56 protein-coding genes and 2 pseudogenes (2 of these 58 running past the window's edge) are annotated in these 55,310 nt (G+C 67.3%); 28 read left to right on the forward strand and 30 right to left on the reverse strand.

Annotated elements, in window-relative coordinates; genetic code table 11:
• On the forward strand, positions 1–146 hold the end of the coding sequence (locus BT264_RS05085; RefSeq protein WP_072436763.1) for a response regulator. Its footprint begins 259 nt before the window's first position; only the last 146 of its 405 coding nucleotides appear in the window; its start codon lies off the left edge, out of view; it ends in the stop codon at positions 144–146.
• 16 nt (positions 147–162) lie between these two features.
• Positions 163–942 carry a helix-turn-helix domain-containing protein gene (locus tag BT264_RS05090; protein WP_072436925.1) on the forward strand — a complete coding sequence of 260 codons (780 nt, stop codon included), beginning with the start codon at positions 163–165 and terminating at the stop codon, positions 940–942.
• A 53-nt stretch (positions 943–995) separates the two neighbouring features.
• On the opposite strand, the gene BT264_RS05095 is transcribed toward BT264_RS05090, so the two are convergent.
• The 6 genes from BT264_RS05095 to BT264_RS05120 all read right to left on the reverse strand — a co-directional run bounded on the left by BT264_RS05095 (position 996) and on the right by BT264_RS05120 (position 5,379).
• Positions 996–1,349 carry a metal ABC transporter ATPase gene (locus BT264_RS05095; RefSeq protein WP_072436762.1) on the reverse strand — a complete coding sequence of 118 codons (354 nt, stop codon included), beginning with the start codon at positions 1,347–1,349 and terminating at the stop codon, positions 996–998.
• A 156-nt stretch (positions 1,350–1,505) separates the two neighbouring features.
• Entirely contained in the window at positions 1,506–1,745 is a 240-nt protein-coding gene (locus tag BT264_RS05100) for a UDP-glucose 4-epimerase (RefSeq protein WP_072436761.1), read from the reverse strand.
• Positions 1,746–1,761: 16 nt separating this feature from the next.
• Positions 1,762–2,052 carry a DUF1488 family protein gene (locus BT264_RS05105; RefSeq protein WP_072436760.1) on the reverse strand — a complete coding sequence of 97 codons (291 nt, stop codon included), beginning with the start codon at positions 2,050–2,052 and terminating at the stop codon, positions 1,762–1,764.
• A 131-nt stretch (positions 2,053–2,183) separates the two neighbouring features.
• Entirely contained in the window at positions 2,184–2,582 is a 399-nt protein-coding gene (locus BT264_RS05110; protein ID WP_072436759.1) for a DUF488 domain-containing protein, read from the reverse strand.
• A gap of 162 nt (positions 2,583–2,744) precedes the next feature.
• Positions 2,745–3,947, reverse strand: a complete 1,203-nt coding sequence (locus BT264_RS05115; protein ID WP_072436758.1) for an amino acid aminotransferase — start codon at positions 3,945–3,947, stop codon at positions 2,745–2,747.
• A gap of 46 nt (positions 3,948–3,993) precedes the next feature.
• Positions 3,994–5,379 carry an amino acid permease gene (locus tag BT264_RS05120; protein ID WP_072436757.1) on the reverse strand — a complete coding sequence of 462 codons (1,386 nt, stop codon included), beginning with the start codon at positions 5,377–5,379 and terminating at the stop codon, positions 3,994–3,996.
• 319 nt (positions 5,380–5,698) lie between these two features.
• On the opposite strand from BT264_RS05120, the gene BT264_RS05125 reads away from it, so the two are divergent.
• The 4 genes from BT264_RS05125 to BT264_RS05140 all read left to right on the forward strand — a co-directional run bounded on the left by BT264_RS05125 (position 5,699) and on the right by BT264_RS05140 (position 7,870).
• Complete coding sequence (locus BT264_RS05125) at positions 5,699–6,172, forward strand: Lrp/AsnC family transcriptional regulator (RefSeq protein WP_034179576.1); 474 nt, start codon at positions 5,699–5,701, stop codon at positions 6,170–6,172.
• Between the two features lie 151 nt (positions 6,173–6,323).
• Positions 6,324–6,902: a PAAR domain-containing protein gene (locus BT264_RS39795; protein WP_256260568.1), complete on the forward strand. Its 579-nt coding sequence runs from the start codon at positions 6,324–6,326 to the stop codon at positions 6,900–6,902.
• Between the two features lie 3 nt (positions 6,903–6,905).
• Entirely contained in the window at positions 6,906–7,538 is a 633-nt protein-coding gene (locus tag BT264_RS05135; protein WP_072436756.1) for a type VI secretion system amidase effector protein Tae4, read from the forward strand.
• Positions 7,535–7,870 (forward strand): hypothetical protein, encoded by a 336-nt coding sequence (locus BT264_RS05140; protein WP_072436755.1) that lies wholly within the window; start codon positions 7,535–7,537, stop codon positions 7,868–7,870. Before BT264_RS05135 ends, BT264_RS05140 begins: the two co-directional genes overlap by 4 nt.
• A 179-nt stretch (positions 7,871–8,049) precedes the next feature.
• Here the strand turns inward: BT264_RS05140 and BT264_RS05145 are convergent, their stop codons facing one another.
• Positions 8,050–8,907: an EamA family transporter gene (locus BT264_RS05145; RefSeq protein WP_072436754.1), complete on the reverse strand. Its 858-nt coding sequence runs from the start codon at positions 8,905–8,907 to the stop codon at positions 8,050–8,052.
• Between the two features lie 402 nt (positions 8,908–9,309).
• On the opposite strand from BT264_RS05145, the gene BT264_RS05150 reads away from it, so the two are divergent.
• The gene (locus tag BT264_RS05150) at positions 9,310–10,983 is read left to right on the forward strand and encodes a phospholipase C (protein ID WP_072436753.1); all 1,674 of its coding nucleotides are present in this window, start codon (positions 9,310–9,312) and stop codon (positions 10,981–10,983) included.
• Positions 10,984–11,076: 93 nt separating this feature from the next.
• Positions 11,077–12,498, forward strand: a complete 1,422-nt coding sequence (locus tag BT264_RS05155) for a cytochrome-c peroxidase (protein ID WP_072436752.1) — start codon at positions 11,077–11,079, stop codon at positions 12,496–12,498.
• 24 nt (positions 12,499–12,522) lie between these two features.
• On the opposite strand, the gene BT264_RS05160 is transcribed toward BT264_RS05155, so the two are convergent.
• From BT264_RS05160 to BT264_RS05180, 5 genes are all read right to left on the reverse strand, one after another.
• Positions 12,523–13,254, reverse strand: coding sequence for a class I SAM-dependent methyltransferase (locus tag BT264_RS05160; RefSeq protein WP_072436751.1), 732 nt, complete (start codon positions 13,252–13,254; stop codon positions 12,523–12,525).
• A 78-nt stretch (positions 13,255–13,332) separates the two neighbouring features.
• Positions 13,333–14,643, reverse strand: a complete 1,311-nt coding sequence (locus tag BT264_RS05165; RefSeq protein WP_072436750.1) for an NAD(P)/FAD-dependent oxidoreductase — start codon at positions 14,641–14,643, stop codon at positions 13,333–13,335.
• A complete protein-coding gene (locus BT264_RS05170; RefSeq protein ID WP_072436749.1) occupies positions 14,640–15,395 on the reverse strand; it encodes an amino acid ABC transporter ATP-binding protein in 756 nt (251 codons plus the stop codon). The genes BT264_RS05165 and BT264_RS05170 overlap by 4 nt, the downstream gene beginning before the upstream one ends.
• Complete coding sequence (locus BT264_RS05175; RefSeq protein WP_072436748.1) at positions 15,392–16,048, reverse strand: amino acid ABC transporter permease; 657 nt, start codon at positions 16,046–16,048, stop codon at positions 15,392–15,394. The genes BT264_RS05170 and BT264_RS05175 overlap by 4 nt, the downstream gene beginning before the upstream one ends.
• An 88-nt stretch (positions 16,049–16,136) precedes the next feature.
• Entirely contained in the window at positions 16,137–16,913 is a 777-nt protein-coding gene (locus BT264_RS05180; protein ID WP_072436747.1) for an ABC transporter substrate-binding protein, read from the reverse strand.
• A 159-nt stretch (positions 16,914–17,072) separates the two neighbouring features.
• Here BT264_RS05180 and BT264_RS05185 point away from each other — a divergent pair, with 159 nt between their 5' ends.
• Positions 17,073–17,864: an IclR family transcriptional regulator gene (locus BT264_RS05185; protein ID WP_034179587.1), complete on the forward strand. Its 792-nt coding sequence runs from the start codon at positions 17,073–17,075 to the stop codon at positions 17,862–17,864.
• A gap of 66 nt (positions 17,865–17,930) precedes the next feature.
• Here BT264_RS05185 and BT264_RS05190 read toward each other — a convergent pair whose 3' ends face one another.
• From BT264_RS05190 to BT264_RS05200, 3 genes are all read right to left on the reverse strand, one after another.
• On the reverse strand, positions 17,931–18,149 hold the full coding sequence (locus tag BT264_RS05190) for a T6SS amidase immunity protein Tai4 family protein (protein ID WP_072436746.1): 219 nt from the start codon (positions 18,147–18,149) through the stop codon (positions 17,931–17,933).
• Positions 18,150–18,173: 24 nt separating this feature from the next.
• The gene (locus BT264_RS05195; RefSeq protein WP_072436745.1) at positions 18,174–19,508 is read right to left on the reverse strand and encodes a chloride channel protein; all 1,335 of its coding nucleotides are present in this window, start codon (positions 19,506–19,508) and stop codon (positions 18,174–18,176) included.
• 247 nt (positions 19,509–19,755) lie between these two features.
• Positions 19,756–20,217, reverse strand: coding sequence for a VOC family protein (locus BT264_RS05200; protein WP_072436744.1), 462 nt, complete (start codon positions 20,215–20,217; stop codon positions 19,756–19,758).
• A 309-nt stretch (positions 20,218–20,526) separates the two neighbouring features.
• Between BT264_RS05200 and BT264_RS05205 the strand changes: the two genes are divergently transcribed.
• Both BT264_RS05205 and BT264_RS05210 read left to right on the forward strand, forming a co-directional pair.
• Complete coding sequence (locus tag BT264_RS05205; protein ID WP_072436743.1) at positions 20,527–21,669, forward strand: porin; 1,143 nt, start codon at positions 20,527–20,529, stop codon at positions 21,667–21,669.
• A gap of 216 nt (positions 21,670–21,885) precedes the next feature.
• On the forward strand, positions 21,886–22,188 hold the full coding sequence (locus tag BT264_RS05210; protein WP_072436742.1) for a DUF4148 domain-containing protein: 303 nt from the start codon (positions 21,886–21,888) through the stop codon (positions 22,186–22,188).
• Positions 22,189–22,313: 125 nt separating this feature from the next.
• Here BT264_RS05210 and BT264_RS05215 read toward each other — a convergent pair whose 3' ends face one another.
• Positions 22,314–23,261, reverse strand: coding sequence for a LysR family transcriptional regulator (locus BT264_RS05215; RefSeq protein ID WP_072436741.1), 948 nt, complete (start codon positions 23,259–23,261; stop codon positions 22,314–22,316).
• A gap of 201 nt (positions 23,262–23,462) precedes the next feature.
• Between BT264_RS05215 and BT264_RS05220 the strand changes: the two genes are divergently transcribed.
• Together BT264_RS05220 and BT264_RS05225 are read left to right on the forward strand one after the other, a co-directional pair.
• Positions 23,463–25,646, forward strand: a complete 2,184-nt coding sequence (locus BT264_RS05220; RefSeq protein WP_072436740.1) for an FUSC family protein — start codon at positions 23,463–23,465, stop codon at positions 25,644–25,646.
• Positions 25,647–25,782: 136 nt separating this feature from the next.
• Positions 25,783–25,995: a hypothetical protein gene (locus tag BT264_RS05225; protein WP_034179600.1), complete on the forward strand. Its 213-nt coding sequence runs from the start codon at positions 25,783–25,785 to the stop codon at positions 25,993–25,995.
• 126 nt (positions 25,996–26,121) lie between these two features.
• Here BT264_RS05225 and BT264_RS05230 read toward each other — a convergent pair whose 3' ends face one another.
• Positions 26,122–27,231: a DmpA family aminopeptidase gene (locus BT264_RS05230; protein WP_072436739.1), complete on the reverse strand. Its 1,110-nt coding sequence runs from the start codon at positions 27,229–27,231 to the stop codon at positions 26,122–26,124.
• A 64-nt stretch (positions 27,232–27,295) separates the two neighbouring features.
• Entirely contained in the window at positions 27,296–28,702 is a 1,407-nt protein-coding gene (locus BT264_RS05235) for an APC family permease (RefSeq protein WP_072436738.1), read from the reverse strand.
• Positions 28,703–28,826: 124 nt separating this feature from the next.
• Between BT264_RS05235 and BT264_RS05240 the strand changes: the two genes are divergently transcribed.
• Both BT264_RS05240 and BT264_RS05245 read left to right on the forward strand, forming a co-directional pair.
• On the forward strand, positions 28,827–29,627 hold the full coding sequence (locus BT264_RS05240; RefSeq protein ID WP_034179603.1) for a helix-turn-helix transcriptional regulator: 801 nt from the start codon (positions 28,827–28,829) through the stop codon (positions 29,625–29,627).
• Positions 29,628–29,765: 138 nt separating this feature from the next.
• On the forward strand, positions 29,766–30,152 hold the full coding sequence (locus tag BT264_RS05245) for a hypothetical protein (protein WP_072436737.1): 387 nt from the start codon (positions 29,766–29,768) through the stop codon (positions 30,150–30,152).
• 72 nt (positions 30,153–30,224) lie between these two features.
• Here the strand turns inward: BT264_RS05245 and BT264_RS05250 are convergent, their stop codons facing one another.
• The gene (locus tag BT264_RS05250) at positions 30,225–30,530 is read right to left on the reverse strand and encodes a panthothenate synthetase (protein WP_072436923.1); all 306 of its coding nucleotides are present in this window, start codon (positions 30,528–30,530) and stop codon (positions 30,225–30,227) included.
• Positions 30,531–30,718: 188 nt separating this feature from the next.
• On the reverse strand, positions 30,719–32,158 hold the full coding sequence (locus tag BT264_RS05255) for a cytochrome P450 (protein ID WP_072436922.1): 1,440 nt from the start codon (positions 32,156–32,158) through the stop codon (positions 30,719–30,721).
• 87 nt (positions 32,159–32,245) lie between these two features.
• Here BT264_RS05255 and BT264_RS05260 point away from each other — a divergent pair, with 87 nt between their 5' ends.
• Entirely contained in the window at positions 32,246–33,181 is a 936-nt protein-coding gene (locus BT264_RS05260) for a helix-turn-helix domain-containing protein (protein ID WP_072436736.1), read from the forward strand.
• 66 nt (positions 33,182–33,247) lie between these two features.
• On the opposite strand, the gene BT264_RS05265 is transcribed toward BT264_RS05260, so the two are convergent.
• Complete coding sequence (locus BT264_RS05265; protein WP_072436735.1) at positions 33,248–33,625, reverse strand: nuclear transport factor 2 family protein; 378 nt, start codon at positions 33,623–33,625, stop codon at positions 33,248–33,250.
• Between the two features lie 305 nt (positions 33,626–33,930).
• Here BT264_RS05265 and BT264_RS05270 point away from each other — a divergent pair, with 305 nt between their 5' ends.
• The 3 genes and pseudogenes from BT264_RS05270 (at position 33,931) to BT264_RS05280 (ending at position 36,699) form a co-directional block, all read left to right on the forward strand.
• A complete protein-coding gene (locus tag BT264_RS05270) occupies positions 33,931–34,815 on the forward strand; it encodes a LysR family transcriptional regulator (protein ID WP_072436734.1) in 885 nt (294 codons plus the stop codon).
• A 164-nt stretch (positions 34,816–34,979) separates the two neighbouring features.
• Positions 34,980–35,912, forward strand: a complete 933-nt coding sequence (locus BT264_RS05275; RefSeq protein WP_072436921.1) for an AEC family transporter — start codon at positions 34,980–34,982, stop codon at positions 35,910–35,912.
• 416 nt (positions 35,913–36,328) lie between these two features.
• Positions 36,329–36,699, forward strand: a pseudogene (locus tag BT264_RS05280) (hypothetical protein).
• Between the two features lie 148 nt (positions 36,700–36,847).
• On the opposite strand, the gene BT264_RS05285 reads toward BT264_RS05280, so the two are convergent.
• Positions 36,848–38,365: a CoA-acylating methylmalonate-semialdehyde dehydrogenase gene (locus BT264_RS05285; protein WP_072436733.1), complete on the reverse strand. Its 1,518-nt coding sequence runs from the start codon at positions 38,363–38,365 to the stop codon at positions 36,848–36,850.
• A gap of 50 nt (positions 38,366–38,415) precedes the next feature.
• Positions 38,416–39,774, reverse strand: a complete 1,359-nt coding sequence (locus tag BT264_RS05290) for an omega-aminotransferase AptA (protein ID WP_072436920.1) — start codon at positions 39,772–39,774, stop codon at positions 38,416–38,418.
• A 105-nt stretch (positions 39,775–39,879) separates the two neighbouring features.
• On the opposite strand from BT264_RS05290, the gene BT264_RS05295 reads away from it, so the two are divergent.
• Both BT264_RS05295 and BT264_RS05300 read left to right on the forward strand, forming a co-directional pair.
• Entirely contained in the window at positions 39,880–40,821 is a 942-nt protein-coding gene (locus BT264_RS05295; protein WP_072436732.1) for a LysR family transcriptional regulator, read from the forward strand.
• 150 nt (positions 40,822–40,971) lie between these two features.
• Positions 40,972–41,463, forward strand: coding sequence for a 2,4'-dihydroxyacetophenone dioxygenase family protein (locus tag BT264_RS05300; RefSeq protein WP_072436731.1), 492 nt, complete (start codon positions 40,972–40,974; stop codon positions 41,461–41,463).
• A gap of 102 nt (positions 41,464–41,565) precedes the next feature.
• Here BT264_RS05300 and BT264_RS05305 read toward each other — a convergent pair whose 3' ends face one another.
• On the reverse strand, positions 41,566–42,714 hold the full coding sequence (locus tag BT264_RS05305) for an epoxide hydrolase family protein (protein WP_072436730.1): 1,149 nt from the start codon (positions 42,712–42,714) through the stop codon (positions 41,566–41,568).
• 77 nt (positions 42,715–42,791) lie between these two features.
• Positions 42,792–43,751, reverse strand: a complete 960-nt coding sequence (locus BT264_RS05310; protein WP_072436729.1) for a GlxA family transcriptional regulator — start codon at positions 43,749–43,751, stop codon at positions 42,792–42,794.
• Between the two features lie 135 nt (positions 43,752–43,886).
• On the opposite strand from BT264_RS05310, the gene BT264_RS05315 reads away from it, so the two are divergent.
• Positions 43,887–44,687: an SDR family NAD(P)-dependent oxidoreductase gene (locus BT264_RS05315; protein ID WP_072436728.1), complete on the forward strand. Its 801-nt coding sequence runs from the start codon at positions 43,887–43,889 to the stop codon at positions 44,685–44,687.
• Here the strand turns inward: BT264_RS05315 and BT264_RS39540 are convergent.
• Positions 44,669–44,968, reverse strand: coding sequence for a hypothetical protein (locus tag BT264_RS39540; RefSeq protein ID WP_143156736.1), 300 nt, complete (start codon positions 44,966–44,968; stop codon positions 44,669–44,671). The genes BT264_RS05315 and BT264_RS39540 overlap by 19 nt on opposite strands.
• Before the next feature lie 106 nt (positions 44,969–45,074).
• Here BT264_RS39540 and BT264_RS05320 point away from each other — a divergent pair, with 106 nt between their 5' ends.
• Complete coding sequence (locus tag BT264_RS05320; protein ID WP_256260569.1) at positions 45,075–45,335, forward strand: hypothetical protein; 261 nt, start codon at positions 45,075–45,077, stop codon at positions 45,333–45,335.
• 73 nt (positions 45,336–45,408) lie between these two features.
• On the opposite strand, the gene BT264_RS05325 is transcribed toward BT264_RS05320, so the two are convergent.
• Positions 45,409–46,776, reverse strand: a complete 1,368-nt coding sequence (locus tag BT264_RS05325; protein ID WP_072436727.1) for an MFS transporter — start codon at positions 46,774–46,776, stop codon at positions 45,409–45,411.
• Between the two features lie 157 nt (positions 46,777–46,933).
• Positions 46,934–47,893 (reverse strand): MBL fold metallo-hydrolase, encoded by a 960-nt coding sequence (locus tag BT264_RS05330; protein WP_072436919.1) that lies wholly within the window; start codon positions 47,891–47,893, stop codon positions 46,934–46,936.
• A gap of 177 nt (positions 47,894–48,070) precedes the next feature.
• Between BT264_RS05330 and BT264_RS05335 the strand changes: the two genes are divergently transcribed.
• Positions 48,071–49,720 carry an IclR family transcriptional regulator gene (locus tag BT264_RS05335; protein WP_072436726.1) on the forward strand — a complete coding sequence of 550 codons (1,650 nt, stop codon included), beginning with the start codon at positions 48,071–48,073 and terminating at the stop codon, positions 49,718–49,720.
• 796 nt (positions 49,721–50,516) lie between these two features.
• Here the strand turns inward: BT264_RS05335 and BT264_RS05345 are convergent.
• Positions 50,517–50,999, reverse strand: coding sequence for an Lrp/AsnC family transcriptional regulator (locus BT264_RS05345; protein WP_072436724.1), 483 nt, complete (start codon positions 50,997–50,999; stop codon positions 50,517–50,519).
• A 287-nt stretch (positions 51,000–51,286) separates the two neighbouring features.
• Here BT264_RS05345 and BT264_RS05350 point away from each other — a divergent pair, with 287 nt between their 5' ends.
• The 4 genes and pseudogenes from BT264_RS05350 to BT264_RS05365 all read left to right on the forward strand — a co-directional run bounded on the left by BT264_RS05350 (position 51,287) and on the right by BT264_RS05365 (position 54,760).
• Positions 51,287–51,955, forward strand: a complete 669-nt coding sequence (locus BT264_RS05350; protein ID WP_072436723.1) for a LysE family translocator — start codon at positions 51,287–51,289, stop codon at positions 51,953–51,955.
• Positions 51,952–52,140, forward strand: a pseudogene (locus tag BT264_RS40425) (hypothetical protein); the annotation flags it as partial. The gene BT264_RS05350 and the pseudogene BT264_RS40425, both read left to right, overlap by 4 nt.
• Before the next feature lie 53 nt (positions 52,141–52,193).
• A complete protein-coding gene (locus BT264_RS05360; protein WP_072436722.1) occupies positions 52,194–52,625 on the forward strand; it encodes a YqaA family protein in 432 nt (143 codons plus the stop codon).
• A 152-nt stretch (positions 52,626–52,777) separates the two neighbouring features.
• Positions 52,778–54,760 (forward strand): methyl-accepting chemotaxis protein, encoded by a 1,983-nt coding sequence (locus tag BT264_RS05365; protein WP_072436721.1) that lies wholly within the window; start codon positions 52,778–52,780, stop codon positions 54,758–54,760.
• Between the two features lie 35 nt (positions 54,761–54,795).
• Here BT264_RS05365 and BT264_RS05370 read toward each other — a convergent pair whose 3' ends face one another.
• Positions 54,796–55,310 carry the end of an acyl-CoA synthetase gene (locus BT264_RS05370; protein ID WP_072436720.1) on the reverse strand. The gene runs 1,138 nt beyond the window's last position, so 515 of the gene's 1,653 nt are visible here — the last part of the coding sequence; its start codon lies off the right edge, out of view; it ends in the stop codon at positions 54,796–54,798.

A 55,310-nucleotide genomic window follows, 5' to 3' on the forward strand; every position in this document is an offset into this window, starting at 1 on the left:
TCGTGCTGACGAATCATTCGGCGCCGGCATTCAGAGAGGCATGCGCGACGGCCGGAGCCGACTACTTCTTCGACAAGACCGTCGAATTCGACGCCGCGTGCCGTGTCATCGAATCCCTGGTGCATGCTCGCGTGCACCGCCCCTGACGTGCCGGAGCGACTCATGTCCACAGCCACCGCCTGCCCCGCCGACGTCCCCTTCGCGCCCCGGCCGACGACTCCGCTTCGTGCGGTCACGCGCGCCGACGCCGCCAAACATCCCGCCGCACGCTGCTCGGCCTGCGCGATGCGCTCGATGTGCCTGCCGCCGCAACTGACGGCCGCCGAATACGGCCGGCTCGACGCGATCATCTGCACGACCCGGCAGGTTCGCCAGGGCGACGCGCTGTTCCGCACCGACGATCCGTTCCAGAGCATCTATGCAGTGCGCGCGGGTTCGGTCAAGACGGTGATGATGCATCGCGACGGCCGCGAACACGTGACCGGCTTCCAGATCGCCGGCGACACGCTCGGGATGGACGGCATCGGCAGCGGCCAGCACTGCTGCGACGCGATCGCGCTCGAAGACAGCGTCGTGTGCGTCATCCCGTTCGGTGCGCTCGAAGCGGCGTGCCGCGAGATCAAGCCGATGCAGCACTTCCTCTATCAGATGCTGAGCAGCGAGATCGTGCGGAAATCGAGCCAGATGCTGCTGCTCGGCACGATGTCGGCCGAACAGCGCGTCGCGCATTTCCTGCTGAACCTGTCGTCGCGCTTCGAGGCGCGCGGCTATTCGGCGACCGAATTCAACCTGCGGATGACGCGCGAGGAAATCGGTTGTTATCTCGGGATGAAGCTGGAAACGGTCAGCCGGATGTTCTCGCGCTTCCATCGCGAAGCACTGGTCGAAACACGCGGCAAGCGCGTGCGCATCATCGACGCGCAAGCGCTCGCGCGGGTCTGACTCGGGTCGGACTTACGCGCCGGCATCGTCCGCGCGGCATCGCGCGCCGTGCGTCACCGAGCCGTGCCATCGGTGGTCGCCGCGTCGCGCAGCATCACCCTGCCACCGCCCGCCTGCCGCGCGATCAGCGCCTGTTCGGCCTGGGCGAACGCGCGGTGCAGCGCATCGTCCACGTCATCGCCACTGCACGGCGGCAGCGGCCTGAGCGCCTCGTCATGAAACACCAGGTCGAGCCGCACGTCGTATGTGCGCGCGCCGTCGGCCGCCACGCGCGATTCGATTGCGAGGTGACAGCCGTCGATCAGCGCGCGAAACCGTTCGAGCCGCACCAGTTGCGCGCCGGCTTCGGCTTCGATCGCGGCCGAACCCGTGAATCCGAGGCAGGCGATCTGCATGCCCACGCCCATGTCGTTTCTCCTGACGGGGCCGCCCGCTCGTCGACCGCCTTGCATGCACCGGCTGCGCCGAAAGGCGGCGGTGCGTATTTCCCGTGGCGTGGCGCGGATTCTTCGATCGCTGGCCTGCCGATAAGTCTGTCCGCACCTCTGCCGGCGCGGCACCGTTCATACGTTGAATACCTGCGACGTCTTCATCTCGATCCACGTCATTCCGGCCCGCAGCCCTTCGATCATCGCCTCGCGCTCGGTCGGATACGCATGGCTGTGCTCGAACGTATGATGAAAGCGCGCGGCGCCGCTGCCGTGCTCGACCGACACGCGGCAGCGGAATTCCCCCGATTCGCACGGGCGCGTCTCGACTTCGACCGACCAGTCGCGTTCGTGAATGTTGCCCTGCAGACTCATATGCCCTCCCGCGGTGTCAATCGCCGAGCCTGAAGTGGCCGCTGTGCAGCAGCACCGGCCGGCCGCCGATTTCCTCGAGCATCCGTCGTGCCATCGCTTCGATCGCCGGCCGGTGCGCGTCGAACGCGGCCAGCAGGTCGCGTTCGAGCAGCGACGGCGCGCCGAAATGGTCTTCCAGTGCCTCGGCCGTGACCGCGCACTGCACGCAACGTCCGTCGACCAGCGCCGAAAACGCGACGACCAGGTCGCGCGCGCAATATTCGGCCGGCTCGGGCGGGAAGGTAATGTGCATCTGTCCGCCTGTCATTGTCGTGATGACTCCATGACGAGAGCATAGTGGCGCGCGCGGCCGCCCGCTTGACCCACGTCAACCGGTTCGCTGCACCGCACGATCGCAGTGCGGTATCGTGCCGCCGCGTCAGTCCGATTCAGCTCGCTTCAGCCCGCATCGGGCTCGATCGCCGCGCCGCGCTCCGCGAGCAGCTCGCGCAGCACGCTGCGGTGGCAATGGCGCTCGTCGTCGCAGTAACAGCCGATCGAGAACGCGGTGGTCGCCGATAGCGCCGCCAGCAGGTCCAGCACCTTTGCCGGATCGCCATGCGCCATCTCCGCGCGGAAGTGGCGCTTGAACGCGTTCCATTCGGCGTCCGTTTCGGCCGCCTGCGCCTGCGCGACGAGCTCGGGGCTCGGCGACAGCGTCGGCAACCATACATCATAGTAGTTGCGCGACGCGAATTCCGCCTTCGGAACGCCGCGCGGCGGCCGCCGCACCGTCCCGATCCGCAGGCCCTCGCCGGCCGCGCGCGGCGTGCCGAGCTGGATGATCCGGATGCCCATGTCGCTCCTCTGCCCTGTGTCCGATTCCGTGATCGTACCGCCGCGCCTGGCCACGCGTCAGCCGGGCAGCACGCATCGCGGCCGCGCAACAAAAAACCGGCTGCCTCCGCGACGGGAGACAGCCGGTTCGGCCGGCAGCATTGCGCGCCGGGCGCGCGACGATCAGACGCCGCTCTTCAGCACCTTGCCGATTGCGTCGGCAACGATGCCGACGTTCGAGTCGTTCAGGCCCGCCACGCACATCCGGCCGGAACGCAGGATGTACACGCCGTGCACTTCGCGCAGCGCGTCGACCTGCGATTCGGTCAGGCCCGTGTACGTGAACATCCCGCGCTGCTTCACGTAGCGCGTGAGCGCTTCGCCGCTGACGTGGTCGCGCAGGCCGTCGTGGATCGACTGGCGCATCCGCGCGATGCGGCGGCACATCGCGGACAACTCTTCTTCCCACTGCTTGCGCAGCGCCGGCGTGCCGAGCACGGCCGCGACGACCTTCGCGCCGTAGGTTTGCGGGTTGCTGTAGTTCGAGCGCACGGCGCCGGCCAACTGGCCGAGCACGCGCTCGGCCGCGGCCGCATCCTCGCAGACGACGCTCAGGCCGCCCACGCGCTCGCCGTACAGCGAGAAGTTCTTCGAGAACGAGTTCGCGACCAGCGCCGGCACGCCGCGGCGGGCCAGTTCGCGCACCGCGAACGCGTCCGCGTCGAGGCCCGCGCCGAAGCCCTGGTATGCCATGTCGACGAACGGCAGCAGGCCGCGCGCCTCGATCACGTCGATCAGCTTTTCCCACTGGCCTTCGTCGAGGTCGACGCCGGTCGGGTTATGGCAGCACGCGTGCAGCAGCACGATGCTGCGCGCCGGCAGCGCGTCGATCGCCGCGAGCATCGCGTCGAACTTCAGGCCGCCCGTCGCCTCGTCGTAGTACGGATACGTGTTCACCGTGAAGCCGGCGCGCTCGAAGATGAAGCGGTGGTTTTCCCAGCTCGGATCGCTGAGCCATACCTGCGCGTCCGGGAAGTAGCGCTTCAGGAAATCGGCACCCACCTTCAGCGCGCCCGAGCCGCCGAGCGTCTGCAGGGTCGCGATGCGGCCGGCCGCGCGGGCCGGGTGATCGGCACCGAACACGAGCGCCTGCACGGCGTCGCGATACGCAGGCAGGCCGACCATCGGCAGGTACGGCTTAGGGCCGCTCTCGCGCTGCAGCGCGGTTTCGGCTTCGCGCACGGCGCCCATCACCGGAATCCGGCCCTCGGCATCGAAGTAGATGCCGATGCTCAGGTTGACCTTCCGGTCGCGCGGATCTTTCTGGAAGTTCTCGTTGAGCGTCAGGATCGGGTCGCCCGGGTACGCGTCGATGTGTTCGAACATGGCTTGAGTCGGTCTCGTTTGGAAGAATGGTCGGTGGTGGCCTGCGTCAGCCTGCGGACGCGCCGTCGCGCACCGCATAGCCTGCATCCTTCTGACGGAATCGATACCCGATCGCGAGCACCGCGAGCCATACCGGGATCAGGTACACCGACAGGCGGAGATCCGGCGTCAGGTACATCACGACGAGAATGCCGGCCATGAATGCCAGGCACAGGTAATTCGTGAAAGGATAGCCCAGACTGCGGAAGGAAGTCTTCTCCCCGGCTGCGCGCTTGGCCTGGCGGAACTTCAGGTGGATCAGGCTGATCATCGCCCAGTTGATGATCAGCGCCGACACGACGAGGCCCATCAGCACCTCGAAAGCCTTGCCCGACATGAAGTAGTTGACCAGCACGCACGCGCCGGTGGCGAGCGCCGACGCGCCGAGCGCAGCGAGCGGAATGCCGCGCTTGTTCACCGAGCACAGCACCTTCGGCGCATTGCCCTGCTGCGCGAGGCCGAACAGCATCCGGCTGTTGCAGTACACGCCGCTGTTGTAGACCGACAGCGCGGCGGTCAGCACGACGACGTTCAGCACGTTCGCGACCAGGTTGCTGCTCAGCGCGTGGAAGATCAGCACGAACGGGCTGCCGCCGCTGACGACCTTCTCCCACGGATACAGCGACAGCAGCACGGCGAGCGCGCCGATGTAGAAAATCAGGATGCGGTAGATGACCTGGTTGGTCGCGCGCGGGATGCTGTGCTTCGGATCGTCGGCCTCGGCCGCCGTGATGCCGACGAGTTCGAGCCCGCCGAACGAGAACATGATCGCGGCCATCGACATCACGAGGCCCGACACGCCGTTCGGGAAGAAGCCGCCGTGCTGCCACAGGTTCCTGACGCTGGCCTCCGGCCCGGCATTGCCGCTGGCGAGCAGCCAGCCGCCGAAGCCGATCATCCCGACGATCGCCGCGACCTTGATGATCGAGAACCAGAATTCCGTCTCGCCGTACGACTTCACGCTGGTCAGGTTGATCAGGTTGATGACGACGAAGAACACGAGCGCCGACACCCAGGTCGGCACGCCCGGCCACCAGTACTGCACGTAGATCCCGACGGCCGACAGTTCGGCCATGCTGACGAGGATGTACAGCACCCAGTAGTTCCAGCCCGACAGGAAGCCCGTGAAGTGGCCGAAATACTTGTTGGCGAAGTAGCTGAACGAACCTGCGACGGGCTCGTCGACGACCATCTCGCCGAGCTGGCGCATGATGAAGAACGCAACGATGCCGGCCACCGCATAGCCGAGCAGCACGGACGGGCCGGCCATCTTGATCGTCTGCGCGATGCCGAGGAACAGCCCCGTGCCCAGCGCGCCGCCGAGCGCAATCAGCTGGATGTGCCGGTTCTTCAGCCCGCGCTTCAGGCCGTCGCTCTCGTTTCCAGAAACCATGTCTTCTCCACTCTGTCCGCCTCCGCCTGAAGCGGTGCGGCGCGCCTCGGTGTGCCGGGCGCTGTTTTCGCTGTGCCGGCGGCGTTCGTGGAGCCGCCGGGTTGGGAACTGCAATCTTCGCGTGGCGGCGCCCGATTCGCGTCGGCGTGCCCGCCAGACCGGCCGCCGACTTGTCGCCCACGCCGCATTGCTGCGGCCACACACGAAAATCCGGCGTCAGTTTAGCGTCGCGACGGCGAAATCGGGTTTCGTAACCCGTTCATGCAAACCCTACATTATGAGATAAGATTGCATCCAGGAGACAAATGAGGAAATAAAAATGCCTGAACCGGTTCTCGACCGCATCGATCGCCACTTGCTTTCGATCCTGCAGGAGAACGGCCGTGCGTCGAACCTCGATCTGGCGAAGGCCGTCGGCCTGTCACCCGCGCAGACATTGCGGCGCCACCGGCGGCTGGAAGAGATCGGCGCGATCCGCCGCTACGAAACCCGGCTCTGCCCCGACACGCTCGGCTTCGGCGTCACCGCGTTCGTGCATGTGACGATGGAGCGCGGGCATATCCGCGACCTGTCGAAGTTCCAGAAACTGGTGTCCGATCTCGCGCAGATCCAGGAGTGTTTCTCGGTGACGGGCGACATCGACTATGTGCTGAAGGTCGTCGCGCACGACCTGAAGGGGCTGTCGCAGTTCCTGCTCGAAACGCTGATGCGGATTCCCGGCGTGAGCGGCGTGCATTCGAGCGTGTGCCTCGACGAGATCAAGTGCACGAGCGCGATGCCGGTGGAGGCGTGACAGCCGGCGCGCCTGCCGGTCATTCGCAGATGGGCGTCGGCGAGATCGACGGCGGCGTTGCCGCCACGTGACCGTCGAATGAATTCCGTACAAATTCGAATTAGTCCCATAGACAATTTCTCCCTTATCGATGACTGTCTTCGATTCCTTAATGCAAAAGGAAACGACGATGCGCAGAACAGCAGCAAGAGACAGTGACTCGACAACTACCGGCGGATTCGTCATTGCCGTCACGTCAACGATATTCGATAACGGTAAACGCATTGCTCTGGATGGCGACGAAGCAACGTGTGGCAATTGCAACGGGGCATTCAAGATTTTCGGCAGCGCCACGCGCATGAGTTGCCACGGTCGTAGAGTCGTTTTGAATGGAGACCCCGTGCTCTGTCCGTGTGGACAAAACAAGGTCATCGCAGGCGGCGACAGCCGAATTTTCTACGAAGCTGACAGCGGCACGTCCAGGCAAGTGGCAGCCACCCGTGAAGCTCGGTCACCTACATCGCCAACCCAATCTGCCGCGCCTTCCGGCTACGACGAAAAGCTGGTGTGTACGACGCGCAAGTCAATACTTGTCGGATATCCGTACCACATCGAAACGGCGGATGGCCGCACGTACAACGGCCGACTCGATCCAAGCGGAGAATTGCCCCGCATCGATACCGGCAACAAACCCGATGAGTACACGGTTTATTGGGGCGACGAAGCCATCGAAAAACAATACGAGAGTTGACTGATGCCAAACAAGCCTACGAAGGTTCGCTCGAACGACACTAAAGGGTCCATCAAACCGGTAACGCTTCAGACGTTGTCATTTCGGGAACTTTGGAGCGCCTATCCAAAGAAGGATCCATACGACGATCCCACCGGCCAGTATGAGAACCAGTGCGCCATTCGCATGAGCCTTACGTTTCACCACGTCGGAAGCGACATGAAGTCGTTTTCGCAGAAGGTGTTGAAACCGATGCCGGGGAAGAAGTCGTTAGGTCGTCTGATACTCGACGGGAAAGCGACAGCGACCCGCGCCTACGAGTTGGCCGAATGGTTGAAGCTTCATCCGTTCCTCGGCCTGGGCAAGCCGGAGAACATCACCGGCCAGGATTGGCAGCGCAAGATTAAAGGCCGAACCGGTATCATCTATTTTTTTGGCTACTGGCGGCAAGAAGGGGATTCTGGCGACGCGTTGAGCGGCGGCCATATTGACCTATGGAACAAGGATACCCTTACGCCATCTACCGCTTCGTTCTGGAGGTTTCGCATAGGCGTGCCGAGCATGATTAACCCACTTGATTACCTTCGGGGTCGACGCGGGAATTGGTATTCAGATCTGGCCGACTCGAAAGAAATCCTTTTCTGGGAAGTTAAATGAAACGACTGTCGGTTGCAGTTCCGGGGTTCCTATGGGGTTTGCTCATCACATGGGCGTCCCTTTACACGTTCAGCCGTATTCATTGGCCTGCTCCGCCGTCGCATTCGACCGGCTGCAACGACATGGAACACTGCGCTCCACACGCGGTATTCATCGTCGGCCTGTTCGCTCTGACCTTGTGGCCTTCGGTCGTCTTTGCCGCACTCAATGCCTTCGCTTACCGACGTTGGTCGTCGCGCAAGTGGGGTATCACGTTCATTGCAGCTACGCTATTTGTTGTTCTCTTTCATCTTGCGACCTACGCGCTCCCCGCGCTAGGTCTTTTCGGCTAAATCGGCCTACCGAAGCGGCCCGATGGAGTTTGTGCGCCGCTTCGCCTCCCTCCACGGTTCTCTCCAAATACGGTTTAATTTGTTGCGTCAGCAACGATTAAGCTCACACGTCAGCTTTCGGATTTCGGTTCTGAAAATCAGCACCCGGCCATATACGCATTGCGCATCCTGGGACGCCTTCACCGCACCGCCTCGAACGCACTGATCAGCAGCGCCCCCGCCGCAATCACCGCACATCCCACAGCACGGCGCGGCGTCAGTCGCTCGCCGAGATACACGCGTGCGATCAGCGCCGCGAACACCACGCTCGTTTCGCGCAGCGCCGACACCGGCCCCATCGGCGCGCGATCCATCGCCCAGATCACGATGCCGTACGCAAGCGCCGCGAACACGCCGCCGCACACAGCCTTCGCCGTCTCGCCGACATCCTGCGTCAGCCGCAGCGGCCCCGCGCGCAGCCGGTAGTACGCGGCCATCATCATGCCCGTCAACACGAACATCCACGCGGTATAGCCGACCGTGCTGCCGCTTTCCCGCACGCCGATCCCGTCGACCACGCTATAGGCCGCGATCGACACGCCGGTCGCGAACGCGGTCGGCAGCACCTGCGTCATCCGGTGCTTCGCGCCGCGCCCGCCCTCCAGCCCGATCGCCATGATGCCCGCGCAGATCAGCACGAGCCCGCCTTGCGCGCCGGCGTTCAGGTGCTCGCCCGAGAACACCGCCGCGCCGAGCGTGACGAGCAGCGGCGCGGTGCCGCGCGCGACCGGGTAGGTAACGGTCAGGTCGCCGTGCTCGTATGCGCGCACAAGCAGCAACGTGTAGACGACGTGGATCACGGCCGATGCGACGACACAGAGCCAGCTCACGGGCGTGATCGGCGCGGCGGCAGGCAGGAACAGCAGCGCGAACAGCCCGATCGCGATTTGCAGCACCGTGGCCGACCGCAGCCGGTCGCCGCTGCTGCGCACGAGTGCATTCCATGACGCATGCAGGAACGCCGCACACAGGACAGCAAACAGAACCGGGATCGGCATGCTGAATTCTCGGTAACGGTCGACAACATGAAATCGTCGCCTCAGGGCGTTCATCGTATGAATACGTCACACGATTGTCAAAAACGCGGTAACCACGGCATTACGCGCGAACCGGCCGACGGCACCCTCTCGCCCGCCTCGCGCGGCATTCACGGCAACGGCCCCGCGCGCCGCGAAATGTGTCTTCGTGGTTGCGCGCGGTCTGCCCCTTTCCGTTCTCTTTCGCACCGCGTTGCGCCGTAATGGAATCGATACCGCAGCGCAACCGTCGCGAAACCACTCCGTCCCCATATCTTCATACGCGACTGTTCCAATGCGCGTGCTCTCTCGCGAGCTCCGCGCCGAACCGACACGGCGACGGGGCCGCTCTCCACCATCGAAGGCCTTACCTGGAGTTTCCCGATGTTCCGTCAAGCCTTGCTCGTCACCGCCTGCGCAGCCGCGGCGCTTGCGCTGTTCGCCTGCGGCGGCAGCGACGATCCGACGTCGACGCCCGCGGTGTCGTCGCAAGATGCGCTGCAGACCGCCACGCCGATCAAGCACGTCGTCGTGATCTACGGTGAAAACATCTCGTTCGACCACTACTTCGGCACCTACCCGAACGCGGCGAACCCGTCGGGCGAACCGGCGTTCACCGCGAAGCCCGGCACGCCGACGCCCAACGGCCTGACGGGCACGCTGCTCACCGCGAACCCGAACTTCACGAACACGGCCAACGGCACCGACGCGGCGAACCCGTTCCGCCTCGACCGCACGCAGGCCGCGACCGCCGACCAGAACCACGCGTACACGGCCGAACAACTGGCCGAGGACAACGGCCTCGCCGACCTGTTCCCGAAATACACCGGCAAGGGCTCGTCCGGCGGCGCCGGCGCGTTCGGCACGAAGGGCCAGGTGATGGGCTACTTCGACGGCAACACCGTGACCGCGCTGTGGAACTACGCGCAGCGCTTCGCGATGAGCGACAACGCCTACACGACGGTCTACGGCCCGTCGACACCGGGCGCGCTGAACGTCGTGTCGGGGCAGACCAACGGGATGCAGATCGTCAAGACGTCGAAGCAGCCGTCGACGCTCGCAGCCACCTCGTACTACATCAACGACGGCCAGGGCGGCTTCACGATGATCAATGACGTCGACCCCGGCTTCGACGTGTGCTCGAGCACGACCGACCAGGCGATGATGACGGGCAAGAACATCGGCGACCTGCTGAACGGCGCGAAGATCACGTGGGGCGGCTTCATGGGCGGCTTCAACCTGTCGACGACCAACGGCAACGGCACGACTGGCTGCAGCCGCAGCACGGTCGCCACCGCCGTGAACGCGGCGACGGCCGACTACATCCCGCACCACAACTGGTTCCAGTACTACGCGTCGACGTCGAATCCGCAGCACACGCGCCCGAGCTCGATCGCGGCGATCGGTTCGAGCGTCCAGACCGACGGCAAGACGGCGGAACCCGCGAACCACCAGTACGACAGCGACGATTTCTTCGCCGCGGTGAAGGCCGGCAACTTCCCGTCGGTCAGCTTCCTGAAGGCGCCGGCCGCGCAGGATGCGCACGCGGGCTATTCGGATCCGCTCGACGAGCAGGCGTTCGTGACGAAGGTCGTCAACTTCCTGCAGCAGCAGCCGGACTGGCAGAACACGGCCGTGATCGTCACCTATGACGACTCCGACGGCTGGTACGACCACGTGTACACGGCGCCGACCCATTCGTCGTCCGACGCCGTCGACCAGGTCAACGGCAACGGCAAGTGCGGCACGGGCGGCACCACGGGCGTGAACGGCGGCACCGTGAACGGCCGCTGCGGTCCGGGCGTGCGAATTCCGCTGATCGTGATCTCGCCGTATGCGAAGCAGAACTATGTCGACCACACGATGATCGACCAGGCATCGGTCGTGCGCTTCATCGAGGACAACTGGCTTGGCGGCCAGCGCATCGGCGGCGGCTCGTTCGATGCGACGGCGGGCGACCTGCGCGGGTTGTTCGACTTCACGTCGAAGCCGAACACGACGCCGCTGTACCTCGACCCGACGCTCGGTACGGCATTGAGCGCGGCGCCGTCGATCTGATCGGCTTCCGTTGACCGCAGGCCGGCGCATCACGCGCCGGCCGTTTCCATTTAACGCGCCGCTTCGCGCGGCGCCCGATTTCCGACCGACAGCATGACAGCTCGCCCCGCGTTCCCGTCTCCCGACGCCTCCGGCACCCCCGCGCCGCGCTCCCCTTCCCGCCTGCTGCGCCGCGCGGCGTTCGTGCTCGGCGCGGCCGTGCTCGGCTATGGCGCATTCGCGGTCGCGTTCCCCGCGCGGGTGCCCGCGGCGATCGGCACCGTCGTCGCCGACTGGACGGGCGCGAATCCGCATCCGGTCGTGCTGCAGCGGCCCGCCGCGCAGCCGCTGTCGGCGGTCGCGCAGCTCGGGCGGGCGCTGTTCGTCGATCCGTCGCTGTCCGCGTCGGGCAAGCAGTCGTGCGCGTCGTGCCACAGCCCCGATCATGCGTACGGCCCGCCGAACGCGCTCGACGTGCAGCCGGGCGGCCTCGCGATGACGCAGCACGGGTATCGCCCGCCGCCGTCGCTGATGTATCTGTACCGCCAGCCGAACTTCAGCATCGGCCCCGATGCCGGTGAAAACGACGCCGCGCCGAGTGTCGCGCAGCAGGCCGCGGCGGCGGCCGGCGTCGTCAAGGCGCAGAAGGTGGCCGGCACGTCGGCCGCGCCGCAGCTCGTGCCGCAGGGCGGGATGTTCTGGGACGGCCGCGCCGATACGCTGCAGCAGCAGGCGTTCGGCCCGCTGCTGAATCCGGTCGAGATGGCGAACGCGAGCATCGACGACGTCGCGCACAAGCTCGCGCAGTCGTCGCACCGCGCGCAGTTCGAGCAGCTGTTCGGGGTGCGTGTGTTCGACAGCCCGCAGCTCGCGGTGTCGGAAGCGATGTTCGCGATCGCGCGGTATCAGGTCGAGGATCCGTCGTTCCATCCGTACAACAGCAAGTACGATCGCTGGCTCGAGGGCCGTGCGCGCCTGTCGCAGGCCGAACTGCGCGGGCTGCGCCTGTTCAACGATCCGGACAAGGCGAATTGCGCAGGCTGCCACCTGTCGAAGCCCGGCAAGGACGGGCTGCCGCCGATGTTTACCGACTACCAGTACGAGGCGCTCGGCGCGCCGCGCAACAAGCAGCTTGCGCAGAACCGCAACGCGGCGTTCTACGATCTCGGCGTGTGCGGGCCGTTCCGTGACGACCTGAAGGACCAGACGCAGTATTGCGGGATGTTCCTCACGCCGACGCTGCGCAATTCGGCGACGCGCCAGGTGTTCTTCCACAACGGCGTGTTCCACACGCTCGACCAGGTGATGGCGTTCTACAACGAGCGCAGCATCTCGCCGCAGAAGTTTTATTCGCGCGGCACGGACGGCAAGGTCGACGAGTACGACGACATCCCGCCGAAGTATCGCGCGAACGTCGACGTGACCGATGCACCGTTCGATCGCAAGCCGGGCGACACGCCCGCGATGACGGCGCAGGATATCAAGGATATCGAAGCGTTTCTCGGCACGCTGAACGACGAGCCGGTGAAACATTGAGCGCCGGTTGACCGCCGCGCGGCGTCAGCGGCGCGCGCGGATGCAAAGGAAGGCCGGCGCCAACGACAGCTCCGCATGGAGTCGTTCGGACACAGCCTTCATCTCCGGCAGCGGCTTGGGTTCGACGAACCGGTCGAGCCGCCAGCCGCTGTCGGCTACCGCGTTCAGGATGTCGGCGAGCGGCCGCCGCCAGGCTTCGACATACGGCTTCGGTTCGCCGAAGCCCGACCAGTGAAAGCCGAACCGGGACGTGTCGAAATACGTGCCCTCGCCGCGCGTGCGTTCGTCCATCCAGTCGCGCATCGGATGCGCCATCGAGAACACGAGCGTCGCTCCCGGCCGCGCGACGCGCCGGAATTCGCGTAGCGGCGCTTCGAGGTCGCGCACGTAGTCGAACGCCAGCGAACACAGCACCTTGTCGAAGCGGCCGTCGGGCAGCCAGTCAAGCGGCACCGACAGATCGCCTTCCGTCACCTCGACCGCAAGACCCGCGCAACGCGTGCGGGCAAGCGCAACCATCTCCGGCGTCACGTCGAATGCGTGCACGGTCGCGCCGTGGCGCGCGAGGTGCTCGCTGCAGATGCCGGGCCCGCAGCCGGCGTCGAGCACCGTCAGGCCGTCGACGTCGCCGAGCAGCGCCATCGTCGCCGGACGCTCGTAGAGCGCGTTGTGCGCCTTGGTCGGCGCGATGTCCGCATAGCGTTGCGCGAAGCTCGCGTACGCGCGGCGGCCGGGGGAATCGATCGAGTCGGTCATGCGGCATCCGTCGGCGGAAACTGGGAGTGTCGATTCTGCCCGATCGGACGACGCATGGCGACCCGCGCCCGCGCCCCGTCAGGAAAGGCTGTCGAGCAGCCGATACCAGGCCACTCCGGCCGCGATGTAGAAGCGCTGCAACCCGTGAAACGGAATCGGCCGGATCGGCGTGGCCCGGAACGGCAGCGGCAGTTGCGCATCGCCCGACAGGTGCGCGGCCAGATGCTTGCCGAGCGTCGTCGCCATCGCGATACCGCGGCCGTTGTAGCCGAGCGCGATCGTCACGCCCGGCGCGGGCTCGTGCACGTGCGGCATGAAATCCGCGGTGATCGCGACGCGCCCCGCCCAGCGGTATTCGAACCGGACACCCTTCAGTTGCGGATACAGCAGCGTCGTCGCGCGCTCGAGATGGCGCCAGTCGCTCGTCGCGCGCGGCTCCGCGAACGGGCCGCGGCCGCCCATCAGCAGGCGGCCGGCCGAGTCGCGGCGGAAATACAGCAGCAGGCGCCGCGCGTCCGATGCGACCTCGCCGCCGGCGAGAATGTCGCGACCGAGATCCGGCGCGAGCGGCTGCGTCGCGACGATGAAACTGTTCGCGGCGATCACCGACTGGCGCAAGCCGGGCCACAGCCCGTCCGTGTAGCCGTTGGTCGCGATCACGACGCGATCCGCCGACAGCGTCGCACCGCCGGCCGTCGCGATCCGCCAACGGCCGTCGGCACGCGTCAGCCCGACGGCGCGCGTCAGCCCGTGCACGACCGCCCCGCTCGCCTGCGCAGCGCGCACGAGGCCGCGCGTATAGCTGAGCGGCTGCACGCTGCCTGCGCGGCGATCGATCCAGCCGCCCGCGTACGCGTGCGTGCCGAGCCGCCGCGCGACGTCGTCGCGGCCGAGTACTTCGACCGGCGCGCCGCGCGCGGCCCACTGCTGCGCGCGGCGCGCGACCGTATCGAGCATCGCGACAGTCGGCGCCGGCTGGATCCAGCCGTGGCGACGCGCATCGCAATCGATCGCGTGCCGCGCGATCAGGTCGAACACCGTGTCGGCCGCGCCGCCGACAACGCCGGCAAGCTGCTCGCCGGCCTCGTCGCCGAACCGGCGGATCAGTTCGTCGGGGTCGTATTTCAGCCCGGGGATCACTTGCCCGCCGTTGCGGCCCGACGCACCCCAGCCCGGCTGCGCGCCGTCGATCACGCGCACGTTGGCGCCGCGTTCGGCCAGGTGGAGCGCGGTCGACAGACCCGTGAAGCCGGCGCCGACGATCGCCACGTCGCACGACGCGGACGCATCGAGCGCGGGGGTGTCAGGCGCCGGCGCGGCTGTCGCCGCCCACAGCGAATCCGGCCACTGTGAGTCGGGCCATGCGGGTGCCGATTTCCTTTCGCTCATGGTCGATCCGGGTTGGCGGCGCCGTCCGACGCCAGCAGGCGACGCAGGAATTCCTGCGTGCGGGGATGCGTCGGCTGCGTGAGCACGTCGCGCGCGGGCCCGCTTTCGCAGATGGTGCCGTCGTGCAGGAAGCACACGCGATCGGCCACCTCTCGCGCGAACCCCATCTCGTGCGTGACGACCACCATGGTCATTCCGTCGCGCGCGAGCCCGCGCATCACGCCGAGCACTTCGCCGACGAGTTCGGGGTCGAGCGCCGACGTCGGCTCGTCGAACAGGATCGCCTGCGGCTCCATCGCCAGCGCGCGTGCGATCGCGACGCGCTGCTGCTGGCCGCCCGACAGCTCGGACGGGTATGCATTCATCCGATGCGCGAGCCCGACCTTGTCGAGCAGCGCGCGGGCCTGCTCGCGCGCCTGCGCGGCCGGCACCCGCCGTACATGCACGGGGCCTTCCATCACGTTCTCGAGCGCCGTGCGGTGCGAGAACAGGTTGAAGCGCTGGAACACCATGCCAACCCGCATCCGCAGTTCGTGGATACGCTTCGAATGCGCATCGACCTTCACGCCGTCGATCGTGATCGAGCCTTCGTCGTAGGTCTCGAAGCCGTTGATACAGCGCAGCACGGTCGATTTGCCCGAGCCGGACGGCCCGATCAGGCACACGACTTCGCCCTGCCGCACGTCGAGACTCACGCCCTTCAGCACGGCGTGCTGCTGGAAGCGCTTGTGTATCGAATCGATCCGGATCATGTGCCTCTCCTCAGCGCGAGCCGCTTGCCGAGCCGGTTCACGCCGAACATCAGCGGCAGGCCGAGCGCGAGATACAGCAGCGCGACGAGCGTATAGACGCTCATGTTCTGGAACGTCGACGACGCGATCAACTGGCCGGCCCGCGTGATCTCCGCGACCGTGATCGTCGACGCGACCGATGAATCCTTCAGCAGCATCACGAGCGTGTTGCCGTACGGCGGCAGCGCGATGCGGAACGCCTGCGGCAGCACCACGCGCCGCATGATCATCGGCCCGCGCATGCCGATCGCGTGCGCGGCCTCGATCTGGCCGCGGTCGATCGCCTCGATGCCGGCGCGGAAGTTTTCCGCCTGGTAGGCCGAGTACGCGATGCCGAGGCCGAGTACGCCGGCCTGGAACGCCGACAGCTGCACGCCGAGATCGGGCAGCACGAAGTACATGTAGAACAGCTGCACGATGATCGGCAGCCCGCGGATCACGTTGACGATCGTGCTGCCGGCCGTCGACACGGCGCGGTTGCGCGACACCTTCAGCAGCGCGAGGACCAGCCCGAGCACCGAGCTGAGCACGAACGCGCATGCCGTGATCTCGATCGTGACCACCGCCCCCTTCAACAGGATCGGCAGGAAATCGATCGCATTCTGAAAAAACATGAGGTCTCCTATGCGACAGCCGAGCGGGCCGCCGCAGCGGGTGCCCGCGAGATGCGGGCGATACCGGCGAGGAACCGGGGGCCGGCGCTCAGCTCATGTGCCACTTCTGCAGGATCTGCTGCAGCGTGCCGTCGCCCTTCATCTTGCGGATCGCGCCGTTGAGCTGCTCGAGCGTCGCGGTATCGCCCTTGCGCACGATGAAGCAGACCTGCCCCTTCACGACGCTCTGGTATTCGGGCACGAGCCGCACCTGGCGGTTGACGCCGTGCTCGATCTGGTACGCGACGATCGGCTGGTCGGCGAAGCCGGCCTTGATGCGCCCGAGCGCGACGTCGCGCATGATGTCGGCGATCGAATCGTAGGTCCGGACTTCCTTGAAGATGCCCTTCTTGTTGAGCGCATCGACGAACGCCGTGCCGACCTGTGCGCCGACCACCTGCCCCTTGAAATCGTCCATCGACGTATAGCGGCCCGGGTCGTCCGCCTTCACGATCACGCCTTCGCCGAACGAATAGACCGTGTCGGAGAAATCGACGACCTGCTGGCGCGCCGGCGTCTTCAGCATCGCGGCCGAGATGATGTCGATCTTCTGCGTGGTGAGCGACGGAATGAGCGCCGAGAACACGGTCTGCTGCACGTCGACGCGAAAACCGGCCGATTTCCCGGCCGCGGTGATCGCGTCGACCATCATTCCCTGGATCGAATTGCTCTTGACGTCGAGAAACGTGAACGGAACGCCGGTGGCCGTCGCGCCGACCTTCAGCGTCGGCTCGGCCGCGACGGCGCCCGCCGATGCCGCGGAGATTGCGATACAGGTGGCGAAACCGGCGGCCAGTGCGCCGAACTGCTTGATGAACGAAACCATGATGTCCCCTTCTCGAATAATCCGGTGCGCCGCCAGTCGCCGATCGACGTTGCGACGATGACCCGATCTTAAAACGAATCAAAAATATCGAAAATAGATTTTTGTGTATCGATATTCGATACGATATGATTCGATATCGAATCGACCAAGCCCCTGCTCATGGAAACTTTGCCCGATCAGTCGAACGACCTGCTGTTCAACCAGTCGCTGGAGAAAGGGCTGAACGTGCTGCGCGCGTTCAGCGCGAAGCGGCGCACGATGACGCTTGCGGAAGTGGCCGACGCGGCGGGGATGACGAAGAGCTCGGCACAGCGGATGGTCTATACGCTCGAGAAGCTCGGCTATATCCGCAAGCATCCGGTCACGCGGCGTTACCAGCTCACGCCGCACGTGATGCGGATCGGCTTCAACTACCTCGCGGCCGATACGCTGATCGACGTCGCGAATCCGTTCCTGTCCGAGCTCACGAACCTGACCGGCGAAACCACCAACCTCACCGAGCCGGACGAGGACGAGATGGTGTACGTCGCGCGTTTCGTGTCGACGAAGTTCGTGCCGATCCACATGCCGATCGGCAGCCGCATCCCGATGTACTGCACCGGCAGCGGCCGCGCGTTCCTGAGCGCGCTGCCGCCCGACGATGCGCGCGCGCGGCTCGACGGCATGGCGCGCACGCCGCACACGCCGCGCACGGTCACGGCGCTCGACGCACTCGTCGCGCTGCTCGACAGCGCGCGGCACGAAGGCTACGCCACCAATCAGGAAGAACTGTTCATCGGCGACATGTCGATCGCGGCGCCCGTGCTCGGCAGCCAGGGGCAGCCCGTCGCGGCCGTGCATGTGGTCGCGCCGACGAGCCGCTGGACGTTCGACGACGCGCGCCGCAAGCTCGCGCCGGCCGTGATCGACTGTGCGCGCGGCATCAGCAATTCGATCAGGACGCTTGAATAGCGCCGGCGATACGGTAAACAGCAGACGACACACCGCTGCATTGCGCAACGGTGCTTGATCACATCACTACAGCGGTTTCCGCGGGTTCCCCGTCCGATAGGTGCTGTTCGGGCGCAAGACGAGTTGCTTCGCCGCGGCGTCGAGCTCCTTGCCGTGATACAGGTCGACGCACTTCAGGAAGTCGAACTTCACATCCCCGACTTCCGATTCGACCACGGGATTCCGGTAATCGCGCGCGAGATACTTCGCCACCAGCGCGTCGAGCGTCAGCGACCGGCCGCCCAACGTCTCGCGCGCCTCGTTGCTGAGTTAGCGCGTCGCTGCCGAGTGTTCGCCCACCATCGCAATCGCCTTCGCCCGCCGCTCGGCCTGCCTTTGCGCAAACCGGTACGCAACAAGCGCCCCGGCCACCGCAAGCAGCATCGGCACGAGGCTGTCGTGATTCGCGCGCGTGAATTCGAGCAGCAGCACGACCGCCGTGATCGGCATCTGCATCGACGCGGCGAGAAACGCGGTCGCGCCGATCAGCGCATACCCGCCGATCGATGCGCCCGGCCAGACGAGACTCCACAGCCCGCCGAGCACGACGCCGAGCAGCGCGCCGTTCGCGAGGCCCGGTGTCAGCAGGCCACCCTCGGCGCCAGCCCGCAGGCTGCCCGCCTCGATCAGCACCTTCAGCACGAGCAGCGTCGCCGCGAGTCCGATCGTCAGCGTGCCGTCGAAGCCGAGCGACGCCGGCCCCTTGCCGTTGCCGAGCAGTTGCGGAAACCGCATCGCAAGCACGCCGATCACCGCGAAGTTGACCAGCGCGAGCACTGGCAGCCGCCCGTCTTTCGGCGCGTTCGCCCGCGCGCGGGTCGTGAGCCGCACGAAGCCGTACGCGGCGAAGCCGAACAGCGGCCCACAGACGATCGACCATGCGACGAGCGGCGCGCTCAGTACGAACGGCGGCACCGTGTACTGGTGTTCGTTGCCGAGGCCGATCCACGCGACGGCCGCCGCGATCGCCGACGTCACGACCGCGACGATCAGCGCACGCAGTTCGAACGTGCCGAGCAGCACTTCGAGCACGAAGATCGCGCCGCCGAGCGGCACGTTGTAGACGGCCGCGAGGCCCGCGCCCGCGCCGCACGCGACCATCAGCCGGCAGTCGCCGGGCGTGAGCCCCGCGCGATGCGCGAGCTGCCCGGCGAGCAGCGAACCGATCTCGCGCGGCGCGACTTCGCGGCCGAGCGGCGAACCGAGCGCGACGGTGACGATCTGCAGCAGCGCGTGGATCGTCGTGCTGACGAACGGCATCCGCGGATCGGCCGCACGCACCGCGCGGCGAATGCTGACGAGCGGCCGGCCGTACCGGTAAAGCGCCCACCAGCCGCCGCCGGCGACGATCCCACAGACGATCAGCACCGCAAGCCGGCGCAGCGGATCGGCACCGGTCACGCCGGTGAGGAAGCTCTCGGTGCCGATCACGTGCGCGATGCTGTAACCGTACGCAACGTGCTGGATCGCATGCAGCAGCAACGCGATCAGCATGCCGCCGAAGCCCGCGCCGACGCCGGTCAGGATCGTGACGACGGCCACGCGCGCGAACGGGCTGGCGGGCGGGGAAGCGGATGCGGGAGCGGACGGGAGATCGAGGCGCATGAGGTCGGCGAACGGGGATCGAAAGGACGGCGCGCAACACGCGCGCCGTCATCAGGACCGCATCGTAGGCTCGCGCGTCTCATGCGACAAACGTATTTTTCGAATCCACTCATGCATTTCATGAATATATAGCGCGAGCAACTTGCAACCGCGTTCCGCATCAACCCGGTCGATCCGGATAAGCGATGCGCTCCGGTTCACGCCGAATCTATGGATGAAAAGAATCGATGCGCGCACGCGCCGCGCATCAGGACCAGCCTTCGAACGTCAGGCCGGTTTCGGCGGCCGCCTGCTCGGGCGTCACGTCGCGCACGTGCTGGCCGAACGTCCATACGTGCTGTTCCGGATCGCGCGCGCGATAGGTGCGGTCGCCATAGAACTGGTCGGCCGGTTCCTGCAGGATTTCCGCGCCGGCCTGCCGCGCGTGTTCGCAATGCGCGTCGAGGCCGTCGGCAAGCTGCACGTGCACGCTTTGCGTGTTCCTGCCGCCGATCTCTTGAGGGCTCGCAACGAAATCGGCCCAGTGTCCGCCGATCATCACGACGCCGCCGCGATGCGTGAGCTCCGCATGCGTGACCTCGCCTTCGGGCGTACGGACGACGATGCCGCATGCGAAGCCGAACGCGTGCTGCAGCCATTCGAGCGCGACGCCCGGATCGCGGTAGTACACGGCGGCGCTGATCGGCGGATGGCGGTCGGGCTGGGGCATCGTGTGTCTCCGGTCGTGGGCACGAGCGGCTCATTCTCCGCGCGTCGGCCGTGCGGATCAACCGCCGTGCCGCGTCCCGCGCATGTTGCAACGGCGCGACAGCCAGGTCGCGCCGGGCGAATGCCGCGTGCAGGCCATCGCACAAAAACGGCCGGCCTCGGGTGCGCTCGGCGCGTCGTGTCAGTTTTGTGAAGGACTCTTGCCGGATCCGGAAAGGTGCGCTCGCCGCGCCGGCGGCCTTGCGCGCGCCGTGCATTCCTATACTTGCGCCGAACTTTCGTTTCCAGTCCCACACGCAGGAGCTTCACCATGAAAAAAACCCTCATCGCCGGCGCTTGCGCGGCCGCGCTGTTCGCCCCGCTCGCCCACGCGCAAAGCTCGGTCACGCTGTACGGCCTGATCGACGCCGGCATCGCCTATACCAACAACGCCGGCGGCGCATCGCTGTGGCGCCTGACCACCGGCACGATCAACGGCAGCCGCTTCGGCCTGCGCGGCACCGAGGATCTCGGCGGCGGCGTGAAGGCGCTGTTCGTGCTGGAGAACGGCTTCAACGCGAACAACGGCGCGCTCGGCCAGGACGGCAAGCTGTTCGGCCGCCACGCGTATGTCGGCCTGAGCGGTAACGGCTACGGCACGCTGACGCTCGGCCGCCAGTACGACACGATGGTCGACTTCGTCGCGCCGCTGTCCGCGACGGCCGGCGACTTCGGCGATGCGGGCTTCGCGCATCCGTTCGACAACGACAACCTGAACCACTCGCTGCGTATCAACAACGCGGTCAAGTACACGAGCGATACGGTCGCGGGCTTCAAGGTCGGCGCGATGTACGCGTTCTCCAACTCGACGAACTTCAGCGCGAACCGCGCGTACAGCGTCGCGGCGAGCTACACGAACGGCCCGTTGAAGCTGGCCGGCGCGTACCTGCAGATGAACGGCACGAAGGGCTCGACGAGCGCCAGCCCCGGCGCGACCGATTCTGCCGAAGCGAAGAGCGTGAACCAGGGCGGCTGGTCGATCGGCTCGGACCGCATGCGCTCGTACGGCGGCGGCGTCAGCTACGTGTTCGGCCCGGCGACCGTCGGCTTCGTCTATACACGCTCGCAGTACGACAACACGGGCTCGTTCGGCTCCAGCGGCCAGGTCGCGTTCAACAACTACGACGTGAACGTGCGTTATGCGGTGACGCCGGCGGTCAGCCTCGGTGCGGCTTACGTGTACACGGACGCCAGCGTGTCGAACCCGGACAGCAAGCACGGTACCGATCCGAAGTGGCACCAGGTCGACCTGCAGGCCGTGTACAAGCTGTCGCGCCGCACCGACCTGTATGCGGAAGCGATGTACCAGCATGCGTCGGGACGCGGCTACCAGGCGTTCATCAACGGTTCGGGCGGCGCGTCGAGCACGCCGAACCAGATCGTCGGCGCGATCGGCATGCGCACGCGGTTCTGACCGGTGTGACGCAACGTCGCCCGCCGGCAACGAACCCGCGTTCGCACGCGGGTTCGGTCGCTGCGGGCGACGCGCCCCAATGTTGTTCCATCTGGAAGGCTGCCTGCCTGGAATCGGGGTTTTTGCGCGCACAAGCGCTGCGTAGACTCGTATCGAAGGTCCGGAGCGCGCATCGCGCGTCGAACCGAACGTCTACCCCTCACCCAGGAGAACCTCGTGAAATCGCTCGTCGTTACCGCCGCCGCTGCCGTCCTGCTTGCCGCGCCGGCCCTGTCGTTCGCCCAGTCGGCGAAGTCGCCCGTCACGCGCGCGCAGGTGCTGCAGGAACTGGTCGATCTCGAGTCGGTCGGCTACAACCCCGCGCGCGGTGAAGCCGGCAACTATCCGGAAGACATCATGGCGGCACAGGAACGACTGCAGGCGAAGCGTCTCGCGCAACGGAAGGCTGCGCAGGCCGCATACGGCCCGGCCGGCGAGCCGGCAACCGAATCGGGCACGGCGGCGAAACCCGCGCTGTGACGATGTGATGAAGCGCGCCGCCCGCATGAATCGTGTGCTGCGGGCGGCGCGCATGTCGCGTTTGCATGAAGAAGCCTGATCACCGGCCCACGCAACGTATCGACCTCCCGCTGCGCGCCCGGCGCTCAGGCCGCCTGCGGTTCGCGGTCGATCGCGTTCAGCATCTCGACGTCGCGCGCGATCATCCCCGGCACCTGCGCGCGCAGCATCTCGACCCAGGTCCGCACCTTCGCGTCGACGAAGCGGCGCGACGGATACAGCGCATACACGTTCATCTTCTGCAGGATATGCGCGGGCAGCACGCGCACGAGCGTGCCGTCGCGCAGTGCGTCGATCGCCGAGTACAGCGGCAGCATGCCGACCCCGATGCCGTCGCGGATCGCGAGTGCGAGCGATTCGGCCGTATTGGTCTGCACCGGCCCGGCAACGTGGATCTGCTCGACGCCTTCGGGCCCTTCGAGCACCCATTCGTGCGTCGGGAACGCGGGCGTACACAGCGTCAGGCACGCATGTGCGGCGAGATCCTGCGGACGGGCCGGCACGCCGTGCCGTTTCACATAGTCGGGCGACGCGCACAGGATGCTGAACGTCGAGCCGAGCAGGTGCGACACCAGTTCCGAATCGGGCAGCGACGACGCGGTCACGACGGCCATGTCGCTCGTGCCGTCGAACAGGTCGGGCATGCGCTGCGACAGCGACAGTTCGATCGACACGCCCGGGAACTGCGCGTGATAGCGGGTCAGCGCGGGCAATACATAGTGATGACCGACACTCGCGAAGCTGTGCATGCGCAGCACGCCGGCCGGCCGTTCGTGCGCGCAGCTCGCCTCTTCTTCCGCGCGGTCGACGTCGGCGAGGATCTGGCGGCAGCGCCGCAGATAGCTTTCGCCGGCCGACGTCAGCGCGAGGCGGCGCGTCGAGCGATTCATCAGACGGGTGCGCAGGCGCGCCTCGAGCTCCGACACCGCGCGCGACATCGCGCCCGTCGTCGAATTCAGCGATTGTGCGGCGGCCGTGAAGCTGCCGGTCTCGACGACGCGCGAAAACACCCGCATGTTTTGTAGGGTATCCATTCCTGTGAGCAACCTGTAGCGGAGGCGCTATTTTCCTCCACTGAATGCGACAGATTGTTACTCCGGCTGCAACTATCGTTTCCCCATAGCTGCGTTAATGCGCGGGCGCCGCACTCCTACAATCGGCGCCTCACCAGTCGAACGGACCCGTTTCGACGGGCCGCGGCACTTCGCCGGGCCCCGCACGGGCCCCCTCTTTTCATGAAGCCACAACCTGCGATCGAGCGACCTTCCATCGAACCGGCACGATGGCGATCATGGCTCGATCCGCTCGGCGACGCGGCGCGCGACTGGGCCGTCAGCGACGGGCTGATCTGGCTGCACCTCGCGAAGACCGTGTTCGCGGCCCTCCTTGCGATGGGCATCGCGATGCGTCTCGAGATGTCGCAGCCGCGCACGGCGATGACGACCGTGTTCGTGCTGATGCAGCCGCTGTCGGGGATGGTGTTCGCGAAGAGTTTCTACCGCATGCTCGGCACGGCGGCCGGCCTCGTCGCCGCGCTCGCGCTCGGCGGGCTGTTCGCGCAGCAGCCCGAACTGTACATGGCCGGCATCACGCTGTGGATCGGCGGCTGCATCGCGCTGGCGGTACGCAACCGCCACTTCCGCTGGTACGGCTTCGTGCTCGCCGGCTACACGGCCGCGCTGATCGGCCTGCCGGCGGTGATGACGCCGCAGACGCTGTTCCAGTCCGCGCTCACGCGCGCCGCGGAAGTCGCGCTCGGCATCGCATGCTCGGGCGCGGTCAGCGCGTTGATCCTGCCGCTCAGTTCCGCGAAGGCGCTGATGCGCTCGCTGAACACGCGCCACACGACGTTCGCGGCGTTCACGGCCGGCGCGCTCGCGGGCGACGTCGCACGCGGCGATTTCGAACGGCGCTTCGCCGATTTCGTCGACGACATCGTCGGCTTCGAAGCGAACCGCGCATTCGCGTCGTTCGAGGATCCGCACATTCGCGCACGCAGCCGGCGGCTCGCACGGCTGAACAGCGAGTTCATGAACGCATGCACGCGGCTGCATGCGCTGCACCAGCTCGTCAAGCGCCTGCGCGCGAACGGCTCCGACGCGGTGCTCGACGCGCTCGCGCCGCACGTCGACGCGCTCGCGCAGCGGTTCGCCGCATTGCGCGACGAGCGGCAGCACGGCATCGCACCGGCCACCGGCGCGCTGCTCGAACTGCGCCGCTTCCATGGCGCGTTGCCGAAGGCCGCGCGCGCGTCGCGGCGGACCATCGAGGAACACGCGGCCGGCGGCCTGCTCGATTTCGATACCGCGATCGAGCTGCTGTACCGCTTCATCGGCGAGTATCTCGGCTACGCCGATACCTACGCATCGCTCGACCAGGACGATCACGCATTCGAGCGCTCCGTCACGCATTACGCGGTGAAGACCAATTCGTTCTTCGTCGGCTTCGCGTTCCTGCGCACGGTCATCGCCGTCGGTGCGATGAGCGCGTTCTGGATCGCGTCGGAGTGGCCGAGCGGCTCGCTCGCGGTGATCGCTACCGCGATCGCGTGCGCGCTCAGCTCGACGTCGCCGCGCGCACCGAAGTTCGTCGCGCAGATGGGCGTCGGCGCGGCGTTCGCGACTGCCGTCGGCTACCTGTTCCTGTGCTACGTGTATCCGAACATCGACGGCTTCCCGCTGCTGTGCGCAACGCTCGCGCCGGTGCTCGGCCTCGGCGCGTTTCTCGCGATGCGGCCGGGCCTGTCCGGTTACGGGATCGGCTTCGCGGTGTTCTTCTGCCTGCTCGCGGGCCCCGACAACGCAATCGCGTATACGCCCGAGGTGCTCATCAACAACGGGCTGGCCGTCGTCGTCGCGATGCTCGCGTGCTCGCTCGTGTTCGCGGTCGTGTTCCCCACCCACATGCCGTGGCTCACGGGCCGCATCGCGCACGATCTGCGCCGCCAGGTCACGCTTGCGTGCGAAGGCGCGCCGGACGGCCTCGCGCAGCGCTTCCAGTCGAGCACGCACGACCTGATGGCGCAGTTGCGCACGCTGCTCGTGCGACGCACGCGGCAGCATCGCGACGCGCTGCGCTGGATGCTGTCGACGCTCGAGGTCGGCCATGCGGTGATCGACCTGCGCGACGAACTGCACGCGTTCTGTGAAGCGAAACCGCCGCAGATGCTGCGCTGGACCGGTTCGATCGACGCGGTGCTGCACGAGCTGCCGCGCTTCTTCGACGATCCGACGCCCGGCCACCATGCGCGCACGCTGAAATCGGTGAATCTCGCGATCCGCGCCGCTCAGCACACGCTGCAAGCGTGGTACGCCGTGCCCGACGAGCGACGCCGCATGCAGCGGATCGTCGGCTGCCTGCACTTCATGCGCAGCGCGCTGCTCGACAAGGACGCGCCGTTCAACCGGCGCCGCCATTGAACATCGATGCGCGTGCAACGGGATCCTTGTTCCGAATGGAAATAAGCTCTACAGGCGCGGTGATTAATCTTTAAGCAGTGCGAGCCTATAGTTTCCTCACTGCCAGCGAGACTGGCACTCACCCAGGAGAAACAAAATGAAGCCGCTGCACCTCGCCCTCGTTGCCCTGTCGCTGACCGCTGCTGTCGCCCACGCACAGCCGGCGCCGGCCGACGCCGCACCGCAACAGGCGAATCGCACCGAAGCCGTCAAGGCCGCAGGCCGCGTCGATCGTTCGCAGTCGAAGCAGGAAGACCCGAACGCCTGTGTCGGCCCCGTCAGCTTCTGCAACATCTACTTCGGCAGCTGAGCATGACGCCGCGTCGTCACGGCCTGGCCCGCATCGCCCGCATCCAGTCCGCGGGCGGGCGGCGGACCGGCCGATCGCTGCACTGCCCCGCTCCACGCCGCTTCGATTGAAGCGGCGCATGCCGTTTCAGGCGCCGCGCCCCGGCCGCCACCCCACTTCGCGCAACGCATCCAGCAGGCGCGCCTGCCCGAGCCCTTCGACCCGCGCACCGCGCGATTCGACGTCGCCGCCCGCGACGAGCGCATTCACGATCGCTTCCTCCACCGCCTCGGCCGCCGCGACGAACAGCGCGGAAATATGGTCGTTGTTGACCATCTTCACGCCGGTGGTCGGCGCGCCCTTGCTGCCGTAGTTCGCGGCCGGCAGCCCGTCGTTGCCCGTTGCGAACGCAAGGAAGATGTCGCCGCTCGAATCCTCGGTGCCGCCGCCGACGCGTGCGAGCCCAACGCTCGCGCGCTGTGCGAGGCGCGTGCATTGATGCGGCAGCAGCGGCGCATCGGTCGCGATCGTCACGACGATCGAGCCCATGCCGGCCTCGCCTGTCGCGCCGGGTGCGCGGAACGGTGAATGCACGTGCCGCAGCACTTCGCCGACCGGATAACCGGCCACGCGCAGCATCTCGCGCACGCCGTAGTTCGCCTGCACGAGCGCGCCGACGGTCCAGCCGCCCGCATCGGCCGCGAGCACGCGCGACGCGGTGCCGATGCCGCCCTTGAACTCGTGGCAGATCATGCCCGTACCGCCGCCCACGCCGCCTTCGGCGACCGGCCCCGACTGCGCGGCGGCCAGCGCGCGCTGCACGTGCGCGGCGCTCACGTGCTGCCCCCAGATGTCGTTCAGCAGCCCGTCGTAGGTTTCCATCACGACCGGCATGCACCAGTACACGCGGCCGGCCGCCGCTTCCCGCTCGTTCGCGACGAGCGCGTCGCGCACCGCACCGACGCTGTGCGTGTTCGTATAGGCGATCGGCGTCGTCAGCAGGCCGGCCTCGCGGATCCATTCGAGCCCTGTCGCATCGCCGTTGCCGTTCAGCACGTGCACGCCCGCGAAACACGGCGAATCGTGCGCGGCGCCCGCGCGCGGCTCGATGACGGTGACGCCGGTGCGGATCGATGCGTCGCCGTTCTCGACGTTCAGCGTGCAATGTCCGACCCGCACGCCCGGAACGTCCGTGATCGCGTTGAAGCGGCCCGGCGTGCCGAGTCCGATGCGGATGCCGAGATCCCTCGTGCGCATGATGCAATTCCTCCAGTCTTTCAATGGTTCGGTGTTTCGGTGCTGCAACGTGACGATCCGGCGTTCAGAGCGCGCGGAATGCTTCGCTGTGGCGCGCCCAGACGACATACATCACGAGTGCGGCAACCAGCAGCCCCGCGATGATGATCAGGTCGGTCGGCTTCGTCGCCGTCGCCAGCGTCGTGTAGAGCGTGTACGCGGCACCCGCCACCGCGACGAGCGGCGTCACGGGCCACAGCGGCATCCGGTAGTGATGTTCGACGTCGCGGCGCACGAACCGGCTCGCGAGCGCGGCCAGCCCGACGACCAGGTAAATCAGCAGCAGCAGGTCGACCGTGAACGCGGTCAGCTCGTCGAGGCTCGACACGAACACGAGCCCCGCCGACGGCACCGCGAGCGCGATCGTCGCGAGCCACGGCGATTCCAGGCGCGGATGGATCGTCGAGAACGCACGGTTGCAGGTGCGCGACCAGAGCGCGTGCCGGCCGCTGCTGTACAACAGGCGGCCCATCGTGATCACGATCGCGATGATCGCGTTGAACACCGACAGGAAGATCCCGGCGCTGACCACGCGCGACACGGCCGGGTTGCTCAGCGAACGCACGACATAGCCGATCGGGTCGGCGCTTTTGGTGAGTTCCGTCAGCGACGGCGCACCGAGCACGATCGCGGTGAGCGGAACCAGTTCGACGACGAGGATCACGAGCAGCGAATAGATCACGGCCTTCGCGACGTTGCGGTTGCCGCCGCGCAAGTCTTCGGCGAGGTATGCGGCCGAACCGAATCCGTTGTAGCAGAAGATCGCCGTGCCGATCGCGGGCACGATGGCGGCGAGCGTGGCCGGCACGAGCGCGTTGCCGCTCGCGACGACCGGCGCGACCAGCACGTCGGCGCCGCGATGCATCGAGCCGAAACCGAGCCCCGCGATCAGCATCAGCACGCCGATCTCGACGACGAGAAACGCGCCGGTGATCCATGCATTCGTCTTGATGTTCAGCATGCCGAGCAGGTAGCTGAGCAGCACGATCGTCAGCGCGACCGACTGGTTGCCGAAGTGCGTGCCGAGCGCGTTGTTCAGGTACGGCGCGGCACCGCTCGCGAGCACGGCCGGGATGAACACGCTGACGGACAGCACCGTGATGAAGGTCAGGTAGCCGGGCAGCGTGCCGAACACGCGCTTGGCCATCACGTATTCGCCGCCCGCGCTGCGGTGCGCGGCGCTGAGCTCCGCATAGCAGAGCGCGAATGCGAGCGCGAGCACGCCGCCGAGCAGGAACGACAGCACGGCGCCGCTGCCGGCCTGCTGGATCGCGAACGGCGCGATCACGAAGATCGAGCTTGCGGGGGTCACGCCCGATACGGTGATCATCACCGCGTCGCGCACGCTGAGCGTCTGCGACAGCGCGCGCGGCGCGTCTTCCGTTGCAGGCGCCGCTTGCAGCGTGCCCGTCGATTCCGACATCATCGCCATCTCGTTCTCCTGTGCTGCACTTTTTTGAACGCCCATACTCGGGCCCGATTGATTGCGTGGCAGTCTAGGAAGCCAATTTCAGGACCGCTATTCCCCCTTCGTGTTACGCCCTTCCGGTGGTGGTATGGATCGTCTCTTTTCCGAAATCGCGATGCACCAGGCGCTTGGCCGCGCAATCGATCACCTCGGCCAGCCGCGCTTCTGGCGGTTCCTTGTGCTGCTGCTCAATGAAATGGCGCCGTTCGACAACGCGCTCGCGACCGCGATCGGCCGCGACGGCGTGCCGCTCGTGCTCGACGAATACGACACCGGCGGCACCGATACGGCGTCGCCGGTGCCGCTTTACCTGAACGGGTTATATCTGCTCGACCCGTTCCTGCAGGCCGCGCACGACGGGCTCGCCGACGGCTGCTACCGGCTCGAGGAAGTCGCGCCCGACCTGTTCCGGCAAAGCGAGTATTTCCTGAGCTACTTCCGCGATGCGGTCGGTGACGACGAGATTCAGATCCTCGTGCGGCCGAACGCCGACACGCTGCTGTCGCTGTCGCTCGGCGCGGCCGCGCGCTTCGACGTCGAGCCGCTCGGCAAGCTGACGGCCGCGATGCCGTGGGTGCTCGCGACGATCCGGCAGCACTGGCGGCTGGTGGGCGACGCCGCGCGCTCGACGCCCGACGCCGATCTCGGCGCGCGCGTCGAGCAGGCGCTCGCGCGCTTCGGCGCGGGCGTGCTGACCGATCGCGAGATGTCGATCGCGAGAATGGTGCTGCGCGGCAATTCGTCGAAAGCGATTGCCGAGCGGCTGGCGATCTCGCCGGAAACGGTGAAGGTGCATCGGCGGCATCTTTACGCGAAGCTCGGGATTTCGTCGCAGCCCGAGCTGTTTTCGCGGTTCATCCAGGCGCTGGGAGAAGATGCGGCGGGATGAGCGCATCGTGCAGCACGGATGGCAACGGGCGCGGAATCGTGCAATATCCGTGGAGCGCCGCAATCCGTGGTCATCCGGTGAAGCACACGCGGATGTTCCGTCGACAACGAAGTTGCCCGGAAACAGGAACCCCGATCCATGTCGCTCATTCCGCTCGTCGGACTCGGCTGGTTGCTTCTGTGTGCCATCAGCGCCACATCGATCGTGCTCGTGCCGCCGCTGCTGCTGGTCGCCTGCCTGATGGGGAAGGATGTCTGGTCGATCCTGACGCGCGGCCGGCTGCAGTTCGCGTTCCTGGCCTACCTCGGTTCCGCGCCGGTGCCGGCGGTCTTCACGTTCCTGCTGGAAGCCGGTGCCGCGGCCGGGAGTGCGGGCGGCGTTGCTCCCGACAGCCTGACCGTGTGGAACGAACGGTGTTTTTTCATGTTCCTGGGCGCGGCTGCGCTGAGCGGCCTGCTGTTGCTGCTGCGGCGGCCGAAAGACAGGCAAGCAGCAAACGTCGAGCCGTCACAGTCTGCGCAATAAGCGGCACGCGAACGCCGCGCCATGCCGCCCGCCCCGTTTTCGGGCAGGGGCACGGTCATGCGCAGCGTCCTGTTACCTCCACTTCGCGCCGAGTTGCGCGAGCCCGGCGTTCCGGAGATCGTCCGGCAGCATCACCACGCGAAACTCGCAGTCCGCATTCAACATCAGGAACCACGGCTCCGCGAGCGCCGGGACCTGCGACGGGTCATCCAGATTGACGATCACGACCGCCCCGCGCCCGCCGCTCTGCTCAGTGAAATACACGGCCTCCGGCCTGACCGCTTCGAGTATTCGCGAGATCACGTCGCCGACGCTGCCGTCGCGCACCAGCGTGTTGAACGGCTCGTGAGGGATTCGTATGTTGAGAAGCATGCGCATGACCATCCTCCTTGGGCTCCGCCCGGCCTGGGCCCTTCAAGCATAGGTGCTACGCGGCGCCGCGCCAGTGGCGCCGCAAGCAGTTGCCGGCACGCATGCACATTCCGACGATTCGATGACCCCGCGTCGCACAAACGGCAATCGCCCGCGCGATGCAGGCCGGGTCGAATCGACCGCTTATGCCCACATCATGCGCAGACCGCATGGGCCGTCAGCCCCGTCGGTTCGATCGCCAGATGCAACGTCCGCTCCGGCCGCAGCGTCACGTTCAACACCGCGCGCGGCGGTGTCATGCCGGGCGGCACCGACAACACATGACGCTGCAGGATCATTGCGGCCACAACCGTCATCTCCGTCATCGCCAGATGCTGCCCGAGGCATACGCGCGGGCCCGAGCCGAACGGCATGTACGCGCCGCGCGGCGGTGCCGGCGCATCTTCGGCGAAGCGCTCCGGACGGAACGCATGCGGCGCCGGAAACCATCGTTCGTCGAGATGCATGAGCTGCAGCGGCAGCATGAACAGCGTGCGCGCGGGAAACTGCCATGCGCCCAGCGCGACCGGCCGCGATGCACGGCGGCTGATCAGGATCGGCGCGGATGGATACAGGCGCAGCGTTTCGTCCAGCGTCTGCGCCAGATAGCGCAACGAAGATCGCGTCTCGGCGGACGGCGCTCGACCGCCCAGCACGCGGGACACCTCGTCGCGCGCGGCGGCTTGCACGGCCGGATTCGTGGCCATGCACCATGCCCACCAGGTCAGCGCCCCGGCCGTCGTCTCGTGGCCGGCCAGGAACGCCGTCATGCATTCGTCGTGCACGGCTTGCAGCGGCCATTTCCGACCATCCGCCCGATGCAGCCGCAACAGGCGCGACAGCAGATCATCGGGCCACGTACGCTCCGGCATGTCGACGCGCGCACGCAGTTGCCGGTCGATCAGCCCGTTCAGCACCGCCTTTGCCCGCGCCTTGCCGCGCTTCCACGGCATCCAGTCCGGCGTGCTCGCCGGCTGATAGAACTCTGCGTCGGCCGCAGCGCTCACCGCCCGCACCGCCTCCTCGGCCGCACGCGCATCGTCGCCGATCGTATCGGAGAACATCGTGCGCATGATCACGTCCATCGCCAACGACGTCAGCGCGCTTTCGATCGGCCAGTCCGGATCGCGCGCGGGCCACTGCGCGAGTGCATGACCAGCCGTCGCCGCGATCGCCGGAACGAACGCCTGAACCGGCTTCGGCATGAAGTTCGGTTGCAACGCATGCCGCTTGTCGCGCCACGCATCGCCCTCGGCAACCAGCACGCTATGGCCGTGGACCTGCGCGAAGACGCGGATCGCGCGCTCCCAGCGCCCGAACGCATCGTGATGCGTGACCAGCAGCTCGCGCGCGAGCGCCGGATCGGTCACGACCACCGCGTGCTCGGGCCACACGCGCAAGTGCACGACGTCGCCGTAATCGCGCTGCCAGCCGGCCAGCGTGCCGATCAGGTCGCGTGACATCGCGCGCAGCAGCGCCCACCCCGTCAGGCCGGCACGCGGCCCCGGCGGCCATACGCCGGGCGGGTGAAGCACGGGCGCCGGCGCAGCGGTGCCCGCATGGAATGGACATTGGGAAGAGGATCGTGTGTTCATGCGCCGGATTGTCCGCATCGGCGAGCCGGCGGTCTTGAACGCAAACGACATCGACACGCGTACGGCCGGTCCCTATACTCCGGCATCATGTTCTCAGGACCGCCATCGATCCCGCCGTCATGCCCCGATCCGCTTGCGCGCGCGCCCCGTGTGCAAAGCGGCGGACAGTCGCCGCATGCGCGGCTGCATCCCGCGCCGGCCGCGCTGCAGGGCGCGGTGGTCGCGATCGTCCTGTACGACACGCGCGGCCTCGCGTTGAGCGACGCGCAGCGACTCTCGCACTTTCCGGCCACGCCGCTCGTCTGCGTGTCGTGGTATCGGAATCTCGACGTCGGCTTCATCGAACCCACGGCCGACGGCACGCAATGGCGACCCTTCGGCGCGGCCGCGACGCTGTCGGGCAGCCATTCGGCCCCCACCGTCGCATGGGCGCCGACGGGCGGGCTGATCGGCATGATCTGTTTCACCGCCGATGCGGCGCGGACGCTGTTCGGCATCGCGCTGCCGGGCATTCACGACCGCGTGCTCAACGCGCACGCGTGCCTCGGCCGCGACTGGCACCCGCTGCTCGATGCATTGATCGGCGCGGATCGCGACGCCGACGCGCTGGCGGCGATCGATCGCCACCTCGCGCCCCGCTGGCAGGCGCTTCGGCCCTCGACGCCGCTGTCATCGCTGCGCAACGCGGGGCGCAGCTGGGTCGAGCGGCTCGCGCTGCAAGCGCGCGAGTGGCGAGGCACGCGCAGCCCGCGTCAGGTCGAACGGCGCATCAAGACCTACAGCGGCCGATCGCTGCGCGAATGGCAGGCGCTCGTCAGGACGGAAAGCACATTCTTCGCGGCGCGCGACCGGTTCGAAGCCGGCGCCGCGTTCAACTGGGCCACGCTGGCGCTGGACGAAGGGTTCGCCGACCAGGCGCACCTGAGCCGCGAGGTCAAGCGCATCACGGGATTCTCGCCGAGCGAATTCACGCAACGCTTCATCGACGACGAATCGTTCTGGATGTATCGGCTCTGGGTGTGACGCGGCGGCGGCCGATCCCGCATTGGTGAGCCGTTTCGCAATGCACGGCCCGCTCGCGCCCTCCACTCAACCGCGCGGTTCGACGAAGCCGCCGTCGGGCGCATCGTGCGGCACGTTCCAGCCGAAATACACTTCCGCCTCGACGATCCGCCCGTGGCGGACGCGCAACCGCTCCGCATTCCGGAACCGCTTGCCGCTGCTCGTTTCCGCCACGTACACGACGAATACGTGCTCGCCGTGAACGGCGACGTCGACGAAATCGAAACGCGCCAGTGTCACGCTGTTCGGCCAGCAGCGCCGGAAATACGTGTCGCGGTCGAGCCGGTTGTCGAGCGGGCTCGTGAAATGGAAATCCGGTGCGATCAGCGCTTCGATCGCGTCGCGGTTCTTGTCGGCATACGCGCGGTAGCTCGCGCGCGCAACGTCGCCCGGGTTCTGAAGCATCGTCGTGTCCTCCTCGAAGAATCGGCGTGAGCCTCGCTCGCACCGGTGCAGATGTTTCGGCGGAACGCGTCCGTTGCCATCCACGCGAACCCGCATCGGCCGGCAGCCCGCGCTTTCCATCGTAAGCCGGCAATGCCGCGGTTGCCCGATTCGACGGGCACGGGCATGATGTCCGCGAACTCGCCGGCCGCTTGTTCCGCTGGTTCGCGCCGACCTCGCCGCACCTGTGCAGCGTGTCACGCGAACGCCGCCGCCGTCGTGCGAGCAATCCGCATGCCGGCCCCGTCGCCAACGTCACTTCGTCCATGTCACTACGCGCATTCAGAACGCTGGTCGCCATCGCCCGATACCGGACCTTCGCACGCGCCGGCGAAGCCATCGGGCTCACGCAGTCGGCGGTGAGCCTGCAGATCAAGGCACTGGAAAGCGAATACAACGTGCAGTTGTTCGACCGTTCGCGCCGGCAACCGGTGCTCACCGAAGCGGGCAACATCCTGCTCGCGCAGGCCGAGCAGGTGCTCGCGATGGTCGACCGGATTCCCGATGCGCTCAGCGACGAGAAGAAACTCGTCGGCCGCCTGCGGATCGGCGCGATCCAGACCGCGCTGTCCGGCCCGCTGCCCGACGCGCTGCTCGCGCTGCGCAACTCACATCCGTCGCTGCGCGTGCACGTGTCGGCCGGCATGTCGGCCGAGCTGGCGAACCGCGTCGCGGCCGGCGAACTCGATGCGGCGATCACGACGCGCCCCGTGCGCCCGCATCCGGCGGAGCTGACGTGGACCACGCTGTACGAGGATCGCTTCTGGCTGCTCGCGCCGCCGGACCATGCGGAACGCGACGCGGGCACGCTGCTCGAAGCTCTGCCGTTCATCCGCTTCGACGCACAGGCCTGGGCCGGCCGCATGATCGCGGCCGAGCTGCGCCGCATCGGCGTGCGCGTGCGTGAAGAGATGGTGCTGGACAGCGCGGAAACGATCGCACGCATGGTGGCACGCGGGCTCGGCGCCGCGATCGTCGCGCTCCCCGATGCGACGCTCGCGCGCCTGCCGCCCGTCACGCGCTTGCCGTTCGGCCAGCCGCAGATGGGGCGCGCGGTCGTGCTGCTCGAACACCAGTCGCGTCCGGCCGAGCGTTTCGCGCGTGCGCTGGCCGCTGAAGTCACCGCGTCATCGATGAGAATTTCTCATTGAACGCCCGATAATTAACAATTATTCCTGTTGATTTCGCGTGTTAACTTGGCGGCATCGTCACTCTTTCGATTGCGAGTCGCCATGTTGCCCGCCGGATGGATTCCCGCGTCGTTTCGCCGCTCCGCCTGCCAGCCGCTGCACGCAGCCTGCATGAAGGCGCGCCGATGATCGGCCCGATCCTGCTCGCGCTGGCGCCGGTCGCGCTGCTGGTCGCGTTCGGCCATGGCCTGCGTCGCACGGGTTTCATCGCCGATGCGTTCTGGCCGCAGGCCGAGCGCCTTTGCTACTACGTGCTGCTGCCGGCGCTGTTCGCGGACGGCCTCGCGAACGCGCGACTCCAAGCGCTGCCCGTTTTACCGCTCGCGGCCGCGCTGGTCGGTTCGACCGCCGTCGCCGCTGCGCTTCTTCTGCTGGTCCGTCGGTTCGTCCGGGTCGACGGCGCCGGCTTCACGTCCGTGTTCCAGGGCGCGGTGCGCTTCAACAACTATGTCGGCACCGCACTCGCCGCCGGGCTGTTCGGCGCACAAGGCATCGCGCTCGCGGCCGTCTGCGTCGCGGCGATCGTCCCGACCGTCAACCTGATGTGCGTGCTGGTCTTCGCGCGGTATGGCGACACGCGGCTCGGTGCGAGCGCGCTCGTGCGGCAGATCCTGTCGAATCCGCTCGTCGTCGCGTGCGCGCTCGGAATCTCGATGCAGGCCGGCGGTGTTGCATTTCCCGCTGCCGTCGAGCCGGCCGTGCGCGCGCTCGGCGCCGCGTCGATGCCGCTCGGCCTGCTGTGCGTGGGCGCGGCGCTGAAATTCGATGCGGCCCGTGCATGGCTGCAGCCGGTGTGCGTCGCGTCGGCGTTCAAGTTCATGGCGATGCCGCTCATTACGCTCGCGGCCGGCCGCCTGTTCGGGCTCGGCGAAGCGGCGCTGACGGTCGCGCTGCTGTTCCAGGCGCTGCCGACATCGTCGGCGTCGTACATCATGGCCCGCCAGCTCGGCGGCGACGCGCCGCTGATGGCCGGCATCACCGCATTCCAGACGATCGCCGCGGCGCTCGCGATGCCGGTCGTGCTGACGGCGCTCGCGTCGGCACCGGCGTTTCGCTGACGGCGCCGCCCCGCCCGATACCCACTGAATCAGCCTGCTGGCCAGTCATCGCACGGTTCGACATCGTCGGCCGCGCGCGCTCGTGATCGCGGGCGTCGCTCTGGTCAATCGCGCACGGCGCTGACGCATCGGCACACGCCGCGCAGGCTCGGGGACGGATCCCGAATACCGGATGCGACGGCACTCGCAGCACCGTTGCGCGCCGCCTACGCGTCGCCGACACGCGCCCCCGACTTTCTCGCAGCCCTGCCAAAAACCGCCTATCGTGAATGAAGCGCCCCGTTCGTCGCCATCCGACCCTGAGTCGCTCGCACCGGCGGCAACGGCACCGCGTTCCGGCACCATTCATCGCGATCGTCGCGCCCGCTCGCCCGTGCGCACGATCGCGGCCGCCCACCGGATTACAGGAGGCATTCATGAAAGCCGCGTTGCTCGTCAGCTCCGCCCTGCTCGCCATTGCATCCGCTTCGGCCTCGGCCCAAGGCTCGATCACGAAAGTCGAAAACGGCGCGCTCGTCGCCGCGAACGGGATGACCGTCTCTTCGACAAGGACAAGCCCAACGCCGGGACCAGCGCATGCACGGGCCAGTGCGAAACCTTCTGGCCGCCGTACAAGGCCAGCGCGACCGACGTTCCGGTCGGGCCCTACACGATCGTCAAGCGCGACGACGGCAGCCCGCAATGGGCGTACAAGGGCAAGCCGCTGTACTTCTTCTCGAAGGACATGAAACAGGGCGACCGCAACGGCGAAAACTTCAAGGACATGTGGCACGTGGTCGCGCCGTAAGCGTTATTGGCCGCCGTCCGCGCAACCGGCGCGGACGTAAAAAAGCCCGCCCGGATCGTCGTCGACCGGGGCGGGCCTTCGCATCTTCACGTTGGCCACCTTGCATCGCCAGCCGACAGGCCGGCGACGCATGCAGCCGGCATGCGCGTCAGCGGTTCGACGGGAAGCTGAACACCGTCCCTTCGCGCACGCCGGCAGACGGCCAGCGCTGCGTGATCGTCTTGCGCTTCGTGTAGAACCGCACGGCGTCCGGGCCGTATGCGTGCAGGTCGCCGAACAGCGAACGCTTCCAGCCGCCGAACGAGTGGTACGCGACGGGCACCGGCAGCGGCACGTTGATACCGACCATGCCGATCTGGATGTTGTCGCTGAAGTAGCGCGCGGCCTCGCCGTCGCGCGTGAACAGGCACGTGCCGTTACCGTATTCGTGCGCGTCGATCAGCGCCATCGCCTCGTCGAGCGACTTCAGGCGGATCACGCCGAGCACCGGCCCGAAGATCTCGTGCTGGTAGATCGGCATGCCGGGCTTCACGTTGTCGAACAGGCACGGGCCGAGGTAGTAGCCGCCGTCATGGCCGTCGACCTTCACGCCGCGGCCGTCGACGACGAGCGTCGCGCCCGCTGCCACGCCCGCTTCGACGAAGCCCGTCACCTTCTCGAAGTGCTGCTGCGTGACGAGCGGGCCCATGTCGATGCCCGCGCGGTTGCCCGGGCCAACCTTCATCTTGTCGATTTCCGCCTTCAGGCCCGCGACGACCTGGTCGCCCGTCTCGTCGCCGATCGCGACGACCAGCGGAATCGCCATGCAGCGCTCGCCGCACGAGCCGTACGCGGCGCCCATCAGCGCGTTCACCGCATTGCCGATGTCCGCGTCGGGCATCACGACCGCGAAGTTCTTCGCGCCGCCGAGCGCCTGCACGCGCTTGCCGTTCGCACAGCCGGTCGAGTAGATGTATTCGGCGATCGGCGTCGAGCCGACGAAGCTCACTGCCTTCACGCGCGGATCGGTCAGGATCGTGTCGACCGCTTCCTTGTCGCCGTTCACGACGTTCAGCACGCCCGGCGGCAGGCCGGCCTCGAGCGCGAGCTCGGCCATGCGCAGCGTCGACGACGGCGTGCGCTCGGACGGCTTCAGCACGAACGTGTTGCCGCACGCGACGGCCATCGGCCACATCCACAGCGGCACCATCACCGGGAAGTTGAACGGCGTGATGCCGGCCACTACGCCGAGCGCCTGGAACTCGCTCCACGAATCGATCGCGGGGCCGACGTTCTTGCTGTGCTCGCCCTTCAGCAGCTCGGGCACGTAGCTGGCGTATTCGACGTTCTCGATCCCGCGCTGCAGTTCGCCCATCGCATCGGCGAGCACCTTGCCGTGCTCGGCCGTGATCAGCGCGCACAGCTCGTCGGCGTGCTCCTCGAGCAGCGTCTTGAAGCGGCTCATCACACGGGCGCGCTTCAGCGGCGGCGTGTTGCGCCACGCCGGGAACGCTGCCTGCGCGGACGCGATCGCGGCTTCGACGGTCAGCTTGTCGGCGAGCGCGACGCTCTTGTCCGATTCGCCGGTGGCCGGGTCGAACACCGGCTGGACGCGGCTGCCGCCGTCGACGCGCTTGCCATCGATCAGGTGGCCGAGGGTGGAAGTCACCTTGCTGTCGTGTTTCATCTGTCTGGCTCTTTCGTCAATTCGGTTGTCGCTTGGGGGCGGGCCGCGGCTCAGTCCACTTCGTTCAGTGCGTCGGACAGCGCGTTGACCAGGTTGTCGATCTCGCGCTTCTCCGAGATGAACGGCGGCGCGAGCTGGATCGTGTCGCCGCCGTAGCGCACGTAGAAGCCCTTCGCCCAGCAGCGCATCGCGATCTCGTACGGGCGCCGTGCCGGTTCGCCCGGCAGCGCCGCGATCGTCAGGCCGGCCGCGAGGCCGTAGTTGCGGATGTCCGCGATGTGGCGCTGGCCCTTCAGCCCGTGCACGGCCGCCTCGAAATGCGGCGCGAGGTCGCGCACGCGGGCCACCGCGTCTTCCTTGACGAGCAGGTCGAGCGCCGCGACGCCGGCCGCACACGCGACCGGGTGCGCCGAATACGTGTAGCCGTGCGGGAATTCGAGCATGTACTCGGGGCCGCCTGCCGCCATGAACGTGTCGTAGATTTCCTTCGTCGCGACCACGCCGCCGAGCGGCTGCACGCCGTTCGTCACCTGCTTCGCGAAGTTCAGGATGTCCGGCGTCACGCCGAACGCATCGGCGCCCGTCATCGCGCCGGCACGGCCGAAGCCCGTGATGACCTCGTCGAAAATCAGCAGGATGTCGTGCGCGGTGCAGATGTCGCGCAACCGCTTCAGATAGCCCTTCGGCGGCACGACCACGCCCGCCGAACCGGAGAACGGCTCGACGATCACGGCCGCGATGTTCGATGCGTCGTGCAGCGCGATCAGGTCGAGCAGGCGGTCGGCCAGCTCTGCGCCGTGCTCGGGCATCCCGCGCGAGAACTTGTTTTCGGCGAGTTGCGTGTGCGGCAGGAAATCGGCGTCGAGGCCCTGGCCGAACAGCTTGCGGTTCGGCCCGATCCCGCCGACCGAGATGCCGCCGAAGTTCACGCCGTGGTAGCCCTTCTCGCGGCCGATCAGGCGCGTCTTCGTGCCCTTGCCCTTCGCGCGCCAGTACGCGCGCGCCAGCTTCAGCGACGTGTCGGCCGCTTCCGAGCCCGAACCCGTGAAGAACACGTAGTCGAGGCCGGCCGGCGTCAGGTCCTTGATCTTGTTGGCGAGCTCGAACGACTTCGGATGGCCGAACTGGAACGCCGGCGCGTAGTCGAGCTGCGCGACCTGGCGGCTCACGGCTTCGACGATTTCCGTGCGGCCGTGACCGAGGCCCGTGCACCAGAGGCCCGACAGGCCGTCGAAGATCTTGCGGCCTTCGGCGTCCGTGTAATACGCGCCGTTGCCCGACACGATCATGCGCGGATCGGCCTTGAACTGGCGGTTGGCCGTGAACGGCATCCAGTGCGCGTCGAGCCAGGCGGCGTCGGTGCGGATAGTCGTGTCGTCCTGCTGCGCGGCGGTGGTGATGTCGGTCATGTCGGTCGGCGCGGCGCGCCCCTCCTTCTTGTGATGATGTTGCACATTGTCGGGACGACAATTAGTCTCTTCAATATCGCAATATCAATGTTCACTTGCTCAGCTATGCAAGCAAAGAAACCGAAGAGCCGCGCGCTGCTCGGGCAGCTCAGCGACATGGATCTGCGCCTGCTGCGGGTCTTCAAGGGCGTCGTGCAGTGCGGCGGGATGGCGGCGGCCGAACTGGAACTGAATATCGGCATCTCGACGATCAGCCGGCACGTGAAGGATCTGGAAACGCGCGTCGGCCTCGTGCTGTGCCGGCGCGGTCGCGCGGGCTTCACGCTGACGCCCGAGGGGCAGACGGTGTACGAGGAGACGCTGCGGCTGCTCGCGTCGATGGAGGCCTTTCGCAGCAGGATAGACGGTATTCACGACAGGATGGGCGGAGAACTGCACATCGCGGTGTTCGACAAGACGGCTACCAACCCGAACGCGCGGCTCGGCGACGCGATCCGCCGGTTCGCGGACGAGGCACCCGACGTCGCGCTGAACCTGCATGTCGCGTCGATCAACGAGGTCGAGCGCGGGATCATCGACGACAGCTACCAGGTCGGGATCATTCCCGCGCACCGCAACTCGGGCAGCCTCGTGTATTCGGAGCTGTTCGACGAACGGATGCTGCTGTACTGCGGCCGCCAGCATCCGCTCTACGATGCGCCGCACGGCAAGCTCACGTGGACGACGATCCGCAACCACGCGTTCGCGGGGCTCGGCTTCCATTCGCCGAACATGGAACTGAGCCATCGCGCGAAGCTCACGCGCAGCGCGACCGCGTCGGACCAGGAATCGATCGCGACGCTGATCCTGTCCGGCCGTTATCTCGGCTTCCTGCCGGACCATTACGCGGAAAGCTTCGAAAACAAGGGGCTGATGCAGCCGATCGCGCCGCACCGGTTCAACTACCGGTGCCGGTTCGTGAGCCTGCTGCGGCGCTCGCCGCGGCCGTCGCGGGCCGCGCTGCTGTTCCAGTCGTGCCTGGAAGCCGCGCACGACGTGAAAGCGTAGCCGGCGCGACGGTCCGCGCCGCGCCGCGCGGGAACGGCGGCGCGGGCATCGCGTTCAACGCCCTGCGCCGCACGCGAACCGCCGCCGTTCGGCCGCGCGATCCGGCTCTGCGATAATGCGGGCTCCCCATTTCCGCTCCGCCGCCCCGCCATGACGCAACCGTCCGCCCCGCTCTCCACCGACCTGCCGCCGATCTCGTGCCTGCCCGGCGATGCGCTGCCGTGGCTGCCGATGAGCGCCGACCTGCCGGGGCTGGCGATCAAGTATCTGCACATCAATGCGGCCGAGGACACGCTGACCGCGCTGCTGAAGATGCCGGCCGGCGGCACGCTGCCGCGCCATCGCCACGATGGCGAGGTGTTCGTCCATACGCTGCAGGGTGCGTGGCGCTACCTGGAGTACGACTGGGTCGCGCACGCCGGCTCGACGGTGCTCGAACCGGCCGGCTCGGTGCATACGCCGGAAACGCTCGGCGCGCCGGGCGAGGACGTGATCACGCTCAACGTGATGCGCGGCGATCTCGTGCTGCTCGACGACGACGGCCGCGAGACTGCGCGCGAGAACTGCCGCGTCGCGCTGCTGCGCCAGCGCAAGCATGCGCGTACGGCGCCGGACGACGCGGCGCCGTTCGTCACACGGTAAGACAGGCGGCATCGTCGCGTCACGATCCGCATGGTGCCGGCTCTCGCTAATGCGCGGATGGCCGCCTGCGCACTTCGCCAGCTTCCCCGGCCTACCCGCGCATTACCGAAAACGCCGGAAAAATCGCCGAATATCGTTGGCCAGCAGATCCGGCTCTTCCATCGCAGCAAAATGGCCGCCGCTCGGCATGTCGGTCCACTGCACGACGTCGAACACCCGTTCGAGCCAGCTGCGCGGCGGGTGGCTGATTTCCTTCGGAAAACGCGCAAACGCGACGGGCACCGCCACGCGTTGCCCGGCCGCGAAGCGCATTGGCTGCAGCCGGTTTTCCCAATACATCTGCATTGACGAACCGATGCAGCCGGTGAACCAGTAGAGCGAGATTCCGGTCAGCAGCACGTCGTGCGAAAACCGCCGTGCGACGTCGCCGTCGCAATCGCTCCACGTGCGGAATTTCTCGGTGATCCACGCGGCCAGCCCGGCCGGCGAATCGTTGAGCGCGACGGCCAGCGTCTGCGGCTTCGTCATATGCATATGCGCATATCCGCCTTCCAGCGCGGCCCACTCGCCGCGCTGCGTCACGAAGGCCTGTTCGTCCTCGGTCAGCGGCGAAGCCGCGTCGGTCGGAGGCTCGTAGCTGCCGGGCAGGTAGTTCAGATGGATGCCGTCCACCACGTCGGCGTGTCGCGCGCCGAGCGCAATCGACACGCCTGCGCCGAGATCACCGCCTTGCGCGCCGAAGCGTCGATATCCGAGACCGGACATCAACGCCGCCCAGCGGTCGGCGACCTGAAATGCCGACATGCCGGGTGCCGCGGGCGCCGGCGAGAACAGGAAGCCCGGCAGTGACGGCACGACGACGTCGAACGCATCGTCCGGATCGCCGCCGAACGCCGCCGGGTCGCAGAGGCGATCGATCAGCGCGTCGAATTCGAATACGGAGCCCGGCCAGCCGTGCGTGACGACGAGCGGATAAGGCCTCGGCCCGACGCCGCGTCGATGGATGAAATGCACGCGCTGCCCGCCTGCGTCTGCGACGAACTGCGGTAGCCGGTTCAGCGCACGCTCCACCGCACGCCAGTCGAAGCGTTCGGCCCAGTACGCGGTCAGTTCGCGCAGCCACGCGCCGTCGACACCCTGCTGCCACGGCCCGGCGGGTGTCAGCATCGGTGCGCGCATGTCGCGCAGGCGCCGGCGCAGATCATCAAGCGCGTGATCGGGAATCGCAATGTTGAACGGGGCGGTGTGCATCGTGTCTCCTCGCGAAGAATATCGACGAGATTCTGCGCCATTTTTCCGACCCGCGACGAACGGCTCGCGCCCACGCGTCAGCCTGTTTCCCGCTCGTCCGCGCGCGCATCGCGCCGCATCGCCTGCGGCGGCACGCCGAACCCGCGCACGAACGCCTCGCGCATATGGCGGCGATCACGAAAACCGTTCTCCTTCGCGATCACGTCGAGCGGATGGCGGCTCTGTTCGATCATCAGCCGCGCGGACTCTAGCCGCAGCCGCTCGATCGCCTTCGCGGGCGACTGCCCCGTTTCGAGCGTAAACACGCGGCTGAACTGCCGCGGGCTCAGGTGGACGGCATCGGCCAGATCCTCGACGGTCAGCGCGCGGCCGAGGTTCTGCCGCGCGTAGTTCAACGCGTTCTGGATCCGGTCGGATTTCGGCGCGAGCTCCAGCATTTCCGAATGCTGCGACTGACCGCCGGCCCGACGCTGGTGCATCACGAGCTTGTGCGCGACCGAGCGCGCGGCATCGGCGCCGAGATCCTTTTCCACCATCGCGAGCGCGAGGTCGAGGCCGGCCGTCATCCCGGCCGACGTCCAGATCGGCCCGTCGACGATGTAGATCCGGTCTTCCTCGACGCGAATCTCCGGGTAGTGCCGCTGCATGTCGCGACCGAACGCCCAGTGCGTCGTCGCGCGGCGCTGCGCAAGCAGCCCGGCCTCGGCCAGCACGAACGCGCCCGTGCAAATGCCGGCGATCCGCCTTGCGCGTGCGTTCGTGCGGCGCAGGAACGCGACCACGCCGGCCGGCGCCGGCGCAGCGAGTGGATCGTTGACGCCCGCGACGATCCACGTATCGACGGCGATCCGCCCGCGCAGCGCGCGCGTGGCGACCGACAGCCCGAGCGACGAGCGCACGTCGCCGCCATCGACCGAATAATTGTCCATCACGTAGAACGGCTCGCCAGCTCCCATGTTCGCGTACTCGAACACCGACTGCGCGGCGAGCGCCATGATCTGGAAACCGTCGCTGATCAGAAAGCCGATTCGGTGCATGCGTGTTCTCCAGTCCGGGCGTGCGTTTGGCCCGGTGTCCTGAATCATACCCATCTACGTCATTTGTGTCGCAGCGATTCGAAGCCAGAATGCATTCACGCCATTCGGCCACTTCATCGAAAACGGAGCGACATCATGACTCAAGCACATCGCGGTACCGCCCTCATTACCGGCGCGTCGTCGGGCATCGGCGCAATCTACGCGGACCGGCTCGCGCGCCGCGGCTACGACCTGATCCTGGTCGCGCGCAGCCGCGACCGGCTGGCCGCCCTCGCCGAGCGCATCACGAACGACACGCGGCGCAGCGTCGAGATCGTCGACGCGGACCTCAACGACCGCGCGGCACTCGCCGCCGTCGAAACGAAGCTGAAGCAGGATGCGAGCATCACGCTGCTCGTGAACAACGCGGGTGTCGGCACGCACGCCCCGCTGCTCGACAGCGACGTAGACGCGATGACGCGGATGATCGACCTGAACGTGACCGCGCTCACGCGCCTCACCTATGCAGCCGTGCCCGGCTTCGTCGCCCGTGGCCGCGGCGCGGTAATCAACATTTCGTCGATCGTCGCGATCTCGCCGGAAACGCTGAACGGCGTGTACGGCGGCAGCAAGGCGTTCGTGCTCGCGTTCAGCCAGTCGCTGCACCACGAGCTCGGCGGCAAGGGTGTGCAGGTGCAGGCCGTGCTGCCCGGCGCGACGGCCACCGATTTCTGGCAGACGGGCGGCCTGCCGCTCGAGCACCTGCCGAAGGAAATCGTGATGTCGGCGTCCGACATGGTCGACGCGGCGCTGGTCGGCTTCGATCGCGGCGAACTCGTGACGATTCCGTCGCTGCACGCGGCCGACGAATGGAATGCGTACGAGGCCGCGCGCCAGACGATGGCGCCGCACCTGTCGACCGATACGCCGGCGCCGCGCTATGCGGCGGCGCGCTGATCGCGTCTGACATCCTGCGGATCGAAGGCGGCAAGCTTGCCGAACACCGGGGCGTGCTGCGGCACGAGGTTACATGCGGAGAATCGGCCGACGGTCATCCGGTGTTCGGCGGCACATTTCCGGGCGAGCGTCGGTCGCTTCATTCGTCTGCGGGAAGGCACCGACGATGCACGGCGTCCGGCCGCCCGCGTGCCGGGAAAACGCCGGGAAAACACCCCCGGATTCTTTCCCGGCAAGCGCAAATGGATCGCATTGAAATCCCATTCAAACCCGACTGCCACTCAATTGGTGCAACAGTAAGCTCTACGATCGCAGTTTCCCGAGCAGCAATCATCCGGTCGGCATTCGTCCGATCACCTGGGCAATCGTCCGTTGCGGAATTCGACCATGCGGTTCCGTATGTTCATCACCGAGGCCGGCGACGCGCCGGCCGCCGCGCGTGGTTCGGCCGACGGTCAGCCCGCGTTTGCTCCGCCCGAGCTGGAGACCGTCTGCCGCGTCGCGCGTGCGCATTTCGGCACGGCCGGCGCTTTCGTTGCGCACGCCGAAGCCGGCACGCAACACGTGCTGGCGGCCGACGGGACGCTGCCCGCCCCGCTCCCTGTCGGGCAACGCGGCCGCAACCGGATCGAGGTATGTCGGGCGTAATCGAAGCGATACGGGCCACCCGCGTCGAACCGGACGGCGACAACACCAGCCGCGCGATTGCCCGACCTCACGATCAACGTTGAGCTTCCGCTCGTACGAGCGCATCGCCGCCCTTCACGCCGAGCATCAGCGCGACGCCGCTGGCGACCAGCAGCGCGGCCAGCAGGTACACGGCGAGATCCATGCTGCCCGTGCGCGTGCGAATGATCCCGATCACCCACGGGCTGACGATGCCGCTCGTGATCCCGATGCTGCTGATCAGCGCGATCCCGGCCGCGGCCGCGTTGCCCGACAGGTAGCGGGTCGGCACGGCCCAGAAGATCGGCAGTGCGGCGAAGATCAGCGTCGCCGCGATCGACAGGCACGCGAGCATCGCCGCGAAGCTGTGCAGGTGCAACGTCAGCGCCGCGAGCGCGAGCCCGCCGCCGATCGTGCAGCACGCGAAGTGCCTGCGGCGCTCGCCGGTGCGGTCCGAGCGGCGCGCGATCAGGATCAGCCCGACCGCACCGACCGCATTCGGCACGACCGTGTAGAGGCTCACGGCAACGACGTCGGTCACGCCGAAGTCGCGGATCATCAGCGGCATCCAGAAATTGAGCGTCAGCGACGCGCAGGTCAGCGAGAAATAAATGAACGCGAACAGGTACACGCGCGGGTTCGCGAGCGCGGCCGCCAGGCTGCGCCCGTCGTGCGCGCCGCCATGCCCGCGGCCGTCCGCGCACAGCGCGGCGACGCGCGCCTTTTCATCGGCCGTGAGCCATGCGGCGTCCTGCGGACGGTCGACGAGGAACGTGAACGCGGCGAACGCGAGCAGGATCGCCGGCGCACCCTCGATCGCGAACATCCATTGCCAGCCGTGCAGCCCGAGCACGCCGCTCATGTCGCGCATGATCCAGCCCGACATCAGGCCGCCGAGCACGCCGGCCACCGCGACGCCCGCGAAGAACACCGAGATCGCGGCCGCGCGCCGGTTCGCGGGGAACCACCAGGTCAGGTACAGCACGATGCCGGGGAAGAAGCCGGCTTCGAACACGCCGAGCAGGAAGCGCAGCACGTAGAAATGCGACGGCTGCGACACGAACATCATCCCGGTCGACGCGATGCCCCACAGCAGCATGATCCGCGTGAACGTGCGGCGCGCGCCGAAACGCGCGAGCAGCAGGTTGCTCGGCACTTCGCAGAACACGTAGCCGACGTAGAACACCGCGGCGCCGAGGCCGTACATCGCATCGCTGAAGCCGAGATCGTGCTTCATCTGCAACTGCGCGAAGCCGATGTTGATGCGGTCGAGGAACGACACGACGTAGCAGAGGAACAGGAACGGGACGATCCGCCACGCGATCTTGCGGAACAGCCGCGCGTCGCCGGATTCCGACGTCGATGAGGATACCGAAGCGCTCGTGTGCGCGAGCGTTGCTTCGGCGGGAAGCGATTGGGGCATGTCTCTCTCCAAACGGGCCGCGCGATTCGAGCGCGCAGCAGTCTCCGAGGGCGTGCATGCGCCCTGCTTTCTTGTGAGACCGGATACGGCGGCGGAAACCGCCGCCCTCAGTGAAACGGCGACGCGCTCACGCGAACGCCCCGCCGCCGTGTGCCGCTCAGTCCTGCAGCGCGGCCCACATTTCCTTGTCGCGCTGTGCAGTCCAGATGCGCGGATGCTTGATGCCGCTCGCCTCGTCGAACGCGCGCGACACGTCGAACGGCAAACAGTGCTCGTAGATGAACACATGGCCGAACTTCGGATCCATCGCTTCGCGCGTGAGCGCCATCGACGCCTTCAGGTCGAGATTGCGTTCGACGGCCTTGCGGCCCTGCGCGAGCAGCGTCGTGACGAAATCCTTCGTGTAGTCGAGGCCCTTGTTCACGTCGGCCGGATTCAGCAGCGCGGGGCCGCGGCCCGGCACGAGCTTCTCGGCGCCGAGCGCGCGCAGCGCCTCGAGCGTGGCCGGCCACTGCTCGAGCTGCGCGTCGCCGCAGTAGCACGCGGCGTCGTATTCGACGAGGTCGCCCGAGAACAGCACCTTCTGCGACGGCAGCCAGACGATCGTGTCGCCCTTCGTGTGGCCCGAGCCGACATGCATGATCTTCACTTCGAGCTTGCCGAGGAACAGCGTGATCTCGCGCTCGAACACGAGCGTCGGCCAGGTCAGGCCGGGCACCGTCTCGACGCCGGCGAACAGGCGCGGGAAACGCTCGATCTCCGACTTCATGTCGGCCTCGCCGCGCTCGACGATCATCTCGTAGGTGCCGCGGCTCGCGATCACGTGCTGCGCACCTTCGGCGAAATACGCGGACGCACCGAGCACGCGCACCGCGTGGTAATGCGACAGCACCACGTGCTTGATCGGCTTGTCGGTCACGCTGCGGATCTTCGCGATCAGGTCCTGCGCCATCGCGGGCGTCGCGGTCGTGTCGACGATCAGCACGCTGTCGTCGCCGATGATCACGCCCGAGTTCGGGTCGCCCTCGGCGGTGTACGCGTACGCGTTCTCGGACAGCTTCGTCCACGTGACTTTCTTCTCTTCCAGATCGGCTTGGGAGGCGAATGCTTTGGCCATGTTGCGTTCCGTGGCTGCGAGCCATGTGTTGAGGGGTGTGAACGGATCATCTTCTCCCATCGATTATTTGTCAATGACAAATCGACTTGCTATTGTCTAATGCGGGTAAACCTGCGGGCTGGCGCGATAAATGGCGTCGGATACCATGCGGGGTTTCGTCAACGGAAGAATCATCGCGTGCAGAACCACGAAGTCAGCGCGGACGACGCGCCGCCCAAGGCGCAGCGCGGGATCCAGAGTGTCGAGGTCGGCGGCCGGCTGCTCGACGCGCTCGCGCGCCGGCGCAAGCCGCTCGGCCTGTCGGAGCTGGCCGCGGCAGCCGACCTGTCGACCGCGCAGGCGCATACCTATCTCGTCAGCCTGACGCGGCTCGCGCTCGTGAAGCGCGACGCGATCACCGGCAATTACGAGCCGGGCCCGTTGTCGTTGCGGCTGGGGCTGATGTCGATCGAGAGCCAGCCGGCCTATCGCGCGGCGCTGCCGCACGCGGCTCGGCTCGCGGAAGCGGTGGGCTTGAGCGTTGCGCTGTCGGTACCGGGCGTGCTCGGCCCGACGATCGTGCGCATCGAGCACGGCGGCTATCCGCTGCACGTGAACCTGCACGTCGGCTCGGTGATGTCGCTCGACACGACGGCGACCGGCCGCGTGTTCCGCGCGTTCGGCGATCCTGCGCAAACCGATGCGATGGCGGCCAGCCATGCCGGCGCGGGTGATACGCTCGCGGGCGCCGAAAGCACGCAACCCACGCAGGATGCCGGAGCGCAACTGGCCGAACTCGACGCGATCCGCGCGCGCGGCATCGAACGCAGCGTCGACCGGCCGAGCCCCGGTGTCAGCGCGATGTGCGTGCCGGTATTCGACGCGCACGGGCGCCTGCAGCTCGCGTTGACGGTGATCGGTTCGAGCGGGTCGATCGATGTCGGCTGGGATGGCCCGATCGCGACCGCGTTGCGCGATGCGGCGCGGCAGGCCACCGCATCGCTCGGCGCGGCAGTTTCGGAACCGCCGCCCGCCCCCTCGGCGGGCGCACCGCGCATGCCGCCCGCGCTGGCCGACGATGCGAAAGCGCAGCGCGGAATCAACGCGCTCGACAGCACCGGCGAGCTGCTGCTCGCGCTGGTATCGGCGGGCCGTGCGCTGCCGCTGCGCGATCTCGCGGCGGCGGCCGGCATGCCGGCGGCGAAGGCGTTTCCGCATCTCGTCAGCCTGCAGAAGATCGGCCTGCTGAGCCGCGACGACGCCGGCTGCTTCGACGGCGGCCCGCTCGGGCAGGCGCTCGGCCTGATCGCGATGCAGCGCGTGTCGCCGACGCGCGACGCGGAAGCCGAGATCGTCGCGCTGGCCGCCGCGACCGACATGAGCGTGGCCGCCGCGACGCTCGGGCCGCTCGGCCCGACCGTGATCCGCCTCGAGGAATCGGCGCGGCCGCAGCACGTGAGCCTGCAGGTCGGCACCGTGATGTCGCTCGTCAATACGGCGATCGGCCGGATCTTCGCGGCCGGCATGTCCGACGACGTGCTGGCCGACCTGCTCGCCAACGAGCCCGTACGCCTCGCCGGCAGCGGCCCCGCCCAGGCCGACGATGCATTCCGCGCGCGGCTCGCGGCGATCCGCGCGGACGCGCTCGATTTCGCGTTCGACGCGCCGGTGCCGGGCATCGGGACGGTCGCCGCGCCCGTGTTCGATCACACCGGCAGCATCCGGCTCGTGATCGCGATCATCGGCTCGTCGCGCGGCTTCCCGCGCGGGCCGGACAGCGACCTCGCTCAGACGCTGCTCGCCGCGACGCGGCGACTGTCGTGGCGGTTCGGGTGGATCGGCCGGTAATCGCCGCCGCCTTCCTCTCCGTCGCGCGATTCCCCTCTCTTTCTCGTTGAAGGCCGTGTGCTTGCCACGGCCTTCTTGCGCCTGTCCGCTACCTGACGGACCGCCCCAATTCATGTTGCGAAGCAGCAACACAAAGTGTCAGTAATTCTCATATAACGAAATCGCATTTCACAACGCGGAGACGTTTCGCTATGATTAGGGTTATCCCTAACTCGCCACCTATATGGGGCTTCGTCATGCAAACGTCTAATGTCTCCGATCGTTCCACCCAATCCACTGGCTGGCTCGCACGTGTTGGCGAGCTGCTTGCGGAAGCCTGGCAGCTCCACCTCGAGAACTGCGAAGTCATCGCCGAAGCACACGCGCGCCTTCCGCGCTGAACGGAACGATCAGCCGCCAGCCGGCGCGATGACCTGCCGGATCCGCTTGTGCGGACGCACGCCGCGAGGTCGCTGCGTCCGGCACAGGAATATCTGGCAGGCCACGCGGAAACTGGCCGGGCTTGCCCCGGGTTGAATGCGCTGACCGCGTCGGGAGCGTTGAGGTCGGTTTGAGGTCCGGCACCAATCAGCATCGGTGCGGTTTTGTCTGCCGGTTGCCCGGACGGGCTACCGTTATCCCGTCGGCGCGCGATTGCGCCGGATCGTTGCGGACGGAAGATTCATCCGTTTTGTCTACCCGCGTGCTGTTCCACGCCGAACGCCGTCCCTGGCGGCCGATCGCCGGCTTTCTCCGCGCCATCGCGCAGTTGCATGCGCCGTCGTTTCAACGACGGCCGCGCCCCTTCTCCGCCCCCTCACACCTGGATCGAAGGCACATCCTTCATGCAGCGCAGCGCGAACATCGAGCGGCTGTGACGGATGCTCGAGATCTTGTACAGCTTTTCGCGCAGGAACCGCTCGTAGCCGGCCGTGCCGTCCACGGCGACCTTGATCCAGTAGTCGTATTCACCCGACACCAGATACGCCTCGAGCACTTCCGGCAGCGCGGCCAGTTCCGCGCCGAAGCGCGCGAGCGCGTCGTCTTCGTGGCGATCGAGCGTGACTTCAAGGATTACGATGTCCGCGTAGCCGAGCATGCGCTGGTTGACCAGCGCGACGTAACCGTCGATGTAGCCGTCGACTTCGAGCTGCCGCGTGCGGTTCCAGCACGCGGTCGTCGACATGCCGATCTGTTCGGCCAGTTCGGCGTTCGACAGGCGCGCATTTTTCTGCAATGCACCAAGGATCTTGCGGTCCTGATTGTCGAGTGTTTTCGGCGTGCGTTCGCGGATAGCCATGATGAAAAGAATCTTCTACTGAAAATCAGCATTCTATCTGAACAAGATTCCGGTTTCGGGCCCGTTTTACCGGAAAACAGGAAGCCTTTTAACCTGCTCGCTTGATACATTTTCACCATGCCTGTTGCCCGGCACGCTCCCCGCGACAACCCCTTCGCACCGGGACGCACGGCCGCAATCACGAGTTGCGGTGCCGGACAAGCAGGCATGCGATTCCCCGCCGCCCGCACGCCTATCCGACCGCGTGCGGAGCCGGTGCCTGCATCCCCGTTCTCGCACTTCCCGTCATGTCGTTCAGGCTTTATCTGTCGTTCCTCGCTGCTTCCGTCGTTCTCATCTACGCGCCCGGCCCCGTCAACCTGCTCACGATGAACCAGGCGCTGCGCGCCGGCTGGCGCCGCGCGCTGCCGTGCGTGTGGGGCGGTACGCTCGCCGTGCTGCTGCAACTCGCGTTGACCGCGCTGTGCCTGAATTCGCTGGTCCACCTCGACGAACACGCGCTCACCGTGCTGCGCTGGGCCGGCGCCGCGTATCTCGTGTGGCTCGGCGGCAAGCAATGGCTCGGCCGCTCGCCGGTCAACGCGCCCGCCGCATCGGCGGAAGTCGCAGCCAGGGCTGGAGCCGGAGCCACGATCGTCCCGCAGGACGCCGACACCGGACGCGCGCTGTTCTGGCGCGGCGTCGCGACGTCGGGCCTGAATCCGAAGACGCTGCTGTTCTTTCCGTCGTTCTTTCCGCAGTTCATCAGCCCGAACGCCGACTGGAGCCTGAACCTTCAATACCTGCTGCTCGCCGCAACGTTCGCGCTGCTGTTCGCGGGCGGCGTCGCGTCGATGGCGCTGTTCTCGCACCGGCTGAGCCGCGCGTTGCGGCGGCCGGCGCGGATGCGCGCGATGAACCGCGTGACGGGCGGGCTGCTCGTCGGGATGGGCGCGATCATGGTCGGCTGGAACTGAGCAAGCAGCGCAACCTCGAACGGCTGCGGCTGCCGAAACCCCACACGGTGTTTTCGCCGCGGCAACTCGCGGGCGAGCTGCTCGCAAGCACGCTCAACGACGAACCGGGCGACAAGTCGGTGATCTCGAATCTGGTGTTCGGGACCGCCGATGCCGCCTGCCCCAGTGAGCCGTTGAGCCGTTGAGCCGCTAACCGTGTGACCCGGAGCGGTCGGCGCTCGACCGGTACAATCGCGCGATGTCCGAATTGCTCACTTACGGCGGCCTGTTCGCCGTGTCGATGGTCGCCGCGACCCTGTTGCCGCTCCAGTCCGAAGCCGTGCTCGCCGGCCTGCTGCTCGCCGGGCGCGAGCCCGTGTGGGCGCTGGTGCTCGTCGCGAGCCTCGGCAATGTCGCCGGCTCCGCGATCAACTGGGCGCTCGGGCGCGGCATCGAGCACTTCCGCGACCGCCGCTGGTTTCCGGTCAAGCCGTCCGCGCTCGCGCGCGCCGAGCGCTGGTATGCGCGCTACGGCCGCTGGTCGCTGCTGCTGAGCTGGGCGCCGGTGATCGGCGATCCGCTGACGATGATCGCCGGCGTGCTGCGCGAGCCGCTGCCGACCTTTCTCGCGATCGTCACGCTCGCGAAGGTCGGCCGCTATCTGGCCGTCGCGTGGCTCGTGACGTACTGACGGTACTGACGCCGCCTTTCCTCCGTCGATGGCGCCTGCTTGCGCCGCCACCGGCTTCGCACCGCTAAAGAATCCGCCGAAGCTGCCGTATTCCTTACGGTGTGCGGTGACGCGTGCGTTCCGCCCCTCTCCCACCCCACTCAGGATGCCGTATGAGATTGACCCAATTGGGCCGGGTGAGCGTCGGCGCGCGCCTGGCCGCGCTGGCGTGCACGCTCGTCGCACTGCTGTTCACCGTTTTCGCGTGGGCGCTCGCCCATTTCGCCAGCCAGCAACTCGCGGACGAGGCGCACGCGCGAATCGCCGACAAGGAGCAGTCGATCCGTGCGATGGTCGAGATGTTCGACAAGGCGCTGTCGGCCGAAGCCAGTCGCGCGATGTCGCTGTTCGCGAGTTTCCTGCCGGCCGATTTCTCGCTCGACCCGGCGCGCACCGTCGACATCGGCGGCGTCGCCGCGCCCACGCTGTCCGCGGGCGGTCAGCCGCTCGACCTCGATTACTCGATTCCCGACCAGTTCCTGAAGAAAAGCGGCGCGATCGCGACGATCTTCGCGCGCGACGGCGACGATTTCGTGCGCATCACGACGTCGCTGAAGAAACAGGACGGGGCACGCGCGGTCGGCACACGCCTCGATCGCGCGAGCCCCGCGTACGCGCCGCTCGCCGCCGGACGCAGCTACACCGGCCTCGCCAAACTGTTCGGCCGGCAGTACATCACGCAGTACAAGCCGGTCACCGATGCAACCGGCCGCGTGATCGGCGCACTGTTCGTCGGTCTCGACGTCGGCGCCGAGTTGCAAGTCGTCCAGGACGGCATCCGTGCGTTGAAGGTCGGCGAGAACGGCTACTACTTCGTGCTCGACGCCTCTCAGGGCGCATCGCGCGGCACCTTCGTCGTCCATCCCGATGCAGCCGGCCAGCGCGCCGACGACGCGCGCGCGCCGTACACGCAGATGCTCGCGGCCGGCCACGGCCGGCTCGCGTATACGTCGGCCGACCCGGCCGCGCACGACAGCCGGCCAACCGCGAAATTCGTGTCGTTCACGACGGTTCCGCAATGGCAGTGGCTGGTCGGCGGCATCGCGATCGACGACGAACTGCTGGCCGGCATGCGCACCCTCCGCGATCGCTTCCTGATGATCGCAGCCGTGCTCGTCGCGGCGTTCGCGGCGCTGTTCGTCGTCGTCGTGAGGCGCGTCGTGAGCCGGCCGCTCGATGCGGCGGCACGCGCGTCCGAACGCTACGCGGCGGGCGACCTCAGCGTGCGGATCCGCGACGGCGAGACGGCACGCGGCGCCACGCGCAGCGACGAGATCGGCCGGCTCGTGCAGGCGGTCGACGGGATCGGCGACGGCCTGGCGCGGATCGTCGCGCAGGTGCGCAGCGGCTCGGCCGACATCGCGCGCGGCATGGTCGGCATCGCGGCCGGCAGCGGCGACATCGCCGCGCGGATCGCGACACAGGCGAGCAGCGTCGAACAGACAGCGGCCAGCATGGAGCAGATCACGGCCGCCGTGCAGCAGAACGCCGAGCACGCGGCGCAAGCGAACGCGCTGGTCGCGAACGCATCGGCGGCCGCGACCGACGGCGACGAGGCCGTGCAGCGCGTGGTCGCGACGATGGACGAAATCGGCCGCGCAACGCGCCGGATCGCCGAAATCACGGGCGCGATCGAAGGCATCGCGTTCCAGACCAACATTCTGGCGCTGAACGCAGCCGTCGAGGCCGCGCGCGCAGGCGAGCACGGCAAGGGCTTCGCGGTGGTCGCGGCCGAAGTGCGCGCGCTCGCCCAGCGCAGCGCGGCCGCGGTCAAGGAAATCGACGCGCTGAGCGCCGAATCGTCGACGACCGTCGAACAGGGGTACCGAATCGCGGACGCGGCGCGCGGCACGATGCGCGACATCGTCGCGCGCGTCGATCAGGTCAGCACGCTGATCGGCGAGATCAGCGCCGCGTCGCGAGAGCAATCGACCGGTATCGAGCAGGTGAACCAGGCCGTCACGCAGATCGGGGAGACCACGCAGCAGAACGCGACGCTGATCTCGGACGCCGAACGCGCGGCCGTCGCACTGCGCGACCAGGCCGCGCAACTGTCGGAAGCCGTCAGCGTGTTCCGGCTCGAACGCGACGCATGAGCGTCGACCGGCGGCGGCCGGCGGCCGCTCGCCGCCTACTTCTTGTCGCCCGCCAGGTCGATCGCCTTGTCCGAGCCGACCGCATTGCGCAGCTGGAACTTCTGGATCTTGCCGGTCGACGTTTTCGGCAGCTCGCCGAAGCGCACGGCCTTAGGCACCTTGAAGCCCGCGAGCAGTTGCCGGCAGTGCGCGACGATCTCCTCCTCGGTCGCGCGTGCGCCTTCGCGCAGCTCGACGAACGCGCACGGCACCTCACCCCATTTCGGGTCGGGCATCGCGACGACGGCCGCAACCGCGACGGCCGGATGCCGGTACAGCGCGTCCTCGACCTCGATGCTCGAGATGTTCTCGCCGCCCGAGATGATGATGTCCTTGCGGCGATCCTTGATGCGGATATAGCCGTCCGGCGTCAGCACGCCGAGATCGCCGGTATGGAACCAGCCGCCGTGGAACGCCTCGTCGGTCGCGTGCGGGTTCTTCAGGTAGCCCTTCATGCAGATGTTGCCGCGGAACATGATCTCGCCGAGCGTCTCGCCGTCGGCCGGCACCG

It is taken from the genome of Burkholderia sp. NFPP32 (assembly GCF_900119325.1).
Classification (GTDB): domain Bacteria; phylum Pseudomonadota; class Gammaproteobacteria; order Burkholderiales; family Burkholderiaceae; genus Burkholderia; species Burkholderia pyrrocinia_C.

What these genes read in the sequence shown, in the direction of transcription:
- BT264_RS05090 (WP_072436925.1), top strand. Translation starts at nt 163, where the DNA reads ATGTCCACAGCCACCGCCTGCCCCGCCGACGTCCCCTTCGCGCCCCGG.
- BT264_RS05095 (WP_072436762.1), bottom strand. Translation starts at nt 1,349, where the DNA reads ATGGGCGTGGGCATGCAGATCGCCTGCCTCGGATTCACGGGTTCGGCC.
- BT264_RS05100 (WP_072436761.1), bottom strand. Translation starts at nt 1,745, where the DNA reads ATGAGTCTGCAGGGCAACATTCACGAACGCGACTGGTCGGTCGAAGTC.
- BT264_RS05105 (WP_072436760.1), bottom strand. Translation starts at nt 2,052, where the DNA reads ATGACAGGCGGACAGATGCACATTACCTTCCCGCCCGAGCCGGCCGAA.
- BT264_RS05110 (WP_072436759.1), bottom strand. Translation starts at nt 2,582, where the DNA reads ATGGGCATCCGGATCATCCAGCTCGGCACGCCGCGCGCGGCCGGCGAG.
- BT264_RS05115 (WP_072436758.1), bottom strand. Translation starts at nt 3,947, where the DNA reads ATGTTCGAACACATCGACGCGTACCCGGGCGACCCGATCCTGACGCTC.
- BT264_RS05120 (WP_072436757.1), bottom strand. Translation starts at nt 5,379, where the DNA reads ATGGTTTCTGGAAACGAGAGCGACGGCCTGAAGCGCGGGCTGAAGAAC.
- BT264_RS05125 (WP_034179576.1), top strand. Translation starts at nt 5,699, where the DNA reads ATGCCTGAACCGGTTCTCGACCGCATCGATCGCCACTTGCTTTCGATC.
- BT264_RS39795 (WP_256260568.1), top strand. Translation starts at nt 6,324, where the DNA reads ATGCAAAAGGAAACGACGATGCGCAGAACAGCAGCAAGAGACAGTGAC.
- BT264_RS05135 (WP_072436756.1), top strand. Translation starts at nt 6,906, where the DNA reads ATGCCAAACAAGCCTACGAAGGTTCGCTCGAACGACACTAAAGGGTCC.
- BT264_RS05140 (WP_072436755.1), top strand. Translation starts at nt 7,535, where the DNA reads ATGAAACGACTGTCGGTTGCAGTTCCGGGGTTCCTATGGGGTTTGCTC.
- BT264_RS05145 (WP_072436754.1), bottom strand. Translation starts at nt 8,907, where the DNA reads ATGCCGATCCCGGTTCTGTTTGCTGTCCTGTGTGCGGCGTTCCTGCAT.
- BT264_RS05150 (WP_072436753.1), top strand. Translation starts at nt 9,310, where the DNA reads ATGTTCCGTCAAGCCTTGCTCGTCACCGCCTGCGCAGCCGCGGCGCTT.
- BT264_RS05155 (WP_072436752.1), top strand. Translation starts at nt 11,077, where the DNA reads ATGACAGCTCGCCCCGCGTTCCCGTCTCCCGACGCCTCCGGCACCCCC.
- BT264_RS05160 (WP_072436751.1), bottom strand. Translation starts at nt 13,254, where the DNA reads ATGACCGACTCGATCGATTCCCCCGGCCGCCGCGCGTACGCGAGCTTC.
- BT264_RS05165 (WP_072436750.1), bottom strand. Translation starts at nt 14,643, where the DNA reads ATGAGCGAAAGGAAATCGGCACCCGCATGGCCCGACTCACAGTGGCCG.
- BT264_RS05170 (WP_072436749.1), bottom strand. Translation starts at nt 15,395, where the DNA reads ATGATCCGGATCGATTCGATACACAAGCGCTTCCAGCAGCACGCCGTG.
- BT264_RS05175 (WP_072436748.1), bottom strand. Translation starts at nt 16,048, where the DNA reads ATGTTTTTTCAGAATGCGATCGATTTCCTGCCGATCCTGTTGAAGGGG.
- BT264_RS05180 (WP_072436747.1), bottom strand. Translation starts at nt 16,913, where the DNA reads ATGGTTTCGTTCATCAAGCAGTTCGGCGCACTGGCCGCCGGTTTCGCC.
- BT264_RS05185 (WP_034179587.1), top strand. Translation starts at nt 17,073, where the DNA reads ATGGAAACTTTGCCCGATCAGTCGAACGACCTGCTGTTCAACCAGTCG.
- BT264_RS05195 (WP_072436745.1), bottom strand. Translation starts at nt 19,508, where the DNA reads ATGCGCCTCGATCTCCCGTCCGCTCCCGCATCCGCTTCCCCGCCCGCC.
- BT264_RS05200 (WP_072436744.1), bottom strand. Translation starts at nt 20,217, where the DNA reads ATGCCCCAGCCCGACCGCCATCCGCCGATCAGCGCCGCCGTGTACTAC.
- BT264_RS05205 (WP_072436743.1), top strand. Translation starts at nt 20,527, where the DNA reads ATGAAAAAAACCCTCATCGCCGGCGCTTGCGCGGCCGCGCTGTTCGCC.
- BT264_RS05215 (WP_072436741.1), bottom strand. Translation starts at nt 23,261, where the DNA reads ATGGATACCCTACAAAACATGCGGGTGTTTTCGCGCGTCGTCGAGACC.
- BT264_RS05220 (WP_072436740.1), top strand. Translation starts at nt 23,463, where the DNA reads ATGAAGCCACAACCTGCGATCGAGCGACCTTCCATCGAACCGGCACGA.
- BT264_RS05225 (WP_034179600.1), top strand. Translation starts at nt 25,783, where the DNA reads ATGAAGCCGCTGCACCTCGCCCTCGTTGCCCTGTCGCTGACCGCTGCT.
- BT264_RS05230 (WP_072436739.1), bottom strand. Translation starts at nt 27,231, where the DNA reads ATGCGCACGAGGGATCTCGGCATCCGCATCGGACTCGGCACGCCGGGC.
- BT264_RS05235 (WP_072436738.1), bottom strand. Translation starts at nt 28,702, where the DNA reads ATGGCGATGATGTCGGAATCGACGGGCACGCTGCAAGCGGCGCCTGCA.
- BT264_RS05240 (WP_034179603.1), top strand. Translation starts at nt 28,827, where the DNA reads ATGGATCGTCTCTTTTCCGAAATCGCGATGCACCAGGCGCTTGGCCGC.
- BT264_RS05245 (WP_072436737.1), top strand. Translation starts at nt 29,766, where the DNA reads ATGTCGCTCATTCCGCTCGTCGGACTCGGCTGGTTGCTTCTGTGTGCC.
- BT264_RS05250 (WP_072436923.1), bottom strand. Translation starts at nt 30,530, where the DNA reads ATGCGCATGCTTCTCAACATACGAATCCCTCACGAGCCGTTCAACACG.
- BT264_RS05255 (WP_072436922.1), bottom strand. Translation starts at nt 32,158, where the DNA reads ATGAACACACGATCCTCTTCCCAATGTCCATTCCATGCGGGCACCGCT.
- BT264_RS05260 (WP_072436736.1), top strand. Translation starts at nt 32,246, where the DNA reads ATGTTCTCAGGACCGCCATCGATCCCGCCGTCATGCCCCGATCCGCTT.
- BT264_RS05265 (WP_072436735.1), bottom strand. Translation starts at nt 33,625, where the DNA reads ATGCTTCAGAACCCGGGCGACGTTGCGCGCGCGAGCTACCGCGCGTAT.
- BT264_RS05270 (WP_072436734.1), top strand. Translation starts at nt 33,931, where the DNA reads ATGTCACTACGCGCATTCAGAACGCTGGTCGCCATCGCCCGATACCGG.
- BT264_RS05275 (WP_072436921.1), top strand. Translation starts at nt 34,980, where the DNA reads ATGATCGGCCCGATCCTGCTCGCGCTGGCGCCGGTCGCGCTGCTGGTC.
- BT264_RS05285 (WP_072436733.1), bottom strand. Translation starts at nt 38,365, where the DNA reads ATGAAACACGACAGCAAGGTGACTTCCACCCTCGGCCACCTGATCGAT.
- BT264_RS05290 (WP_072436920.1), bottom strand. Translation starts at nt 39,774, where the DNA reads ATGACCGACATCACCACCGCCGCGCAGCAGGACGACACGACTATCCGC.
- BT264_RS05295 (WP_072436732.1), top strand. Translation starts at nt 39,880, where the DNA reads ATGCAAGCAAAGAAACCGAAGAGCCGCGCGCTGCTCGGGCAGCTCAGC.
- BT264_RS05300 (WP_072436731.1), top strand. Translation starts at nt 40,972, where the DNA reads ATGACGCAACCGTCCGCCCCGCTCTCCACCGACCTGCCGCCGATCTCG.
- BT264_RS05305 (WP_072436730.1), bottom strand. Translation starts at nt 42,714, where the DNA reads ATGCACACCGCCCCGTTCAACATTGCGATTCCCGATCACGCGCTTGAT.
- BT264_RS05310 (WP_072436729.1), bottom strand. Translation starts at nt 43,751, where the DNA reads ATGCACCGAATCGGCTTTCTGATCAGCGACGGTTTCCAGATCATGGCG.
- BT264_RS05315 (WP_072436728.1), top strand. Translation starts at nt 43,887, where the DNA reads ATGACTCAAGCACATCGCGGTACCGCCCTCATTACCGGCGCGTCGTCG.
- BT264_RS05320 (WP_256260569.1), top strand. Translation starts at nt 45,075, where the DNA reads ATGCGGTTCCGTATGTTCATCACCGAGGCCGGCGACGCGCCGGCCGCC.
- BT264_RS05325 (WP_072436727.1), bottom strand. Translation starts at nt 46,776, where the DNA reads ATGCCCCAATCGCTTCCCGCCGAAGCAACGCTCGCGCACACGAGCGCT.
- BT264_RS05330 (WP_072436919.1), bottom strand. Translation starts at nt 47,893, where the DNA reads ATGGCCAAAGCATTCGCCTCCCAAGCCGATCTGGAAGAGAAGAAAGTC.
- BT264_RS05345 (WP_072436724.1), bottom strand. Translation starts at nt 50,999, where the DNA reads ATGGCTATCCGCGAACGCACGCCGAAAACACTCGACAATCAGGACCGC.
- BT264_RS05350 (WP_072436723.1), top strand. Translation starts at nt 51,287, where the DNA reads ATGTCGTTCAGGCTTTATCTGTCGTTCCTCGCTGCTTCCGTCGTTCTC.
- BT264_RS05360 (WP_072436722.1), top strand. Translation starts at nt 52,194, where the DNA reads ATGTCCGAATTGCTCACTTACGGCGGCCTGTTCGCCGTGTCGATGGTC.
- BT264_RS05365 (WP_072436721.1), top strand. Translation starts at nt 52,778, where the DNA reads ATGAGATTGACCCAATTGGGCCGGGTGAGCGTCGGCGCGCGCCTGGCC.